General features: G+C 36.9%; 52 protein-coding genes, 2 tRNA genes and 4 pseudogenes (1 of these 58 running past the window's edge). 24 read left to right on the top strand and 34 right to left on the bottom strand.

Translation table 11 applies throughout. The features are described 5' to 3' along the window. Nucleotides 1–514 precede the first annotated feature (514 nt). From AAHI02_RS13985 to AAHI02_RS13950, 8 genes and pseudogenes are all read right to left on the bottom strand, one after another. A complete protein-coding gene (locus AAHI02_RS13985) occupies nucleotides 515–1,249 on the bottom strand; it encodes a DNA-binding domain-containing protein (protein WP_346983763.1) in 735 nt (244 codons plus the stop codon). Nucleotides 1,250–1,343: 94 nt separating this feature from the next. Then, nucleotides 1,344–2,612, bottom strand: a complete 1,269-nt coding sequence (locus AAHI02_RS13980; RefSeq protein WP_346983762.1) for a hypothetical protein — start codon at nucleotides 2,610–2,612, stop codon at nucleotides 1,344–1,346. Between the two features lie 1,745 nt (nucleotides 2,613–4,357). Beyond that, on the bottom strand, nucleotides 4,358–4,933 hold the full coding sequence (locus AAHI02_RS13975) for a pentapeptide repeat-containing protein (RefSeq protein WP_346983761.1): 576 nt from the start codon (nucleotides 4,931–4,933) through the stop codon (nucleotides 4,358–4,360). A 105-nt stretch (nucleotides 4,934–5,038) separates the two neighbouring features. Next, nucleotides 5,039–6,268, bottom strand: a complete 1,230-nt coding sequence (gene rodA / locus AAHI02_RS13970) for a rod shape-determining protein RodA (RefSeq protein ID WP_346983760.1) — start codon at nucleotides 6,266–6,268, stop codon at nucleotides 5,039–5,041. Then, nucleotides 6,265–8,305 (bottom strand): annotated as a pseudogene (locus AAHI02_RS13965) (penicillin-binding transpeptidase domain-containing protein). The gene rodA and the pseudogene AAHI02_RS13965 overlap by 4 nt, the downstream one beginning before the upstream one ends. Next, on the bottom strand, nucleotides 8,302–8,808 hold the full coding sequence (locus tag AAHI02_RS13960; protein WP_346983759.1) for a rod shape-determining protein MreD: 507 nt from the start codon (nucleotides 8,806–8,808) through the stop codon (nucleotides 8,302–8,304). Before AAHI02_RS13960 ends, AAHI02_RS13965 begins: the two are co-directional and overlap by 4 nt. Further along, the gene (gene mreC / locus AAHI02_RS13955) at nucleotides 8,801–9,655 is read right to left on the bottom strand and encodes a rod shape-determining protein MreC (RefSeq protein WP_346983758.1); all 855 of its coding nucleotides are present in this window, start codon (nucleotides 9,653–9,655) and stop codon (nucleotides 8,801–8,803) included. Before mreC ends, AAHI02_RS13960 begins: the two co-directional genes overlap by 8 nt. Before the next feature lie 27 nt (nucleotides 9,656–9,682). Further along, nucleotides 9,683–10,708, bottom strand: coding sequence for a rod shape-determining protein (locus tag AAHI02_RS13950; protein ID WP_027381028.1), 1,026 nt, complete (start codon nucleotides 10,706–10,708; stop codon nucleotides 9,683–9,685). Nucleotides 10,709–11,106: 398 nt separating this feature from the next. Here AAHI02_RS13950 and hemA point away from each other — a divergent pair. The 7 genes and pseudogenes from hemA to AAHI02_RS13915 all read left to right on the top strand — a co-directional run bounded on the left by hemA (nucleotide 11,107) and on the right by AAHI02_RS13915 (nucleotide 15,719). Then, a pseudogene (hemA, locus tag AAHI02_RS13945) lies at nucleotides 11,107–12,382 on the top strand (glutamyl-tRNA reductase). Continuing rightward, entirely contained in the window at nucleotides 12,369–13,277 is a 909-nt protein-coding gene (hemC, locus tag AAHI02_RS13940; protein ID WP_346983757.1) for a hydroxymethylbilane synthase, read from the top strand. Before hemA ends, hemC begins: the two are co-directional and overlap by 14 nt. Before the next feature lie 38 nt (nucleotides 13,278–13,315). Further along, complete coding sequence (locus AAHI02_RS13935) at nucleotides 13,316–13,606, top strand: uroporphyrinogen-III synthase (protein ID WP_346983756.1); 291 nt, start codon at nucleotides 13,316–13,318, stop codon at nucleotides 13,604–13,606. Further along, entirely contained in the window at nucleotides 13,551–14,000 is a 450-nt protein-coding gene (locus tag AAHI02_RS13930; RefSeq protein ID WP_346983755.1) for a uroporphyrinogen-III synthase, read from the top strand. The genes AAHI02_RS13935 and AAHI02_RS13930 overlap by 56 nt, the downstream gene beginning before the upstream one ends. Before the next feature lie 40 nt (nucleotides 14,001–14,040). Continuing rightward, nucleotides 14,041–15,072, top strand: coding sequence for a uroporphyrinogen decarboxylase (gene hemE / locus AAHI02_RS13925; protein ID WP_346983754.1), 1,032 nt, complete (start codon nucleotides 14,041–14,043; stop codon nucleotides 15,070–15,072). Nucleotides 15,073–15,169: 97 nt separating this feature from the next. Next, complete coding sequence (locus tag AAHI02_RS13920; protein ID WP_346983753.1) at nucleotides 15,170–15,409, top strand: hypothetical protein; 240 nt, start codon at nucleotides 15,170–15,172, stop codon at nucleotides 15,407–15,409. Beyond that, complete coding sequence (locus tag AAHI02_RS13915; RefSeq protein ID WP_346983752.1) at nucleotides 15,399–15,719, top strand: type II toxin-antitoxin system RelE/ParE family toxin; 321 nt, start codon at nucleotides 15,399–15,401, stop codon at nucleotides 15,717–15,719. The genes AAHI02_RS13920 and AAHI02_RS13915 overlap by 11 nt, the downstream gene beginning before the upstream one ends. Before the next feature lie 59 nt (nucleotides 15,720–15,778). On the opposite strand, the gene AAHI02_RS13910 is transcribed toward AAHI02_RS13915, so the two are convergent. The 8 genes and pseudogenes from AAHI02_RS13910 to AAHI02_RS13875 form a co-directional block, all read right to left on the bottom strand. Beyond that, nucleotides 15,779–16,522 (bottom strand): ABC transporter ATP-binding protein, encoded by a 744-nt coding sequence (locus AAHI02_RS13910; protein WP_346983751.1) that lies wholly within the window; start codon nucleotides 16,520–16,522, stop codon nucleotides 15,779–15,781. 1 nt (nucleotide 16,523) lies between these two features. Next, complete coding sequence (locus AAHI02_RS13905; protein WP_346983750.1) at nucleotides 16,524–17,990, bottom strand: DUF5687 family protein; 1,467 nt, start codon at nucleotides 17,988–17,990, stop codon at nucleotides 16,524–16,526. 357 nt (nucleotides 17,991–18,347) lie between these two features. Continuing rightward, nucleotides 18,348–19,997 carry a DNA repair protein RecN gene (locus AAHI02_RS13900; protein WP_346983749.1) on the bottom strand — a complete coding sequence of 550 codons (1,650 nt, stop codon included), beginning with the start codon at nucleotides 19,995–19,997 and terminating at the stop codon, nucleotides 18,348–18,350. Between the two features lie 64 nt (nucleotides 19,998–20,061). Next, nucleotides 20,062–20,970 (bottom strand): DUF4835 family protein, encoded by a 909-nt coding sequence (locus tag AAHI02_RS13895; RefSeq protein ID WP_346983748.1) that lies wholly within the window; start codon nucleotides 20,968–20,970, stop codon nucleotides 20,062–20,064. Nucleotides 20,971–21,007: 37 nt separating this feature from the next. Then, nucleotides 21,008–22,211 (bottom strand): annotated as a pseudogene (gene coaBC, locus AAHI02_RS13890) (bifunctional phosphopantothenoylcysteine decarboxylase/phosphopantothenate--cysteine ligase CoaBC). 121 nt (nucleotides 22,212–22,332) lie between these two features. After that, nucleotides 22,333–22,656 (bottom strand): DNA-directed RNA polymerase subunit omega, encoded by a 324-nt coding sequence (locus AAHI02_RS13885; RefSeq protein ID WP_034681463.1) that lies wholly within the window; start codon nucleotides 22,654–22,656, stop codon nucleotides 22,333–22,335. A gap of 142 nt (nucleotides 22,657–22,798) precedes the next feature. Beyond that, nucleotides 22,799–23,695, bottom strand: a complete 897-nt coding sequence (gene bamD / locus AAHI02_RS13880) for an outer membrane protein assembly factor BamD (RefSeq protein WP_346983747.1) — start codon at nucleotides 23,693–23,695, stop codon at nucleotides 22,799–22,801. 104 nt (nucleotides 23,696–23,799) lie between these two features. Then, the gene (locus AAHI02_RS13875; RefSeq protein ID WP_346983746.1) at nucleotides 23,800–24,429 is read right to left on the bottom strand and encodes a TetR family transcriptional regulator; all 630 of its coding nucleotides are present in this window, start codon (nucleotides 24,427–24,429) and stop codon (nucleotides 23,800–23,802) included. A 97-nt stretch (nucleotides 24,430–24,526) separates the two neighbouring features. On the opposite strand from AAHI02_RS13875, the gene AAHI02_RS13870 reads away from it, so the two are divergent. From AAHI02_RS13870 to AAHI02_RS13855, 4 genes are all read left to right on the top strand, one after another. Beyond that, on the top strand, nucleotides 24,527–25,153 hold the full coding sequence (locus tag AAHI02_RS13870; protein ID WP_346983745.1) for a TatD family hydrolase: 627 nt from the start codon (nucleotides 24,527–24,529) through the stop codon (nucleotides 25,151–25,153). After that, nucleotides 25,146–25,871: a tRNA threonylcarbamoyladenosine dehydratase gene (locus AAHI02_RS13865; RefSeq protein ID WP_346983744.1), complete on the top strand. Its 726-nt coding sequence runs from the start codon at nucleotides 25,146–25,148 to the stop codon at nucleotides 25,869–25,871. The genes AAHI02_RS13870 and AAHI02_RS13865 overlap by 8 nt, the downstream gene beginning before the upstream one ends. A gap of 113 nt (nucleotides 25,872–25,984) precedes the next feature. Further along, entirely contained in the window at nucleotides 25,985–26,188 is a 204-nt protein-coding gene (locus AAHI02_RS13860; protein ID WP_346983743.1) for a ribonuclease P protein component, read from the top strand. Nucleotides 26,189–26,202: 14 nt separating this feature from the next. Next, complete coding sequence (locus AAHI02_RS13855) at nucleotides 26,203–26,361, top strand: hypothetical protein (protein WP_346983742.1); 159 nt, start codon at nucleotides 26,203–26,205, stop codon at nucleotides 26,359–26,361. Nucleotides 26,362–26,449: 88 nt separating this feature from the next. Here AAHI02_RS13855 and AAHI02_RS13850 read toward each other — a convergent pair whose 3' ends face one another. The 12 genes from AAHI02_RS13850 to AAHI02_RS13795 all read right to left on the bottom strand — a co-directional run bounded on the left by AAHI02_RS13850 (nucleotide 26,450) and on the right by AAHI02_RS13795 (nucleotide 40,818). Continuing rightward, complete coding sequence (locus AAHI02_RS13850) at nucleotides 26,450–28,576, bottom strand: hypothetical protein (RefSeq protein WP_346983741.1); 2,127 nt, start codon at nucleotides 28,574–28,576, stop codon at nucleotides 26,450–26,452. Nucleotide 28,577: 1 nt separating this feature from the next. After that, the gene (locus AAHI02_RS13845) at nucleotides 28,578–29,126 is read right to left on the bottom strand and encodes an LptE family protein (RefSeq protein WP_346983740.1); all 549 of its coding nucleotides are present in this window, start codon (nucleotides 29,124–29,126) and stop codon (nucleotides 28,578–28,580) included. Then, complete coding sequence (locus tag AAHI02_RS13840; protein ID WP_346983739.1) at nucleotides 29,116–29,805, bottom strand: hypothetical protein; 690 nt, start codon at nucleotides 29,803–29,805, stop codon at nucleotides 29,116–29,118. Before AAHI02_RS13840 ends, AAHI02_RS13845 begins: the two co-directional genes overlap by 11 nt. 15 nt (nucleotides 29,806–29,820) lie before the next feature. Continuing rightward, nucleotides 29,821–31,113 carry a sigma-54 dependent transcriptional regulator gene (locus AAHI02_RS13835; RefSeq protein ID WP_346983738.1) on the bottom strand — a complete coding sequence of 431 codons (1,293 nt, stop codon included), beginning with the start codon at nucleotides 31,111–31,113 and terminating at the stop codon, nucleotides 29,821–29,823. An 86-nt stretch (nucleotides 31,114–31,199) separates the two neighbouring features. Next, nucleotides 31,200–31,631, bottom strand: a complete 432-nt coding sequence (locus AAHI02_RS13830) for a hypothetical protein (RefSeq protein ID WP_346983737.1) — start codon at nucleotides 31,629–31,631, stop codon at nucleotides 31,200–31,202. Further along, nucleotides 31,615–32,709, bottom strand: coding sequence for a PDDEXK nuclease domain-containing protein (locus AAHI02_RS13825; RefSeq protein WP_346983736.1), 1,095 nt, complete (start codon nucleotides 32,707–32,709; stop codon nucleotides 31,615–31,617). Before AAHI02_RS13825 ends, AAHI02_RS13830 begins: the two co-directional genes overlap by 17 nt. A gap of 8 nt (nucleotides 32,710–32,717) precedes the next feature. Beyond that, nucleotides 32,718–34,157 carry a tRNA (N6-isopentenyl adenosine(37)-C2)-methylthiotransferase MiaB gene (miaB, locus tag AAHI02_RS13820; RefSeq protein WP_346986621.1) on the bottom strand — a complete coding sequence of 480 codons (1,440 nt, stop codon included), beginning with the start codon at nucleotides 34,155–34,157 and terminating at the stop codon, nucleotides 32,718–32,720. 242 nt (nucleotides 34,158–34,399) lie between these two features. Continuing rightward, the gene (locus tag AAHI02_RS13815; protein WP_346983735.1) at nucleotides 34,400–36,133 is read right to left on the bottom strand and encodes a thiamine pyrophosphate-dependent enzyme; all 1,734 of its coding nucleotides are present in this window, start codon (nucleotides 36,131–36,133) and stop codon (nucleotides 34,400–34,402) included. Nucleotides 36,134–36,299: 166 nt separating this feature from the next. After that, nucleotides 36,300–37,499 carry a diaminopimelate decarboxylase gene (lysA, locus tag AAHI02_RS13810; protein WP_346983734.1) on the bottom strand — a complete coding sequence of 400 codons (1,200 nt, stop codon included), beginning with the start codon at nucleotides 37,497–37,499 and terminating at the stop codon, nucleotides 36,300–36,302. A gap of 157 nt (nucleotides 37,500–37,656) precedes the next feature. After that, a complete protein-coding gene (locus AAHI02_RS13805; RefSeq protein WP_346983733.1) occupies nucleotides 37,657–37,848 on the bottom strand; it encodes a DUF5808 domain-containing protein in 192 nt (63 codons plus the stop codon). Nucleotides 37,849–37,875: 27 nt separating this feature from the next. Continuing rightward, complete coding sequence (locus tag AAHI02_RS13800; protein WP_346983732.1) at nucleotides 37,876–39,099, bottom strand: 3'-5' exonuclease; 1,224 nt, start codon at nucleotides 39,097–39,099, stop codon at nucleotides 37,876–37,878. A 192-nt stretch (nucleotides 39,100–39,291) separates the two neighbouring features. Beyond that, nucleotides 39,292–40,818, bottom strand: a complete 1,527-nt coding sequence (locus tag AAHI02_RS13795) for a helicase HerA-like domain-containing protein (RefSeq protein WP_346983731.1) — start codon at nucleotides 40,816–40,818, stop codon at nucleotides 39,292–39,294. A gap of 258 nt (nucleotides 40,819–41,076) precedes the next feature. Between AAHI02_RS13795 and AAHI02_RS13790 the strand changes: the two genes are divergently transcribed. Both AAHI02_RS13790 and AAHI02_RS13785 read left to right on the top strand, forming a co-directional pair. Then, nucleotides 41,077–42,486, top strand: coding sequence for an MBL fold metallo-hydrolase (locus AAHI02_RS13790; RefSeq protein ID WP_346983730.1), 1,410 nt, complete (start codon nucleotides 41,077–41,079; stop codon nucleotides 42,484–42,486). Nucleotides 42,487–42,497: 11 nt separating this feature from the next. Further along, entirely contained in the window at nucleotides 42,498–42,797 is a 300-nt protein-coding gene (locus AAHI02_RS13785) for a thioredoxin family protein (protein WP_346983729.1), read from the top strand. Between the two features lie 278 nt (nucleotides 42,798–43,075). Here the strand turns inward: AAHI02_RS13785 and AAHI02_RS13780 are convergent, their stop codons facing one another. Beyond that, nucleotides 43,076–43,828, bottom strand: a complete 753-nt coding sequence (locus AAHI02_RS13780; RefSeq protein WP_346983728.1) for an amidohydrolase — start codon at nucleotides 43,826–43,828, stop codon at nucleotides 43,076–43,078. A 98-nt stretch (nucleotides 43,829–43,926) separates the two neighbouring features. On the opposite strand from AAHI02_RS13780, the gene AAHI02_RS13775 reads away from it, so the two are divergent. The 6 genes from AAHI02_RS13775 to AAHI02_RS13750 all read left to right on the top strand — a co-directional run bounded on the left by AAHI02_RS13775 (nucleotide 43,927) and on the right by AAHI02_RS13750 (nucleotide 50,626). Beyond that, complete coding sequence (locus AAHI02_RS13775) at nucleotides 43,927–44,367, top strand: DUF6646 family protein (RefSeq protein WP_346983727.1); 441 nt, start codon at nucleotides 43,927–43,929, stop codon at nucleotides 44,365–44,367. A gap of 105 nt (nucleotides 44,368–44,472) precedes the next feature. After that, nucleotides 44,473–45,822, top strand: coding sequence for an RIP metalloprotease RseP (gene rseP / locus AAHI02_RS13770; RefSeq protein WP_346983726.1), 1,350 nt, complete (start codon nucleotides 44,473–44,475; stop codon nucleotides 45,820–45,822). 77 nt (nucleotides 45,823–45,899) lie between these two features. Further along, nucleotides 45,900–45,973: transfer RNA gene (locus AAHI02_RS13765), tRNA-Asn, on the top strand. A gap of 197 nt (nucleotides 45,974–46,170) precedes the next feature. Beyond that, nucleotides 46,171–46,244: transfer RNA gene (locus tag AAHI02_RS13760), tRNA-Asn, on the top strand. Between the two features lie 187 nt (nucleotides 46,245–46,431). Beyond that, nucleotides 46,432–47,352, top strand: a complete 921-nt coding sequence (locus AAHI02_RS13755) for a hypothetical protein (RefSeq protein WP_346983725.1) — start codon at nucleotides 46,432–46,434, stop codon at nucleotides 47,350–47,352. A 745-nt stretch (nucleotides 47,353–48,097) separates the two neighbouring features. Further along, complete coding sequence (locus tag AAHI02_RS13750; RefSeq protein ID WP_346983724.1) at nucleotides 48,098–50,626, top strand: DUF5686 family protein; 2,529 nt, start codon at nucleotides 48,098–48,100, stop codon at nucleotides 50,624–50,626. 40 nt (nucleotides 50,627–50,666) lie between these two features. Here AAHI02_RS13750 and AAHI02_RS13745 read toward each other — a convergent pair whose 3' ends face one another. The 3 genes from AAHI02_RS13745 to rplU all read right to left on the bottom strand — a co-directional run bounded on the left by AAHI02_RS13745 (nucleotide 50,667) and on the right by rplU (nucleotide 51,720). After that, entirely contained in the window at nucleotides 50,667–50,852 is a 186-nt protein-coding gene (locus AAHI02_RS13745; protein WP_346983723.1) for a hypothetical protein, read from the bottom strand. A 192-nt stretch (nucleotides 50,853–51,044) separates the two neighbouring features. Then, nucleotides 51,045–51,302 (bottom strand): 50S ribosomal protein L27, encoded by a 258-nt coding sequence (rpmA, locus tag AAHI02_RS13740; protein WP_100076262.1) that lies wholly within the window; start codon nucleotides 51,300–51,302, stop codon nucleotides 51,045–51,047. 28 nt (nucleotides 51,303–51,330) lie between these two features. Beyond that, nucleotides 51,331–51,720: a 50S ribosomal protein L21 gene (rplU, locus tag AAHI02_RS13735; protein ID WP_346983722.1), complete on the bottom strand. Its 390-nt coding sequence runs from the start codon at nucleotides 51,718–51,720 to the stop codon at nucleotides 51,331–51,333. Between the two features lie 181 nt (nucleotides 51,721–51,901). Here rplU and AAHI02_RS13730 point away from each other — a divergent pair, with 181 nt between their 5' ends. Both AAHI02_RS13730 and AAHI02_RS13725 read left to right on the top strand, forming a co-directional pair. Further along, nucleotides 51,902–52,789 (top strand): metalloprotease, encoded by an 888-nt coding sequence (locus tag AAHI02_RS13730; RefSeq protein ID WP_346983721.1) that lies wholly within the window; start codon nucleotides 51,902–51,904, stop codon nucleotides 52,787–52,789. Between the two features lie 108 nt (nucleotides 52,790–52,897). Continuing rightward, nucleotides 52,898–53,990, top strand: a pseudogene (locus AAHI02_RS13725) (acyltransferase family protein). A gap of 8 nt (nucleotides 53,991–53,998) precedes the next feature. Here the strand turns inward: AAHI02_RS13725 and AAHI02_RS13720 are convergent. Then, nucleotides 53,999–54,232, bottom strand: coding sequence for a hypothetical protein (locus tag AAHI02_RS13720; protein WP_346983720.1), 234 nt, complete (start codon nucleotides 54,230–54,232; stop codon nucleotides 53,999–54,001). A 161-nt stretch (nucleotides 54,233–54,393) separates the two neighbouring features. Between AAHI02_RS13720 and AAHI02_RS13715 the strand changes: the two genes are divergently transcribed. From AAHI02_RS13715 to AAHI02_RS13705, 3 genes are all read left to right on the top strand, one after another. Beyond that, nucleotides 54,394–54,975 carry a tRNA-(ms[2]io[6]A)-hydroxylase gene (locus tag AAHI02_RS13715; RefSeq protein WP_346983719.1) on the top strand — a complete coding sequence of 194 codons (582 nt, stop codon included), beginning with the start codon at nucleotides 54,394–54,396 and terminating at the stop codon, nucleotides 54,973–54,975. Nucleotides 54,976–54,987: 12 nt separating this feature from the next. Beyond that, complete coding sequence (locus AAHI02_RS13710; protein ID WP_042720253.1) at nucleotides 54,988–55,605, top strand: DUF502 domain-containing protein; 618 nt, start codon at nucleotides 54,988–54,990, stop codon at nucleotides 55,603–55,605. An 81-nt stretch (nucleotides 55,606–55,686) separates the two neighbouring features. Beyond that, nucleotides 55,687–57,063, top strand: a complete 1,377-nt coding sequence (locus AAHI02_RS13705; RefSeq protein ID WP_346983718.1) for a tryptophanase — start codon at nucleotides 55,687–55,689, stop codon at nucleotides 57,061–57,063. Nucleotides 57,064–57,131: 68 nt separating this feature from the next. Here AAHI02_RS13705 and AAHI02_RS13700 read toward each other — a convergent pair whose 3' ends face one another. Beyond that, nucleotides 57,132–57,671, bottom strand: the 3' portion of a protein-coding gene (locus AAHI02_RS13700; RefSeq protein WP_346983717.1) for a PQQ-dependent sugar dehydrogenase. 681 nt of this gene lie beyond the right edge of the window; 540 of the gene's 1,221 nt are visible here — the last part of the coding sequence; its start codon lies off the right edge, out of view; its stop codon occupies nucleotides 57,132–57,134.

Below are 57,671 nucleotides of genomic sequence, written 5' to 3'. Positions count from 1 at the left end.
GGGGAATTTAGAAGTTGTGCTTATTATCAATTGCAGCCAGCCATTACAATAGGGGGGTTTGCGTTCTCTTCTAAGTGGAACGGCTTTGTGAAACTTATATACACAATACTTTCAAAAAATCTTAGTGCGCTCTGTGTTCACAGTGTCAGGCTGAGTCTGTCGAAGCCTTAGTTATTAGGATGTGAGTATTATACTGGCCCTTCGACAAGCTCAGGGTGACAGGAGTGCATAGCTTCGGTGATAGCCACCAAGACTCCGACACTCTAAAACCCTCTCACACTCATACCCTATAACTCCAAAACACCGCTCCTCAAAAAAACTCCGGTCTGGAATACTATTACCCAAACCGGAGTCAAAAAACCAATAATAATCCCCTTTCTTCAAAACATCAGAATCACCTCCCGCCTGTGGCGCCATCCCACATGTACCTGTGGCACTAACCGGTCCGAGGCTGTGGGACCTACCCACTCGTGCCTGTGGGATCGACCGATCTGGAAAGGCTGTACAATGATGGCTATTCTACCGTCAGCAATTTATCCAGAGAAGCCGTTCTGGTTTGCTTCAGCAGGCTGCCTTCCGTGTATTGGGTCAATACTTCCAGGGTGTAGCTTCCGGCGGGTAATGCGGGAATGACCACGATAAGCTCCGAAGGATTGTTGACGACAATGTCGAACGCTTCTACCTGGGTTCTGAACTGGGTAGCCGTATTGACAAAGTAAACTCCCCGCGTAGGATCATCGCCCATGATTTTAATCTTACTGCCCACGATCTTAAGATTTTTACCGGGAGTAAGCAGGTCGTTGACCGAACCGCTCTTCACATCCGTCACCTGTAGGATGACAGAAGAAGCTTCTGCCAAACCCAGGATATCAACTTCAATATTGGGGATCTCCGCTCTCAGCTTTTCTCCCTGGTTGAACTGGAAAATAATGCTGTGCTTATCTTTGTTAAACTTCTCCGAAGGGCTGTCGAACACGCCACGTATAGTGGTGCTAGCGGTGAAATACCCGGTATTAATGGAATACCCGTCACAAAGCTGGTAGGCCATTTCCTGAAGGAACAGCTCTGTGGCATGCTCCATCGCTGAGGCCGAGATATCTGACCCACCACGGTTAGCAGCTGACTGGCAGATTCTTTTGACATTGAGGCTTCGCTCTCTGATGGTTCTTGCCGTGAAATCATTGGGATTGTCTTTGGTTAAAGTGTTATCGTATAAATAGGCTTTTATTTTATGTAATATATTGGACATTCTTTATTATTTTTTAATTATTGATGTATTGAAGTGTGGTTTTGAAACCTGTGAGGGTTGGGTTTATTAATTTGTTATATTGTATTCCGCGATATTACTTATACCGGGTAATGGTAAATAATCCATATATATTATCGTGTCCTGAGCCATCATCGACCCATGCAATAGACCACGTTCCAATATAAAACCGAACACTCCCATCAGTAGTGTCATGAATAAGAATGTTAGCATTAACGTATTCAGTATCACCATTTTTAGTTACTGCAAAACCATCACTCCCATCAATTTTCCAACAAACAGCTCCTGGAGCCAGTCTCATTCCTGCACCTTGCTGATAATTAGCATCAAATGTTGAAAGTGCATTAAGCGTATAAAGTATCGAAGAAGAAGAAGTATTTACAATTTTAGGTGTCCTAATAGTAGTGCCATCATATCCTCCAGAAGAAAAGTCCATTCTTAAAGCTCCATTAGGTCCAAAGTTTACAAAATTAGCAGTACTTCCTGCAGCATCCGACAAAAGCTTATAATTGACGGATGTAGTATTTGCAAGTAATCTTCCATACATCCATGTGCGACTAATACCTGTTGATCCTCCAGCAAATGAGGATGAGGGAACTGTGATTACTGAGGTCCTGGTTTCTCCTATATTTAAATCCGTAGGTGAAGAAGTTCCACCATCTCCTTTCAGACTTGTCCATTGGGATCCATCCCAATAATACATTCCGGCGCTTTTAAGAGTTCCCGCACCTGTGTTGTACACTAATAATCCAGTAGTTGGAGAACTAATAGTTGTGATATCTGTTTTGCTGGTAAGGGCTACTCTTGGAGGAAGAAAACCTTTATTAGTGGAAGTCACATCCAGTGCTGCGCTCGCATCCGGACTGCTCGTTCCTATTCCGATCTGGCCATTGTCCTTGGCTACAAAATCAGTTCCTGCTGCTCTTGCTGTACCATCTGCTTTTGTTCCCAGTTTTACCAAGCCGTTGGTGGTATCATTGATCCACGCATCGTTGGTGGTATCACCGGCTGCCGCGCCGTTCATTTTCTGCCATACACTGCCATCGAAATAGTAATATCCCGGAGCAGTAATATTGACCGTTGCCCCTGCCGGAGCTGAATCGGCGACGGTTGCATAGATGATGAGTCCCTTCTGGTTTGATCCGTACACCGGTGTGGGTGTAGCTGTGGTGGCTGCACGGATCTGATCTCCGGTTAATTGCGGGATGATCAATCCTTCGGGTTTGGTTCCGTTGGTTTTGGCGGTGATGTCGAGGGTGGCTTTTGGAGATGTATTATTAATCCCCACTTGAGCGAATGCTGTGATGCTGAAAAACAGAACAGCTGTTGTAATTAATTGTTTCATTGTTTTGTATTTATGTTTGTTGTTTGTACTTTTTGATGACTTTGTTATTTGAACACTAAGTGCGCTAAGATTTTTTTATATATGATGTGTTTTTAGTTTCACAAAGGCGTTTCACTTATAGGAGCTCACGCTGGGTAAACACGAATGACACTAATGGATTTCACTAATTTCACGAATGTTGGTTGCCTTGCTGCCTATTTGCGCTAAAATAGTAGTGCTATTTGTGCTTAGATCACGCTGCTGGTTGAACACGAAGTACACTAAGATTTTTTTTATCTATGATGTGTTTTTAAGTTTCACGAAGGCGTTTCACTTATAGGAGCTCGCAGAGTTTTTAGAGTTGGAGGGTTTTAGAATTTGAGTGTGGGAGAGTCCTGGTGGCTGAGGTGACTCGAAGCCACTATTTCCCCTCTCAAACCCTCCAACCCTAAAACCCTCCCACTCTCAAACCCTCCGACTCAATAATAGCTTCGACAGGCTCGTCACTTCGAGTAGATTTTGAAGAAATCGTATCGAGAAGTTTGTGAGTTTGAGGATAATTTCATTCTCGATACATTTTTTCTTCACCTTGTTACGAAAAAACACTCGAATTGACGAAAGCACAGGTGGAGGGCGCCCGAAATGATTGATGGTAATGCGTATAATTTGAAAAATGCGAGAAGTGAAATGAATACATATTTCCTGATCCCTTCTTGCGCTTATAAATAGAATAAAAGATGATGGTATTATTTTATGCTGAAGTTTTACCGGGGAAGAAGTTCCGATAATAGCTGTAAGTGAAGAATTGAAAAGAAGTCCAAGCTTATGTTTACTTATTGGACTACTCTTATAACACAAATTATTTGTTGGACTACTTGTGGACTTCTTATGGGAAACTTTGGAACAAGATGTTTTCATCAAAACCCCAGACCACTTCTTAAAAGATGCTTTTCTTAGGTTTTGACTGGAAATATATACTGGAGATTCTGCATACAAATAGGAGTCTTCGGATACAAAGACTACAGAATCGGAGTGTAAAAAGGTTTGAGCGCTCAACAATGATGAAACTAATACCACAAAAAAAGCACAGCAACACCACGCGAAAGCGTTTGAGGGAGAGGGTTTTAGAGGGAATCATTTGTAGTTTCATTATTTTGTGTAAAAAAAGTAGTCTAGGTTAGACTACTTTTTTTACATAAGAAACTAATCACCGTAAAAGATAGTAAAAAACAGATGAAAAACGGTGCGAAATTCCGACTGTTTTGCGACAAAATTTTAATGATGAGTTTAAAAGCAAGAAATTAGAAAGCAATATCTTATGTTTGGAAGTAAAGAGAATTTGTTTACATTTGTAGATGAAAAAAAGTAGTCTAACCTAGACTACTTTTTTTGTGATGTTCTACCGTCCCTCAGGAAAGTCCATCAATAAAGAGTTTCAGAGAAAAAGGAATAATTCTTATTTCCTGCTCAGCAAAAATGCATTATCTTAATAGATCCTCGACAAGAATCCGGCATTTCACATATGAATTGTGAGAGTTGCTTTTCTGTCCAAAAAACTAAGAGCCTGTTAAATTTTATCTAATAATTTTATGGACTTACACTTAATATGCTTTATTCAAATAAACAAAGTTTATTCTTAACATTAAGAAATTCAGTTTATTAAGTGGGAAAAATTAAGAAATCAATTGATTGATTTAAATTAAGTTGATTAAGAAATTATACCTTAATTCTTAATGTTAAAAATATATTTAGAATTTAAACAGTCTCTAAGTGTTTATATCAATTTCAATATTAAATGTATGCAAGAGGCCCGGAATTCCGGACAGTGAAAATTTTGCCTTTTTAAGCTTGTTTCTGGATGGATCTATTGAATATCCTACGGATGTTCTGAAATCTGTTTTTTCAAGGTTCGTATAGTCGAAAACAGCTCCCGACAAATTACATTCTTTAAATACAGCATTCGATAAATCACATTCCGAAAAATCAACTTCAGTAAGGGTACAGTTTTTAAAAAGGATTTTCTTAAGGGTTGTTTTATAAAACACTGAATTGTTCAGAAAACATCCATCAAAGCTAAAAGTCATTCCGAATTCATTGCATTCATTAAAGTGTAGCCCAAACATTTTACATTCTTTAAAATGAACATCACGAAAAGCTGTTGACACCAGTTTCGCCATGCTGAGATTGCACCCGGTAAAATCGCAATTATTAAAACTGAAACCCGAAAGGTCCGCATATTCAAAATTGCAGTTCTGAAATGTACAGTTTTCGTATTCGCCTTTTTGAATCTGAGAAATAACTGCATTTTTTAAAGTTTGATCTAAAATGTATGCTTCCTTCATGAGACTAATGATTTAGATTAAAGAAATTGGCTCTCGTTGATTTTTCAGATTGCGCAGATTTTTAAATATAGAAAAGGCGCATGACCGTAGACGACTTCCATTCTTCTACACCAAGCTGTTTTTATCCGAATAATTTAATTTAAAGAAAATAAAAGTCATGATCGAGAAAGCCAACAGCGAGCTTCCCCCATAGCTGAAGTACGGCAACGGAATCCCAACGGTAGGAAAAAGCCCCATAACCATGCCTAAATTGATGGTAAAGTGCATCAAAAGGATCGAAGCAAAGCAATACCCGAAAACACGGTTGAAAGAGGATTTCTGCTGCTCTGCGAGGTAATATATTCTTCCGATAAAGATCATATAGCACAGAATAAGTATTGCACTTCCCGCAAATCCCCATTCTTCACCCACAGTACAAAAAATATAATCGGTTTCCTGCTCCGGAACGAATTTCCCCTGGGTTACAGAACCCTCACGGTATCCTTTCCCCCAAAGTCCGCCGGACCCAATAGCTGTTTTGGAATACAATAAATTATAGCCGGATGTATCCCTGAATGCTTTTTCGCCTTTGTAGAGAACTTCAATTCTTTCTCTCTGGTGCTTGGGCAGTTTTTCTAAAATATAAGGTGACCCAAATGCCAGTCCGCAAAGCAGTACCACAGAACCCGCAATTCCTGAGATCGAAATGATGTTCCAGGACATTTTGTAATAATTCATGGCAATCCAGGCTCCTACAATTACAACAATGGTAATAGCTACCCAGATAGGATCGACCGCAAGGGAAATCAGGAAAACGCCGGCAAAAAGAAAACCAATCCCGAATAATAATCCGCTCATTCCTTCCCGGTACAGGGCGATAAAAAAGGCAATAAATACGAGCATAGAGCCTACATCCGGTATTGCCAGAACAACCACTGCAGGAATACCTATGATGGCCAGAGTGGTCAGTAAAGATTTTCGGTTTTTTAAATTAAATTCAGGCCCGGATACATAGTTGGAAAGCATGAGAGCTGTTCCTATTTTAGCAAACTCCACAGGCTGCATGGTGAAACTTCCGAATTTGTACCAGTTTTTCTGTCCGAGAATTTCCTTTCCGAAAGGGAAAAGACCAATAAGCAGCAATACACCTCCGATATAAATGATGCCGGACATATTCTCGAAAAACTTGCTTCTCCCAACAAAAATTACAAGCCCCACAAACAAGGAAATACAAAAGAAAATCAATTGTTTTTCTCCCAATTTCTGGTCGACACTGTAAATATTTGCGATGGCAAAAATGCAAAGCAGGAAATACAGGCCAAGACCGAGTTTATCTATTCCTTCTGCCCATTTCATTGCTTAACCGGTTTTGTTTTTTTTAAATTCTTAGTCTCCTCGTCTATTTTTTTCTGCATCTTCGCCTTCTGCTCCCTCACCAGTTTTAAGCTGTCCTGAATTCTCTTCTGTTTGATAGAGTCTTCGCTTGGCTTATAAAGACCTTTACGCTTAAGGTCGGCAATCCACTGTCTTTTATATTCGGGCATAAAACTGGAGGTGATCATTTTCTTGTAGAGGTGTTCACGTTTTACATCTCCTGTGATGTATTTTTCAGCAATCACCGTCGCTGCAGGCCCCGCCCACGTAGCTCCGAATCCTGCGTGTTCCATAACTGCCGCTACAACGATCTTAGGCTTATCTGCAGGTGCAATCAACACAAAGATTGAATTATCTTTCCCCTGAGGAACTTGAGCCGTACCTGTTTTTGCGAGCTGTGTAAAGTCACTCGATTTTAAACCACGCGCCGTCCCGTTCAACACTACGGCCTCCATGCCTTTCAGTACCGGGTCAAAATATTTTTTATCAACCAATGTCTGGTGTTTCTTTTTAAATCTCGGATCAGGATTGGGTTTTCCATCAATCGCTTTTACAATATGCGGCGTATAATACCAGCCTTTATTAGCGATCGCAGAAACATAATTGGCAAGCTGAAGCGGCGTTACCAGTACATCTCCCTGACCCATTCCGTTGTAGATCGCTCCTGTAGACATTTCGTCCCAGTTTTTAAAATCTGTTCTTTTGGAGCCGCTGGCTTTCATGATGGCCTTAAATCTATTTTCATAGAAATCCCCTGAAGGAATTCTACCCCTTGCACCTACCGCAAAATCATTATTTAAAAATTCACCTACCCCAAAACTGCTCATGATTTTCTTCCATTCATCCACCCCTCTTGACGGATCTCCCGGATATTTTTTAAGGATAGCAATAAAGGCGTATGTGAAAAAACAGTTACTGGAAACCTGAATGGAAGGAATTAACGGATCTGCACCTCCATGGCCTTTGATTCTTTTTCCTTTGTAATAAAAACCGCCACCGCAAGGGAAAATGGTATTTTCATCCATTACGCCCATCTGCATAGCTGCAAGAGCTGTCAACAATTTGAAGGTAGATCCCGGCGGATAAGCTGCTTGAAGAGATCTGTCGAAAGTCGGTTTATTTTCGTAGATGGTATCCTTCGATAAGGCGTATAGATTTTTAGATTTATTCGGGCCTGTAAAAAGATTGGGATCAATATCCGGGCCTGTTGCAGCAACCAGAACTTCTCCGTTATTAGGGTCAATTGCCACAATCGCTCCGTGTTTATTCACCAGCATTTCCTCTGCAATTCTCTGAAGATCATAGTCAATCGTAAGAGTGATATCCTTTCCGGTAACTACATCTTTGTCGAGAGAACCATTTTTATAGGGTCCTACATTCCGCAGCTTAATATCTTTCTGAATGTATTTCATTCCTTTTATCCCACGAAGCTCTTTTTCATAAGCTTTTTCAATTCCTGTTTTACCGATGAAATCTCCCGGCAGATAATAGGCAGAATCTTTTTTTAATTTCCCTTTCGTTTACCTCACTCGTATAACCTAAAAGATTTCCGGATGTTGAAACTTCGTACTGTCGCTGAGGTCTTGAAACGATACTGAAGGCGGGATATTTAAATATAATCTCCTGAACCCTTGCAATGTCTTCCCTGCTAAGATTCTTCATGAAGGTCATAGGAGTGAGCTTGGAGTAATATTTTTCTTTTTTAATATTTTCAATCGTTCTGATGAAATCATTTTTTGAAATTTTCATCAGGTTACAGAAAGCAAGAGTATCAAAATCAGGCCTCATCAGTGCCTGGGTAAAAGAAATTTCGTACGCCGGCTGATTTCCCACCATGATTTTACCATTTCTATCGAAGATAACTCCCCGTTGAGGAATAACATATTCAATTTTAATGGATGTGTTGGCCGCGTTCAGCGCATATCTGTCGGTAAAAAGCTGTAAATAAGCCAGCCTCGCCACAAAAATCGCAGCGATTACAATGATAACAGAAAAAATTTTTAAATAACGTGTGTTCAAACTTTTTGTTTGATTTTAAATATTAATGCATAAATAACTATAAATATAAACGAAATTATACTCGTTACCACTACATTAAATAATATTTCAAAAAATCTACTCAGCTTAAAGAACTCTATATACTGTACCAAAAGCTGGTGTAAAAAGATACTTGTGAATAAAAACAGCAAAAACTGCGCCCATTGAAGGGACTGAAAAGAGAAGAAATCGGTTGAAGTATCTGTAGAGGTTCTGAAAATCAAAGTTCTGAAATAGGCTATCAGGGTTGTTGCAAAAGCATTAATCCCCCAAGAAAAGAGGAATGCGTCAACCGACAGGCCGATCAGAAAACTTAAAGCCAAAAACTGATATTTATTTCTGAAGAAAGGATAAAACATGACAAATACCGGATAAAGCACCGGCGTGTACTTTCCGAAAAACGTAATTCTGTTCAAAACAAAAATTTGTAATGCAACCAGAAATATCATGATTAATATGTCCGTAAATAAAGTCCTGCTAATCATCTTCCTTTTTTATTACAGATTGCATGGTATCCTGAATTTTTTGCACTTCAGCTTTTTTAAGATTTTTAACAACATAGACTTTATTCAAAGCGCCCATTTTCTCACTCAGCTCCACTGAAATATCCCAAAATCCCGTTTTATTATCTACTGAATATCCTGCGATGGTACCGATCATTACGCCTTTGGGAAAGATTGCAGACTTACCGTCTGTTACTACAGTATCTCCAACTTTCAAAGCGACATATTTTGGAATGTCTGCAAGATGCATCACTCTGGAATTATCTCCGTTCCAGGTCAATGTTCCGAAATATCCCGAGTTTTTAAGAGCAGCATTGATACGGATTTTATTTACGCTCAACACCGACTGCACCAAGGCATAGCTATCAGTAGAATTGATTACAATTCCTGCAATACCTTTAGGAGCCATTACCCCCATCTGTGGAAATACACCGTCTCTTCTACCTCTGTTGATGGTAAAGTAGTTATTTCTTCTGTTGATGCTATTGAAAACAATTTCTCCGTCAACAAATGTATAGATCTGTCCGCCTCCCAATGTATCATGCACCTTTCTGAACTGAGGATTTTTCGCACCCTGTTTTCCGTACAGCTCCATCATCAAAGATTTATTCTGAGCCACCAGATCATCATTAATCTGTTTTAGCTTAAGATAAGAAACCCCTTCATCAATATACCCCGAAACCCAGGAATTGAAAGCGGCAGACTGCCCTGCGATCCAGGATCTCTGCATGGCATTTTTAGAGAATATCAGAATCAGAGCAATAATTTGCAGAAATATAAAGAAGACAAAAAGCGCATTCTTGGAAAATAATCTCAGCAAAAATCCCATTCAGATATATATCGTAAAAAGTTAGAATTATTTAATTAAGAAATTGAATTTATCCATATTCTTAAGTGCGATCCCCGTTCCGCGAACGACAGCCCTCAACGGATCCTCTGCTACAAACACAGGAAGACCTGTCTTTTTGTGCAATCTATCTGCAAGCCCTCTTAATAAAGCACCACCTCCGGCTAAATAAATACCTGTTTTATAGATATCAGCAGCCAATTCAGGAGGTGTAAGGGAAAGCGTTTCCATTACCGCATCCTCAATTCTGATGATGGATTTATCTAAAGCTCTTGCGATCTCTTTGTAACCAACCATGATTTCCTTAGGCTTTCCTGTAATAAGGTCTCTACCCTGTACCGGAATATCTTCAATGTCAACATCAAGATCTTCAACAGCAGAACCTACTTCAATTTTGATTCTCTCTGCAGTTCTTTCTCCGATGTAAAGATTATGGTGTGTCCGTAAATAATAAGCAATATCATTGGTAAATACGTCTCCTGCAATTTTCACAGATTTATCGCAAACAATACCTCCCAAAGCAACCACAGCAATTTCTGTAGTTCCGCCACCTATATCGATGATCATATTACCTTCGGGCTTCTGAACGTCAATTCCAACCCCGATGGCAGCAGCCATTGGTTCGTAAATAAGACGGACTTCTTTGGCGTTTACTTTCTGAGCAGAATCTCTTACCGCTCTTTTTTCAACCTCTGTAATTCCTGAAGGAATACAGATTACAATTCTCAATGCAGGCTGAATGAATTTACCTTTGATTCCCGGAATTTTTTTGATAAACTCTTTAATCATATGTTCAGAAGCATGGAAATCGGCAATCACCCCATCTTTCAACGGACGGATTGTTTTGATATCCTCGTGAGTTTTACCCTGCATATGTTTTGCCTGTTCACCCACGGCAATTGGTCTGCCAGTAGAACGTTCAATGGCAACAATCGACGGCTGATCTATAACAATTTTATTATTATGGATGATAAGGGTGTTGGCAGTACCAAGGTCTATCGCAATCTCTTGCGTAAACATATCGAATAAACTCATACTTTTAGTTCTGATTTTTTTAAAGAGTTACAAAGATATGAATTTAAGACGTCTAAAGAAATTTCGCGAGCAGATAATTTGGTTAAAATTTTATTAAAATTTATAAACCCTTATTAACTTTTGGTTTAAGTATTTACAGACTTCAATTTCAACCAGATTTAAGATAACTGCTGCCTTCAGGAACATAATTGAAAAGATTTATTATAGGCTGTTCAGAAAAAGACATAAAATGATCAGGATGGATTTAATTTTTTTAACATAAATTAAACGCTACATATTGAAAATTCTACGTAGAAAATTTTATTATTTAGAATAATCCCAAAATAGTTTTTCACGATAATTATCATATACATTTTCAGAAATCTATTTATCAAAAAAAACGTAAATTTGCCCCGCTTATGTTACAGTATTCAAACATACATCAAACGTCTAATTTTTCTGTGCTTTCCATTAGTTATGAAAAGGCTGATGTAGAAACCAGGGGAAAATTCGCATTCTTTGATGAAAATATCAAAAACTTTGTGACCCGGATTCATAATGAAGATTTAGGGGATGCATTTGTTGTTTCCACCTGTAACAGAACCGAAATCTATACGACTTCCCCCAATTACCTTCTTGTTGCTGAAGAATACTGCAAAACGATCGGCGTAAATCTTATGGATTTTCTTCAGTTTGCCAACATTCTCACTAAGGAAGAAGCTTTAATTCACCTTTTCAGAGTAGCAGCAGGCCTGGAAAGCCAGATTATCGGGGATTTTGAGATTATTGGTCAGATCAAAAAAAGCATACAGCAGATTCAGAAAAGAAAGACAGAATTCCAATCCTTATCTGGAAAGAGCCATTAATGCGGCCATTCAGATTTCTAAGAGAATCAAAAACGAAACGGGAATTTCCAACGGTGCGGCTTCGGTTTCTTATGCGGCGGTTCATTATATTTTAAATAATCAGAAAAGACTTACCGAAAAGAATATTCTTCTTTTGGGTGTGGGCGAAATAGGCCAAAATACGGTAGAGAATCTGGTAAAACACGTCTATCAGCCTAAAATTAAAATTGCCAACAGAACACAGGAAACAGCTGAAAAGATCTCTGAAAAATATAATATTCCTCATATCGATTATGCCGAATTCGATCAGGAACTGAAACAGACAGATATTCTGATCGTAGCTACCGGCGCCAGGCATCCGATCGTCAATAAATCTCATTTTCCGAATGGAAAAGAAACCCTGGTCATCGACCTTTCTATCCCGAACAATGTTGATAAAGACGTTACGGATAATAAAAATGTAACCTTAATTGATGTTGATGAACTTTCCAAACAGATTCAGGAAACGATTCAGCAGAGAGAGAAAGAAATCCCGAAAGCGGAACAAATCATCAAGGAACTGATGAAAGACTTCCTTGAGTGGGAAAAAAAGAGAAAGCTGGCTCCCAACATTCATCATTTCAAAGCGGTTTTAAAGAACATGGAACGCAACGAAATGCATAATTTTTACAAAAAAAATAAGTACATAAACATCACGGACATGGAACTTTCTGATAAAATGATTCAGAAAATTACCAACCGTTTTGCAAAATATATCATCGATAATCCGTTAAAAGCCGAAGAAATTAGTAAATTAATGCACGAAATATTAGTTGAACAACCAAACAACGAATTTAATGAAAAGCATTAGAATCGGAACCAGAAATTCCGCATTGGCACTTTGGCAGGCCAGAGAAGTTGCGCGGCATCTTCAGAACAGCAATTATTTAACGGACATTGTTCCTATCGTATCATCAGGTGACAAGAATCTTCATCAGCCACTCTACGCTCTTGGGATTACGGGCGTTTTTACACGAGATCTGGATATCGCATTATTAAATGATGAAATCGATATCGCCGTACACTCGCTGAAAGATGTACCCACCAATCTTCCGGAAAATCTTGAAATTGTTGCCTATCTGGAAAGAGACTTTCCTCAGGACGTTTTAATAAGAAAAGAATCTGCAAAAGATAAAGAGTTTCACGAACTGAAACTTGCCACGAGCAGCTTAAGGAGAAGAGCTTTCTGGCTTAAAAATTTTCCTAAGGCAGAGTTTTCAGATATTCGCGGAAATATCCAGACGAGATTGAAGAAACTGGAAGAAGGTGACTTTGACGCCACCATTTTATCTTTAGCCGGAATAAAAAGAATGAAAATGGACATCGATTACGAGATGATTCCTTTCATGATTCCTGCACCGTCTCAGGGCGTTATTGCCGTTGTCGGCCATTCTGATAAAAAAGAAATCAATGACATTCTGAGTTCAATCAACCACAAACCTACACAGATCTGTGTAGAAATGGAAAGAAACTTCCTGAATACACTAGAAGGAGGCTGCACCGCACCGATTGGAGCTTTTGCCGAAATCTTTGAAGACCAGATCCGTTTTAAAGCAGCACTTTGCTCATTGGATGGCAAAAACTGTATTGCTACGGATGAAAATTTCATCTATAATGAAGAAGAAAATTTCGGGAAAAAGTTTGCTAGAGTTGTTCTTGAGAACGGAGGAAAAGAACTGATGGCTGAAATTAAAAATCAGATTTAAAACTTTCATCATCCACCTTTAAGCTTAACGTCTAAAAAATGAAAATCTTATTTACCAAAAATATAGACCGCAATGTGATATCCAAAGAATTAGGAGATGATATTGTGGTTGATTGTATTGAGGTAATTAAAACAACTCCAGTACAGGTAAAACCCTTTGACCTAAAGGATAAATCCCTGATCTTCACAAGCACAAATGGCGTAGATTCGTTTTTTAAAAATGGCTTTACTCCTAATGAAGATTTCACAGCCAAAAACTATAATAAGATCTACTGTGTCGGCGAAAAAACAAAAAAAAGAAGTACGGAAACATGGTTTCGGAACTTTTAAAGTATTGAAAAATGCCGATACACTTTCCAAATTTATCACCGGAAAATGCCAGCATGAAAACTTTCTGCATTTCTGTGGTAACCTCGCCATAAGTGTTCTGGATAATGATCTTCCGCTGCAAAATATTAAATATAAAAAAATTACCGTTTACAAAACGGAAGAGATCAATCCGAAGATAAATGAAAAATATCATGCTGCTGTTTTTTTTAGTCCGAGCGGAGTTCGTAGTTTTGCAAAGCAGAATTCACTGGAAGATATGATCCTGATATCCATTGGCGAAACGACTTCCCGGGAACTCAGAAAACACACTTCAGAAAAGGTTTTAACTTCGGAGGGAAACAATCTTTTATCCGTTCTTAAACTGATTCGAAACAAAATTGTAAACAAAGACTGATATATAATTGTTGATTGGCAACAATGTTATTTAATAGATTATGATTAAAAACGACCTATATTTAAAAGCGCTTCGCGGAGAAACCGTAGAAAGACCTCCGGTATGGATGATGAGACAGGCCGGAAGATATTTGCCGGAATTTATTGCCCTACGTGACAAATACGATTTCTTCACAAGATGCCAGACTCCAGAGCTTGCTTCCGAGATTACAGTACAACCGATCCGACGATTTCCTCTGGATGCGGCCATTCTGTTTTCAGATATTCTTGTAGTTCCGCAGGCAATGGGAATTGATTTTAAAATGAAAGAATCTGTCGGGCCATGGCTGGATACTCCTATCAGAACGATGGAGCAGGTTCAAAACGTTGTGGTTCCGGATGTGAATGATACTTTAGGTTATGTTTTTGATGCGATTGAATTAACACTACAGAAGTTAGACAACGAAATTCCGTTGATCGGCTTTGCTGGTTCTCCATGGACGATCCTTTGCTACTGCGTGGAAGGAAAAGGAAGTAAAGCTTTTGATATTGCCAAATCTTTCTGTTTCCAGCAACCGGAAGCTGCTCATTTATTATTGCAGAAAATTACAGATACGACGATTGCTTATTTAAAAAGAAAAGTTGAAAAAGGCGTTTCTGCTGTACAGGTTTTCGATTCCTGGGGCGGAATGCTTTCTCCTGCAGATTACCAGGAATTCTCTTGGAAATATATTAACCAGATTGTTGAAGCATTAAGCCCTTTGACTCACGTTGTCGTTTTCGGGAAAGGATGCTGGTTTGCGCTGGAAGATATGGCACATTCTCCGGTTTCAGCTTTAGGTGTGGACTGGACAATCACTCCGGAATTTGCACGAACGCTTACCAATCATACGATGACCCTTCAGGGAAATTTTGATCCTGCAAGATTACATTCAACTCCTGAAACGATCAAAAAAATGGTGACTGAAATGATCAACCGTTTTGGAAAAGATCGATATATTGCCAATTTAGGCCACGGAATTTTACCAAATATCCCGGTGGAAAATGCAGAGGCGTTCATCAGAGCGGTGGTGGATTGGAAACCGACCATTTAAACTTAAACTTTCCAAAATAAAATATTATCCCTTTCAATTTCTGGAAGGGATTTTAATTTAAATATTTTTTATACATTTGATTATCAATATTTCTAAAATGGATATTCAAACTAGAAAACTAAATTTTATACAGGATTTCCTTAAGCTTCAAAGCGAGGAAGCAATCGCTCAGTTTGAAAAATTAATGAAAAATACTAAAAGTGTAGACCCAAAGAATAATCCTCAGCCATTTACAGTGGATGAATTGAATGAAAGAATTTCTAAGTCTGAAGAAGACTTTAAAAATAAAAAATTCAAAACGACAACTGAACTGCTTTCAAAATATAATGGAATATGAAGTAATATGGTCAGAATTTTCTGAAAAGCAAATTGATGACATTTTTAATTATTATCAGCAAACTTCCCAAAGCTATCAGGTTGCATTAAAAATTGTGACAAAAATTCTTTTAGCTCCTGAAAAATTAAAGAATAATCCTAAAATTGGTCAGAAAGAATTTTTATTGGAGCAACGTAATGTTGAATATCATTACCTCTTAGAATCTAATTATAAGATCATTTATTCCATTGACGAAGAAAGATGTCATATTAAAATTGCAGACGTTTTTGACACAAGACAGAATCCTGAAAAAATCAAAAGAGAAAAATAAAAATATCCTTTCAGCCGCATAGTTGAAAGGATCTTTTTTTATCTCTATAATAAAAGCGTTTAACTTAAACTATCACTTACAGTAAACGTTTCCACAGGCTTCGAAATCTGATCTGCAAAATACTGTTCCAGCTCTTTCAGCGTTTCCGGATTAGTCTGAATGTCTTTTACCAGCTGACCTTTATTCACTACAACAATTCGGTTGCAAACTTCTGTAGTATGCGAAAGATCGTGGCTGGAGATCAGGAAGGTCACACCATCTTGTTTTGATAATTCTTTAATAAGATTTTTAAGTTTAATCTGAGTCGACGGATCCAGGTTGGCAAAAGGTTCATCCAAAATAATAATCTCGGGACTACCTAAAATGGCCCCTACGATTCCTACTTTTTTCTGATTTCCTTTCGAGAGGTCACGTACATATTTTCCCGAATTTAATATTTCTCCGTTGAAAAGATCATGAAACTGCTTAAGGAAATCATCCACGGAAGCCTTATTCTGCCCTCTCAGTTCGCCGATAAAGTAGAAATATTCTTCGGGTGTCAGATAGCCGATAAGGAAAGAATCATCTACAAATGCGGAAACTTTGTTTTTCCAGGCTTCGGATTCGTTTACTTTAATTCCGTCAATGCTTACAAATCCGGTCGTTGCCTGAATGAGATCCAGCATCAGACTGAATAATGTTGTTTTTCCGGCACCGTTGTTCCCTACAAGCCCGAAGGTTTCACCATTAGGAATTTCAAGATGTTCTATATTTAAAACGGTTGCTTTTCCGTATGTTTTTGATAAATTCTGTATTGTAATCATATTAGTCTTTGTTTTTGAATGCTTCCAGTGTACTGTATTTTTCTACCTTATAATGTTTAACGATAATATCGAATATTTTCTCCCGTATCAGAAATCCGATCAGTCCCATGATCGCCACACTTACAACGCCTGCTTCAATTCCGTAGAAATGTTGCACGATTCCGAATACGACCATCGGCAAAAACATTTTGGGAATAAGCAGAAGCAACGACTTCATATTGAAGCTGTTCTTTTGCCCGAATCTTTTTTCTTTAGCATTGAGGTCGATCTGCATTTTATTGAAAGCTCCCGACCAAAGGGTAAACTGTGAATTCACCCCGATATTATAGATTCCCGCCGCAAAAAACGTGAGATACATTTCCCACCCGAAGTAAGCATAGCAAATTGCCAGTATCATTGAAATCCCGGTAACAATATTCATCAACCACCACTTTGCCTTTAAATACTCTTTATAAGGTACATTCAGGGTCATCATCAGCGGATAATAAGAACTGTCGAATGCAGGCACTCTTTGCCCGAACAGAAACTGAAAACCTCCGGTTACAAATAGCCCCATAAACATCATCATAGCTGGTGTTTTATAAATAGGCGAAGTAAACATCAGCATTCCATAGAAAAGAAACAGTAGGCTTCCCCAGACAATTCCTTTTGTGACTTTATTTCTCTTCAGCATTTTAATATCGTTGTTAATAAATGTTCCGATAGCACCGTATTTATTAAGGAAAGCAATATTCTCGGTTTTTCCGACAGTTTTCTTTGCCTCAAGTCCTTCATCAAGATAAAATACATTCCGGATATGATTAAAACAAACTTTCCATAAAGCAATGAACAGAACGGCGGGAATAACCGCAAAATAAGGACTGTCATAAAAACTATAAAAGACCTTTTCAGAATATTCCAGCGTTGGAATAACGTTATAGTAAGTAAGGCCGGCGATCACTGCAATGACACAGCCTACCGCAATAGCAATGGTTTCTTTATCGTTAAAAAGAATATTGATGAAATTATTCAGGTAAAATAATAAAGAGATTCCAACAAACCACCCCAGAACACCGACTACACTATATCCGTTAAAAACGGCAATTATAGAAAAGGTAACAAAAAACAGTGAATTCAGCCAGCTGAAAGCCGATAAGAAGGTCTTTGCAAACATGTAGTTGACCAATGTTTTCTTAGAAATATTCAATGTCAGGAAGGGCTTGATATTCTGAGTAGGCATTTCCTGCCATATATATTTTAAAATAAGATCAACCGCCCAGGCAGCAATCATAAACCGGGATATGATCTTCAGCGGATCCTGATGGACCTCCTCCTGAATATAGAAAAAAGCGCCGAATGCACCGCCTACCAGACATACCATAAAGTAGAGAATCCCGATAAAACGAAGAATTTTCATCGCCAGATTGATGCCTAAAGAACTGCCACGAAAAAAACTCTTGATTTCTAACCTGAGAAATTTTAAAAACATAGTTATCTTTTTTACATTAGTTCATGTAAAGATACAATTGTTACAACGTTTAACTTTAATCAATATGTATTTTTACAATAATCAAAAACAATTCTGTTTTGAATCACCCAGCTTCTCCGGAGATTGCAAACAGCTTGCTTACGTCTTCAAGCAGTCTCCGTTTGTTTAAAACAATTTGCAGGAAACCAAAGAACATCTCCGGAGGTTTCAAACATATTTGTTTGTACTCTCCGGAGATTTTTAATTTAATTATATAAAATTCCTACAGAATGACAAACAACTTGAATATGAATGATTTAACGCATAAAAAAGGACCTCTGAAATATCAAAAGTCCTCATTATATTTTTATTACAAAATTATCCTATCAGCTCTTTTGCCTGGGCCAGTGCCGCTTCCGTAATTTTGCTTCCTGAAAGCAATTGGGCTATTTCATTGAGTTTTTCTTCGTCATTTAAAGCCACGATAGTAGACTGGGTTCTTCCCGCAATATCCTGTTTTATGACTTTATAGTTATTATTGCCTTTGGCGGCTACCTGCGCCAGATGAGAAATGACGATCAATTGCATATCGGCAGACATTTCGCGCATCAGGTTTCCAATTTCTTCAGCCACTTTTCCGGAAACTCCGGTGTCGATCTCGTCTAAAATCAAGGTTGGAAGTTCATCACTTTCTGCGATAATTTTCTTTACCGCCAGCATTACCCGAGATCTTTCTCCTCCTGAAATAGCTGTCTGGATCGGCTTTAAAGGAAATCCTGAATTCGCCTGAAACAATAGCTGGATATTTTCTTTCCCAAACTGATTGAATTCCGGAGAGCTTTGCAATTCAATATCAACCCTGGCTTTTTCAAGACCAAGCTTTTTTAGTAATTCCTCTGCTTTTTTAATAAATACAGGAATGTTTTTCTTTCTGTTTTTTGAAAGTTTTTCGGCAAGGTTCTGCAACGTTTTTTCTTTCCCGGAAATATTCTTCGTGATATCGGCAATCTGGGTTTCCAGATCGGAAGCCCCCTGCTGCTCGTTCGCCAGATGATCTCTGATTTGTTTTAATTCAGAAATATCAGAAATATTATGTTTCAGGAAAAGGGAATTGATTCTGTTATTTAATTCGGACAGCAATACCAAATTTTCAGGATTGATCTCTATTTTTTCGGCCTCATCTTCAAGCTCGGAAATAATATCTTTTAATTCCACAAAAGAGGTTTCCAATCTTTCGTCAAGCTCGGCAAAACTGCCGGATACTTCTGCAATTTTTGATAATTTATTTTTAGCCTCATTAAAGAAAGATAAGATCCCGACTTCTTCCTGGTGAAACCTTGACAATACCTGCGCAAGATTATCGGAAATCATTTCAGCATTTTCCTGAATGGAAAGCTGGTCCTGAAGTTCTTCATAATCTATATCATCCAAGTGAAGCTCTTCAAGCTCATTAAGAAGAAATGCTTTATAATCGCTTTCTTTATTAGCTTCCGAAAGTTGTGCCTGAAGCTTTTTAAGCTGAATCTTTAAACTTTGGAAATCAGAAAATTCATGTTGATAATCGTTGATGATCTGTTTATTATCAGAAAGTCCGTCAATAATTTTAAACTGATATTCTGCGGTAAAAAGATTGGATGTTTCAAACTGCGAATGAATATCGATTAATTGGGAAGACAATTCTTTTAGAATATCCAACGTGACCGGAACATCATTAATAAAAGCGCGTGATTTTCCTGAGGGAAGAATTTCTCTTCTGATAATGGTCTGATGTTCATAATCAAGATCGTTCTCGATAAAGAATTTTTTAAATTGATTATTGAGAGAAAATTCTGTTTCAACAATACTTTTTTCTTCCGCCTTTGAGATGGATTTCACATCTGCCCTTTCGCCAAGAATCAAGCGTAAAGCCCCGAGAATAATAGATTTTCCGGCACCGGTTTCTCCAGTGATCACCTGTAAACCATTGTGAAGAGATACTTCAAGAGTATCGATCAGGGCAAAATTTTTAATATAGATTCTCGAAAGCATTGATAATAGCGATTATTTAGCTATTGCAAATATAGAACTTTAGATTTCAGAATTCAAGCGAAGATTACTGTTTCCATTTGTTCCATCTGGATTCTATATTTTTTGGGGAAAGGATGATCATTTCATTTTTCAGATCTGCCAGAACAATTCCTCCATTATTCCCCGAATTGAAAATATTGAATATTTCATCAGCTTTCGTATCCATAAAAAGATTGAAATAATAAGCCTGCTGAAAGCTGTTTTCATATTGTTTAAGCTGCATGAGAGCATCAAAAATCACTTTCTTTGCGGCAGTCTGATCCTGATTAAAAAGATTATCCAGCCCTGCTCTGTGATAAGAATAACTGGTAGAACGCAACTGGCTCCAGTTCGGGCTCAAAATTTCCTTGATTAAAATAGAGCGGCTTCTGGGCTCATTGATCTGCTTCCAGCCGTCATACGTATTCTGCGATTCTCCGTTCTGGGCAATCTGCTGAGCTTTCTGGAACCATTGCGTTCCTGCCATTGACTGAAAACTGTCGGCATCAACTCCTAAAATTACATATACATAGAAACTGACAACATCAATAAGATTCTTACCTGAAAACTGTCTTTCATTGAAAATCAGGTTCTCATTTTCTACGTAATCAAAAGAAAATCGCTGATCCTGAAGATTGATAAGAGGAGATTCGTAGGTTGTGTTAAAAACCGGGCGTACAGCCTGGACAACAATAGTTCCTTTGAAACGATTTCCGTCTCTTTCGCTGATAACGATCGCAAAATTGGACTTTATTTTTTCAAAGTTCTGAAGTCTCTTTCCCGTCCAGCTCGTATTATTGATAAAATCCCGAAGGCTTTTCTCCAATGCTTTGTATGCCGACTGGTTACTCCCTCCCAACTGCTGCGAATTCACCTGAACGGTAGCCAGCAACTCCTGAGAAAAACTGAGATTACACAAAAACAGAAGTAAAAATATGCTTATAATTTTTTTCATTTTTCTAGTAAAGATTGAGAACGGAAATTTATTAAATTTATTTTAAAAGTTGAGTTTCAACGAAATCCAAAATATCTTTGGCGACATGCTCTTTAGATTTCAAATCAAATTCTTTCTTTTCTGTTGGGGTAAATATTTTTATTTTATTGGTATCATTTTTAAAACCCGCGCCTTCGTCACGAAGTGAGTTTAAAACAATCATATCCAGATTTTTCTTTTGTAATTTAGCTTTGGCATTTTCCTCTTCATTTTGAGTTTCGAGTGCGAAACCTACCAAAAACTGATGGGTTTTCTTTTCACCCATAGTTTTAAGAATGTCAGGATTTTTAACCAGTTCAATTGTTAAATGATCATCATTCTTTTTAATCTTTTCTTTAGCGACTTCCTTGGGTGCATAATCTGCAACAGCAGCACTTGCAATTCCGATGTCAGCTTTATCATAGAATTCAAAAACCTTTTCCAGCATTTCTTTTGCTGAAATTACTTTATGAAGTTCAATATTTTTATGATCTGTTTTTTCAGAACTCGGCCCGGAAATTAAAATAACTTTCGCCCCTCTTTTTGCAGCTTCTTCCGCTAAAGAAAACCCCATTTTCCCGGAAGAATGATTTCCGATAAATCTTACAGGATCAATGGCCTCGTACGTTGGTCCGGCTGTAATTAAAACCGTTTTTCCTTCCAGCGTTTTTTTAGTATTAGAATTAAAAAAGTCTTCAATTGTTTTGGTTATGGTTTCAGGTTCCGACATTCTGCCCTGCCCGATCAATCCGCTTGCCAGCTCGCCATTTTCTGCAGGAATAATAATATGACCAAAACTTTCGGCCAATTCCAGATTCTTTTTTGTAGAAGGGTGTGCATACATATCCAGATCCATCGCAGGCGCAATAAAAACAGGACATTTTGCAGACATGTAGGTTGCTATAACCAGATTATCACACATCCCGTGAACCATTTTCGATAAGGTACCTGCCGTACAAGGCGCAACAATCATTACATCTGCCCATAAAGCCAATTCAACATGACTATTCCATGTTCCATTATCACTATAAAAATCTGAATACACAGGTCTTTTAGACAATGTTGAAATACTTAGTTTGGTCACAAAATTTTCTGCATCCGGCGTCATGATTGCCTGTACTTCTGCACCTTTTTTTAATAAAATCTCTGATGAGAAAGTGAATTTTGTAAGCTGCAATTCCTCCGGAAATTGCGATGAGAATTTTTTTGCCGGAAAGACTCATTCAATTTTAATTTTTAAGAATACTAAATTACTTATTTTTTCTTACAAACCTGTTCAAACAACAAAGGTCATAAAGAAAAGATTTCCTTTATGACCTTTATATATAAAAAACACATTGATTCTTATTTTCTTTCTTCAGTTTTTCTGAAGTAAACATCTTCGTTCAGCCATTCTTCGATCGCAATGGAAGTCGGCTTCGGAAGTTTTTCGTAATGTTTTGAAATTTCGATCTGCTCTCTGTTTTCGAAAACTTCTTCCAATGTAGAATTGTGCACAGCGAATTCATCAAGCTTATTGTGAAGTTCCGTACGGATTTCAGCGTTGATCTGCTCTGCTCTTTTTCCCATGATAACAATCGCTTCGTAGATTGAGCCTACTTTGTCTTCAATCTTATCCTTATCGTAAGTAATGGTATTTACTTCTGCTTTTGTATCTTTTACACTCATTTTGAGAATATTAATTTTAATTTAGTTCGCAAATTTACGAATTATCTTTGAATTTTGAAAGTCGCTGCCGGCGGAGGTGTATTAATCGTTGCACTATCTCTACGGATCTGGGTTGCTTTTTTCTCTGCATCTACCTGATCTTTCATCTGCTGCTCTGTTTTTGTTTTTTCTGCATTCTGAGCTTCCAGCTTTTTTCTTGTCTTTCAGTTAAGGTAGCGATTCTTGCTTCAGTCTGCTTTTTAACAACGGCAAAATCTTTTTTCTCTTTTTCAAGCTTCTCTTTGATGTCCATTGCAGTTTTGGCAACATCTGTATTCGGCATTTCTTTTTCTATCTGTCTTGTAAACGCAAGCGCGCTTTCAATACGCTCATCTTTAAGATCATACACGGATTTGTTTGCCAGCTCGTAGCGTGATTTTACAATGTAATCGTATATCTCAGGACGAAGTTTTGTACTTGGAAAATCTTCCAGTACGTTTTCAAAAGCCACGTTTGCAGCTTTATACTCTCCCATTTTATAGTATTGTCTTGCATTCTCATAAGCTTTGAATTCAAGCTTGTAAGAAAGTTCCTCAATAAGTGTATTGATATTTTTAGATCTTTCAGAATTCGGATAGTTGTTCAGAAATTCCTGAAGTTCGTTGATGGCAGACTGTGTGGTAGACTGATCCAGATTATAATCCATCGATCCTTCGTAATAACACAGAGCCGACATATAAGCCGCTTCCTCCGCTCTGGGATCCTTAGGAAAATTTACAGCAAAATTTTTAAACTGATTTCCTGCCAGTCTGAAATTCTTATCATAATAGTTGGCATAGGCCGTATTGAACCCTACATTGGTTACATCATCGGTTCCTGCTACCAGATTTGTAAGCCTGTCATAAAGTGCCAATGCATTTTTCCATTTCTTTTTAGCAAAATTTTCATTGGCGGTTTTTAGGATGAGGTCTTTATCCGCGCTTTTCATTGCTCTTTCCTGTTTGCTTACGCATGATGCTACTACAGCTACAGCAAAAAGTCCTAAAATATATTTTTTCATATAAAAAATTCAACAGTTTTCGGATTTTACATCCGATTTACTAATTTGCAAAAATATAACTTTTTTTGTCAATAGATTTTTTTTTATGATTATTTAACGTAAATTTAGTCTGCTGCGTATCCTAAAATGGCAAAAACACTCATTAAAAGATTCATTTTCACTTTTTTTTCTGCTTCTTTAGCGTAGGTTTCTTCATCTTTGTTGGGTACATAAAGCTCGTAAAAATTTCTGTTACGGATAACAAATAAAGTAGAACCAATAATAGACGTCAGAATATCTTCAGGTTTTGGCGTAAAGGTAAATACTCCTGATGCCACCCCTTTTTTGATAACTTCGTCAAGCTTTTTAACAAAAAGCTGATAAAAATCCATCAGTTCATCTTTCAGATTTTCTGTATGACGAAGTTCCTGTGTTACAAATCCGTGAAAATAATTGTATTTAAATAATTGAGCAACAATATATTTAATAATTTCTTTCATCTGCATTTCCGGTTTTCCATCTTTAATGGTATCCGCAAATTCAGAAAAATTTTCTCTTGTTTTCAATACTCTGTACTGATAGAGATACGACATCATTTTTTCTTTGGAACCGAAGTAATAAGAAATCATTGCAACATTGATATTCGCTTTGGAGCAGATATCTCTCACCGATGTGCCTTCATATCCTTTTTTGGCGATCAGCTCTTCGGCAATGTCTAAAATGTGTATTTGTTTTTCTGTAAATTTTTTCCTCATGAATTGCACTTTGAGTAAAGTTAAGAAATTTTTAACATATTTATAAACGTTCGTTTAAGAATTTTATATTAAATCTAAATTTATAGTATTTTTGAATATGAATTTTTTTGATTTTCATCATCATAAGAAAAATAACTCTTGCGGAATCTACAACCTCAACTGGAAAAGCACACCAACAAATTTTCCTTATTCTATAGGAATCCATCCTAAAGATATTGATACTGAAAACATTGATAGTCAATTCGACTGGCTTCTTTCAAACATTACTGAAAACTGCTTTGCCATCGGAGAATGCGGCCTTGACTCTTTTGTTGATACGGATATGAAAATTCAGGAAGAAGTTTTTTTAAAACAGATTAAATTGGCCAATGAAATTAAAAAGCCAATCATCATCCATTGTGTGAGAAAATTTTATGAAGTAATTTCGTTTAAGAAATATGCGGAACAGCCGATGATTATTCATGGTTTTAACAAAAAAGGAAGTGTTGCAGAAGACTTGTTGAAAAATAATTTTTACCTGAGTTTTGGAAAAGCAGTTTTGTATAATTTATCTTTGCAAAATACTTTGAAAATGATTCCTTTAGATAAAATATTTCTGGAAACCGACAACGAGAATTTCAATATCGAAGAGTTGTACGTAAAAGTTTCTGAGCTAAAAGGCATTTCACTGGAAAATTTAAATAAACAAATTACAGAAAATTTAGAGACAATAAAAAATGGATAAAAAGTGGTTGGAAAGAACAGAACTTCTTATTAAGGAAGAAGGTTTGAAAAAGTTGAATAAAGCGACTGTTCTGGTTGTAGGATTAGGAGGTGTCGGTTCTTTTGCAGCAGAATTTCTTGCCAGAGCCGGAGTCGGGAGTATGACGATCGTAGATGGCGACACAGTAGATATCACCAATGTCAACAGGCAATTACCAGCCCTACATTCGACCGTAGGAAAGCACAAGGTGGAAGTTGTTGCGGAGAGGCTTTTGGACATTAATCCTGACCTTAATTTAATAAAAATCAATGAATTTCTGAATCCTGAAAGAATGGATGAAGTGCTGGATTCTGCAAAATTCGATTATGTTTTGGATTGTATCGACAGTGTTACGCCGAAGCTATGCCTGATTATTGCCGCTAAAAGAAGAAGAATAAAAATTGTAAGCTCAATGGGAGCAGGCGGAAAAACCGACCCAAGCAAAGTGATGATAAGAGACATCAGCAAAACCGAACACTGCCATCTCGCAAGGCAGGTAAGGAAAAGGCTTAAAAAAGAAAAAATCGATAAAGGAGTACGCTGTGTTTTTGCCAATGATATTCAGGATGAAGATAGTTTAAAAATGACCGACGGCACTCAATACAAGAGATCTTTTTACGGCACCATAAGCTATATGCCTGCCATTTTTGGATTATATGCTGCTTCAGAGGTTATCAATTATTTAATTAAGAAAGATTAAATTTATGCTATTTAAATGCATTCTGCCGTTGCTGCTACAGATTAACCATTAATCTTATTGCAGCGTATCACAATTAGAAACATGAAAAATTGCATTATATTTACAGTCCGTAAATGACAAACTTCAAATATCCCAAAGCCGAAAAGCTTAAGAAAAATTCCGAGATCTCTTTACTTTTTGAAAAAGGTAAATGGAGAACGAATGGGAATTTGAGAATTATTATCCTTAAAAATAAGCCAACAACTCCTGTTGAAGCCACAAAATTTGCGGTTTCAGTTTCTAAAAAATATTTTAAAAAAAGCGGTTCACAGAAATAGAGTAAAAAAGACTTTTGCGTGAATGTTATCGTCTTCATAAAGATCTTTTTAGAGAGGCTTTTGGAGATCAGACACTGGCAATGCTTTTCTGGGTATCGCCTGAAATACCGCAAAAATTTCAGGATGTTGAAGAGCAGTTCATCAAGCTTTGCCAAGCTCAGAAAAAAAGCTGAAATACAAAAAGAAATCGTTGCATATAATAAAAAATAACAGGCAGAATTTTTCTGCCTGTTATTTTTTTATAATCGTTAAAAAAGGAATTTATCCTTTTGTTCTGAAATCTTTAATTTCCTGAATTCTTTCTTCAAAATACTCTTTTTTCGCAGGTGTTTTTTTAATTAAAATTTCAAACGCTTTGATTGCCTTTGTATAAAGCTTTTGCTCGAAATACAAATTAGCCAGAGTCTCTGTCATCAAATGAGAAATGTCGTCTCCTTTTTCCCTGACAACGAAATTACTTTCTTCTTTGAGTTGACTGATCTTAGGATTGTTTTCAATAAAACTTTCAATAACCTTATTCTTTACTTCTATTTTTTCCTTTTCAGGCTCCTCTTGGCGGTCAATTTTCAGCCAGCTCTGCCATGTGTTGATGAATCCAGGAACGTTACTGTCAATAGGACCGGATGTTTTATTTTCAGCAGTATTTGCTAAAGGAGCTTTGGTAGATTGTTCCTCTGCATTGATGATCTGCTCGCTTTCTTTTTGTTCGTCTTTTTTCTCAGGGTGAGGAATCGACCAGCCGGAACCAAAGAAAGAAACATTCATAACAGGTACTTCTTCTTTAGTTGCATCCGTTTTTTCAAAAATGTTGTTTTCTTCCTGTGTTTTTTCTGATGGTTCTACATCTTCAGAATTCTTATCCTGCAATGGTTCAGAAGGATTTTCTATTTCAGGATGAGTATCGTTTTGAACTTCATTTTGTACCTGTTCTTGGGAAGTTTCTTTTAAAGATATTTCCGGTTCAGGCTGAGTGATTTCTTCAGGTTTACTGAGTAAAGCATCAGGAAGGTTCGTTTCAAATGACATAGGCTTCCATGCAGAATTTACTTCGGGTTCGGGCTCCTGAATATTTTCTGGCGCTTCATCTTTGGGCTTTATTTCAGGCTGTTCAATTTCAGACTTTATCTCTTTGGTTTCATCCTTCGCGTTTAATTCTACCGGTTTCACATCAAAGCTTTGAGTTTCTGCAAAACTAATGTCGTGACCAATATTTTCCGGCTCTTCCTGCTTTTGAGTTTTTTCGGAAGCAGCTTTCTCTTTCATCTTTCTCTCAACTTCTTCAATGAGACGGCGCATTTCATCTTCATGTTTACTGAAGTTTGGCTGAGGAATTTCCGGTATTTTCTCTTCCGTATTATTAGCCTTTATTTTTACCTCGGGCAGGAAAGATTCCATGCCGTGAAAACTCAATTCAGCATTATCGCGAACAGATTCTTCTTCTTTCAACGATGAGATTTCATCTTCATTGATAATCGTTTCGGGAGTAAAATCTGCCGTTTCTTCTGTATTTAAAGATAAATCTTTTTGTTCCGTAAAAGTTTCTGTATTCTTTTCAAGGTTTTCCTCAGATTGATTTGCTGGAACCTGAATATCAGAAAGAAAAGGTTCTGTTTCGTGGAAACTCAGGTCAGATTCATCAAGAATATTTTCTTTTTCGGTTTCAAAAGTTATTTTTTCTTCTTCAACAATTGTTTCAAGGGTAAAGCTTTCTGCTTCCGGAATCTCGGTCTTTCTTTCTTCCTGAAGGTCTATAGCAATTTCATCAGATTGCGGCAGTTCGCTTTTCTCAGTTTTCTGCGTAATGATAGAACCGGATTCTAAGGTAGCTTCAAGATCAATAGTTTCCACGCTTTCATCTTCCAGGAAATTTTCTTCTCCTTCAAATAAAATTCTGTTGCGCTCTCCTTTAACAAAAACTTCTTTAAATTCAGGCTTTGGAACAGGTGGCACTCCAAAACTTTCTTCACTTTTTTGGACATTATCTGTCTGCTCCTCAACAGCCTCATTACTTTTAACCTCTTCAACATCAGCATCATCCTCTCTTTTCAAAGGAAAAGCCGAAGCCTTGGATTTCAATAAAAGCTGAAGCGGATTTTCAGAGGGAATTACCTTTTCCTTCACCGTTTCAGCCGGCTCTTCAGCTTTAGGTTTCTGCTGAATTTTTCCGTTAATCAACTGATAAAGAATTTTCTTATCTGTAGTATAAGCAGCCGTGGTGGAAAGCACTCTCTGATAATTATCCTTATCATAAAGATGCACTCCATACAAATATAACGCTCTGATATTTTGAACATAGGGAAAAGAATTAATTTCCTCTTCCAGAAGATGGAGATCTTCTGACTGTATGTTTTTCGGGGTCTTTAATAATTCTAAAACTCTATGATTCATCTTACCAGTTCGCTACAATGTCGTTAAATATCTTATTAATAATCCTGTCGGTCGCAATTTTCACCTGAGAGCTTTCGATCTCTGACTGTGACAAATTACTGTTAAAAACCGCTTCATCAGAATACGTTCTGTCGAAACTTACGTCCGGGTGAATTTTGTTTTCATAATGCACTTTTACGGTGATCGTCAGCTTATTCTGAGATTCCTGTACTGTTCCTCCTGAAGTTGTAGCCACTGTAGTTGAGCTGATTGTCGTAGGGGTAATGGAATAATCCGTAATCTCTCCTTCTACCAAAATATCGGGACTTTCTTTCGTTCCTTTTAAAGTCGTTCTCTGTAAAAACCGGTTCTGAATATCGGTTGAAAACTGCTGCGAAAGTGTCGGATTCACCAAAGGAGCATTATTCGGGAATTCGTTGATCTGAATCGTCTTTTCATCAGTAAGAGATGATCCCGTGAAACTGTAGCAGGAATTCAGAATTCCTACACACAGCAATAAAAACCAGAAACCTGGTTGTTTAACTTTGATATTTTTAATTTTAAAATTCATTTTTAATTCCAATTTCCTGAATTTCATCATAAGTAACCTGCTTCATTGCATCTTCAAACGCAAAATAATTGCACACATATACCAATGGTAATGTAAAAATAAGACCGATGAAACAAGCTATAACTCCTAGCTGTCCTAAAATTCCCACGACAAGAGAATATAAAAAGATAGACAGCAGATTACCTTTTCCCATTGTAACAGACATATTCCAGGCTGTTTTTACGTCTGTTATTCCTCCCAAAGAAATTAATGCCGGCATATAAAATGCTTTCAAAGAAACTATTAAAATGGCAATATAGATCACAAAAGCATAAACCATAAAAAGTAATGGCGGCCCCGCAGAAGGATCTCTGTCTGCCATCATAGGTAACATGAAAAGCATCGGAATATAGATAAGCAAAATTGCTCCGACTAAAATTAACTGCATGATAAAATACGGCGTAAAGTTGTCGAAATTAAAAATATCTCCCGCACTTACAGGCTTCCCGGCTTTCAGATCCCTGCAGTATCTGTAGAAATTACCGACTGCCAATAATCCGCAGAAGGGAATAATACACATCAGAATACACAATAAAAACGCTCCCAAAATATTTCCGAAATTGTTTTTTAGAAATTCAAAGCCATTGCTGATGTACTCACCAAGTTTAAAGTCAACCGGTTTCGCATTAATTTTTATCATGATTTATTTTTAATTTTATTCTTCTAAATTATATTGTTTTATTTTTCTGTACAATGTTCTTTGTGAAATCCCCAGCTCATCCGCAGCTTTATTCCTCCTCCCTTTATGCTTTTCCAAAGCTTTGATTATCAAATCTTTTTCATTATTCTGAAGGGATAAAGATTCCGGTTTGTTTTCCTCGATCTCAATATCTTCAACATCCTCATAGCTGTCTTCCTGTCCTGAAATGATCGTAGGATTCTGGATAACCGGAACATCATTATTTTTATTTTCAAAAAACAATAAAGAATTCGGAGCAACATTCTGTTGACTTTCAGGGGTATAAATCCTGTTGATCAGATTCTTTTCATGATTGCTGAGATCAGAATTATCGCGGTTCTTTATCAATTCCGAAGTTAAGGATTTTAAATCATTAATATCATTTCTCATATCAAAGAGAATCTTGTACATGATTTCTCTTTCACTGCCAAAATCGTTTTGTTTCTGATTATTGGGAGTATTCACAACCATCGGAAGGTGAGATTCCATTGGTATATACTCTGCTAATTTTTCTACCGTTACCTTTCTGTCCCTTTCGACTACAGTCATTTGCTCAACCAGATTTCTCAGTTGGCGAACATTTCCCGGGAAGGTATAATTTTCTACATAATGAACTGCTCCCGGCTCCAGCTCCAATTCCGGCATTCTGTATTTTTCGGCAAAATCAATGGCAAACTTCCTGAAAAGAAGATGAATATCCCCTTTTCTTTCTCTTAAAGGCGGCATATCGATTTGAACGGTATTCAGACGATAAAACAAATCTTCGCGGAATCTTCCGTCCTGAATAGCCTTCATCATATTCACATTGGTAGCCGCAACAATTCTTACATTTGTTTTCTGAACCTGAGAAGACCCCACTTTCATAAATTCGCCACTTTCCAACACTCTCAAAAGGCGAACCTGTGTCTGCAGAGGTAATTCTCCTACCTCATCCAGGAAAATTGTTCCGCCGTCTGCTACTTCAAAATATCCTTTTCGGGTTGCAGTAGCACCTGTAAATGCACCTTTTTCGTGTCCGAACAATTCAGAATCAATGGTTCCTTCCGGAATAGCTCCGCAGTTTACGACGATATAAGGCTGATGTTTTCTTTTAGACTCCGAATGAATAATTTTAGGGATAAATTCTTTCCCGACACCACTTTCACCAATTACAAGGACGGAAATATCTGTTGGAGCCACCTGAATGGCTTTTTCTAAAGCTCGGTTTAGGGCCGGAAAATTCCCGATAATTCCAAAGCGGTTTTTTATGTTTTGTAGCTCGTTACTCATAAATATTAGATTATTTTATTTACAGTTGTTATTTTTCTGTAAAATTTGATTGATAGTTAAAATGATTTTGAATTCTTATACTTAAATCAAATTATATCTAAATAATCTTTATTTCTGACTTTTGAAACTTTAGTTTCAAAATATAAAATCCTGGCAAAGAGATTGTCTTTACTGCTTTTTTCGTAATTGTAAAGGAATAGCTGATGTTTTTGGTTATTACCAAAATCTGTCCCGAATTTGCTTTTGAAAAACGAATTTTGATTCTGACTAGGAAAACCTCTTCCAATCAGGTCAGCGGCTTTTTCTTTATAACCGATTGCAAAATTTCGGATAGATCGTTTATTAACGCAAAATCCACCTGAAACTTCGTGATTCTTATTTAAAATCTGACTGTAAAGTCTGTATAATTGTTGACAGTCATCATTATTTTTGAAAGAACCATTGGTGGCCTGCCCCGAAATATTGCTGCAGATTATTACCAACAGTACACTTAGGCAATATTTATGAAGTTTTTCCATTGTCTGAGTTTAAAATGTTAATAAAATCTTGTTTACTCGGCAATACTGTAAAATATTTACTCGCAAAAATTTGTTCGTTGTCTTCCGGCAAAGTGTATTGAACCAACGCTTCACTTTTGTCCTGACAAAGAATAATTCCTATTGTCTTATTTTCTCCTTCCAGAAGCTTTTCTCTGTCAAAATAATTCACATACATCTGCATCTGTCCGATATCCTGATGCTTCAACTCACCAATTTTTAAATCAATCAACACAAAGCATCTCAGGATCCTGTTATAAAAAACCAAATCTATATAAAAATGTTTCTCTTCAAAAGTAATTCTCTGCTGTCGTCCGACAAATGTAAAACCGTTGCCTAGCTCTAAAAGAAAATGTTCTAATTTATCAATTAATTCAGATTCCAGATCATTTTCAGAGTAATTTGGTTTTTCAGACAATCCTAAAAATTCCAGCACATAAGGATCCTTGATGAGATCTTTTGGCTTTTCTATAATATGTCCTTTTTCTGCAAGCTGAAGAATTTCTTCTTTATTTTTACTTAAAGAAAGCCTCGTGTATAAAGCAAAATCATATTGTCTTTGCAGTTCGCGTAAGCTCCAGTTATTTTTATCGCTTTCAATTTCGTAGAATTTTCTTTCATTACTATCCTTGATCCTCATCAATTTAAGATAATGCGACCATGAGAGATTGAATTTCGCAGGAACCGTCTGCTGAATTTGCCTGCTTTGCAGATTGTCAGATAGTGTTTGTCCTTTTTCACTCTGTTTATCAGAAGCTTGTAAAAAGACAGACGGTGTTTGTCTTTTTGAGTAAACAATATAAAATTGTCTAATTTGTTTAAGGTTTGAAACAGAAAATCCCTTACCAAATTTTTCTGTAAGATGTAAAGATAAATCTTTAAGAGCAGCCTTGCCGTATTCCGCCCTGCTTTCACCCTTTTGCTCATCTTCTACAATCATTCTTCCGATTTCGTAATAAGTAAAAACAATGGTTTGATTAACAGCAATCACAACTTTATTCCTGGCATTTTCAAGCAATGCAGAAATATTCTTTATAAGCTGTTCATTCGTTAAATCCACGTTATCGTTTATTTTGAAACAGTTTCCCCTAAAAGTGTGCCTTGCGTATTATCGAATACAAAAACGTCCACAATGTCACCAATTTTCTGCCCTTCGAGTTTATCAAAAACACAAACTGCATTCTGGGAATTTCTTCCTTTCCACTGATTTTCGTTCTTTTTGGAAGTTCCTTCGATCAAAACCTGGTGAACTCTTCCTACATAAGACTTCATTCTTTCTCTGGATAATTCTCCCTGCAAAGCAATTACCTCAGCCAGACGTCTTTGTTTAACATCAGCAGGAATGTTATCTTCCATTTTTTTATGAGCAGGAGTTCCGGGTCTTTCTGAGTAGGCAAACATATAACCGTAGTCATACTCCACTTCTCTCATCAGACTTAATGTATCCTGGTGATCTTCTTCAGTTTCATTGCAGAAACCAACGATCATATCTTGAGAAAATGCTACTTCAGGAACAATTTCTTTCGCTTTTTTAATGAGATCTAAATATTCTTCGCGGGTATGCTGTCTGTTCATCGCTTCAAGCATATTGTTGCTTCCGCTCTGAACCGGCAAATGAACATATTTGCAGATATTATCGTGTTTTGCCATCATCCTGAATACATCCAGACTCATATCCTGAGGATTAGAAGTCGAGAATCTTATCCGCATCTGAGGCACTGTTTTAGCCACTAAATCAAGTAATTGTGCAAAATTAACAGCAGTTGCTTTCTGCATTTCGGATGCTTTAGCAAAATCTTTCTTAGGACCTCCTCCGTACCAAAGGTAAGAGTCTACATTCTGTCCCAGAAGCGTTATTTCTTTGTAACCATTTTCCCAGAGGCTTTTACATTCATCCAAAATTGAATGCGGGTCACGGCTTCTTTCTCTTCCTCTCGTAAAAGGAACCACACAGAAGGTACACATATTATCGCAACCTCTGGTGATGGTAACGAAAGCAGTAACACCGTTTCCGCCCAGACGAACAGGATTGATATCTGCATACGTTTCTTCTCTTGAAAGAATGACATTAATGGCATCTCTTCCGTCTTCAGTTTCTTTTAAAAGATTGGGTAAATCCCTGTAAGCATCGGGGCCAACAACCAGATCAACCAATTGTTCTTCTTCCAGGAATTTTGTTTTCAGCCTTTCCGCCATGCAGCCAAGAACACCAACGGTCATATTGGGTTTTTCTTTCTTCAGATTTTTAAATTGGGAAAGACGCATTCTCACGGTCTGCTCAGCTTTTTCACGGATAGAGCATGTATTAAGGAGAATAAGATCCGCTTCTTCAACTTTAAGCGTAGTATTGTAGCCCTGTTCATTAAGAATAGATGCAACAATTTCAGAGTCAGAGAAATTCATCTGACAACCATAACTTTCCAGAAACAATTTCTTTGAGTTTCCATCTTTTTCTGCAATCGCAAAAGCCTCTCCCTGTTTTGTTTCGTCTATATATTTTTCCTGCACGATAATCTGTTTAATATTCAATATTTAAAGTTCAAAGTTTTCGACATTAAATTTTTAAACTTTAAACTTCTGAATTAATTTGCAAAGATACAAAATATTGTGACAGAATGTCAGAGCAGTAATTTAATTAAATAAAGCATTTTCATAGAAATGGGAGATCCAAAACTTAGAACTCCCAATTATAACAATTAGTTTTCAAAAAATCAAAACTTTAGTGCATTACAATTAAATATCGATTGAAATTACAATATATCTTTAATATGCTTAAAATTACTTTTCACCGTATCCAGGGCCTCTTCCATTTTTCCGCCAAGCATCAGCTGAGCCATGGATTTGGTCATTCCCAGCACCTGGTCAAATTCAATTTTCGGAGGCAAGGCCAACGCATTGGGATTGGTAAAAATATTCAGGAGATAAGGGCCATTATAATCAAGACATTCTTTAATTGCAGATTCTGCTTCTTCAGGTTTATGAACATTTTTACCAGGATATCCCATCGCGTGAGCAATCATTGCAAAATCAGGATTGATCATATCGGTTTCATTATCCGGCATTCCTCCGACTTCCATCTCGAGTTTTACCATTCCTAACGATCTGTTGTTGAAAACGATAATCTTTACAGGAAGTTTATACTGAAATATTGTTGCCATATCTCCCAAAAGCATCGATAGACCTCCGTCACCACACATTGCGATTACCTGTCTTCCCGGATATGCCAGAGAAGCACCAATAGCCATTGGCATTGCGTTCGCCATAGAACCATGATTGAAGGATCCCAGCATTTTCCTTTCGCCTGTTCCAGTAATATATCTTGCACCCCAGACACAGCACATTCCCGTATCTACCGTAAAAACGGCATCTTTTTTTGCCAATTTATCCAAAGTATAAGCAACAAATTCAGGCTGAATAGCATCTTCTTTCCCAGGATCTTTCACATACGTTAATTGGTTTTCTTTAACCTTTTCATAGAATTCCAGTTGCTGCTTCAGGAAATTCGCATCTGTTTTTTCTTTTAACAAAGGCAATAAAGCTTTGATCGTTTCTTTCACATCTCCTGCCAGCCCAAGTTCAAGCTTGGCTCTTCGTCCCAATCTCTCAGGACTTTCATCAATCTGAACAATCTTATTTTTAACCGGCATAAATTTCTCATACGGAAAATCTGTTCCCAGCATAATTAAAAGATCCGCCTCATGCATCGCATGATATGCGGAAGGAAGACCTAAAAGCCCCGTAAGACCTACTTCATTAGGATTATTCGGCTGAATGGCCATTTTTCCACGGAAAGAATATCCCACAGGAGCCTTTAAATATTTAGATAATTCTACTACTTCCACATTCGCATTTTCTGCTCCGATTCCGCAATAGATTGTTACTTTTCTGCTTTCATTAATTAAACCGGCCAATTGACTCAGCTCTTCATCAGATGGGCGAATAACAGGATTGGTTTTGAAAATTTTATTGGAAGTCACCGCCTCTTCCGCATCCAGTTCTGAAACATCACCCGGAAGTCCGATTACCGCAACTCCTTTTTTGGAAATCGCATGCTGAATTGCGGTCTGAACGGTTCTTTGTACCTGTTCCGGCCTTGTAATCATCTGATTGTAGTAACTGCAATCGTCAAAAAGCTTGATGGTATTCGTTTCCTGAAAATAATCCATTCCCATTTCTTCGCTCGGAATGGTAGAAGCAATCACCAGCATCGGAACATGAGAACGATGCGCTTCGTAAACTCCATTAATTAAATGAACGTGACCCGGACCACAACTTCCGGCACACACCGCAAAACCATCCAGCTCGGCTTCTGCAGCGGCCGCATAAGCTCCTGCTTCTTCGTGTCTTACGTGGATCCATTCGATACTGCTTTTTTTAACGGCAATATTCAGATGATTAAGACTGTCGCCGGTAACTGCGTAGATTCTTTTCACATTTGCATTTTCGAGCATTTCTACTATTTGCTCTGCTATGTTTTTAGCCATAATTAATATTTTTTTGATGTTTATTTCATGAATGAACTGGAATGGATCAACAGCTTATCTCTGTAAAGATTATGCCATTAACAAATGTAAGAATTATCGGAATCCGAAGTAAAGGGCTTATTAATTTTAAATAAAAAACTCCACAATTTTCTGTGGAGCCTATGTTTTAAATTATTTCAATCTGATTTCTCAAAAGGTCTTCAAATTCATCTCTTTTTCTGATAAGGTGCGCTTTTCCGTTGAGGAAAAGAACTTCAGCGGGTTTTAATCTTGAATTAAAATTTGAACTCATCTCAAAACCATACGCTCCTGCGTTATGAAATGCCAAAATATCACCTTCTCTTACCTCATTCAGCTTTCTGTCCCATGCAAAAGTATCGGTTTCACAAATATTTCCGACTACAGTATAAATCCTCTCTGCTCCTTTCGGATTCGATAAATTTTCGATAACATGATAGGAATCGTAGAACATCGGACGGATCAGGTGATTAAATCCTGAATTTACGCCAACAAAAACGGTTGCCGTTGTCTGTTTGATTACATTAGCCTTAACCAATAAATATCCGCTTTTTCCTACAAGGAATTTCCCCGGTTCAAACCATAATTCAAACTTTTTCCCGGTAGATTTTGAAAATTCAGAAATCACTTTTTCTACTTTCTGTCCTAATGTTTTTACATCCGTTTCTTCTTCAGTATCCTGGTAAGGAATTTTAAAGCCACTTCCCATGTCAAGATATTTTAAATTCGGAAAATGTTCCGACAGTTCCAGCATGATATCCAACGCCTGCAGGAATACATCCGGATCTTTGATCTCGCTTCCCGTATGCATGTGAAGCCCTTCAACATTAAGGTTGGTAGATTTCATCACTCTTTCAATATGGCGAACCTGATGAATGGAAATCCCAAATTTGCTGTCGATATGCCCTGTTGAAATTTTATAGTTTCCTCCTGCGAAAATATGCGGATTGATTCTTACTAAAATAGGATAAGTATTTCCATATTTATTTCCGAACTGCTCAAGAATAGAAATATTATCAATATTAATGTGTACTCCGAAGCTCATCGCCTCTTCAATTTCGGCAAGATCAACACAATTCGGCGTGAATAATATTTTTTCTTTCGGGAATCCTGCTTTAAGCCCCAGCTTAACTTCATTAATTGACACGCAATCCAAAGAAGCACCCAGGTTCTTGACATACTTAAGGATGTTGATGTTTGTCAACGCCTTCGCAGCATAGAAGAACTTTGTGTGTTTAAGAAAAGATGATGTAAGTTTTTCATATTGAGTTTTGATGGATTCAGCATCATAAACATACACCGGCGTGCCAAATTCATTGGCAATCTTTAGTAATTCTTTCGGATTCATAATTAATTAAGTAAAAACTTCTTTTATGTTATTAAGAAACCACAAAGGTAATAAGAAATTCTTTATCATTTAAAATCAAATACATAGAATATTATTCTTTTGTTTTTTATCTTAAAGAATAAAAATCTTTAAAAAGATAATAAAAAGGTTTTTTTCATTACCTAATAAAAAGTTTTGGTATGAAAATAATTACCATTAAAATCAATAAAAACAGAGCGATAGAAAGGGGATTGGCAAAATTAACCGTCCAGCCTAAACCCGTTCTTTTGGGAGGGAATAAACGCTTGTCCTGTTTATTGTAATAGAACACGCCAAGTTTCCAGAAGGAATTTTCATCACGATTATTCATGATTGTATTTATTTAAAATGATTCTTTTTATTTCGGAAGCGGCAAAGTCTCAAAATCACTGCGGAGCAAAGCCAGCTGAAGATCGTTGATCAGATCGGCAGACTGATATTGTAAATTAATCTTTAGTTTAGAAATTTTGCTTAACGTCTGAATCTGAGTGAAGAGCTCATAAAATCCATAAGAAACGACTTTTCCGTTTTCAATAATAAGAAAGAGTTTTTCTCCGAGTTTACGGCCCTGCCCGAGCCAAAGTTCATTTCGCTTCTTGCAGTCGATTTTCTTTTTAAAAAACTCAACATCAGCATATTCTTCTATTTTTCCGATGAACTCAACCGCTTTTGCCCCCTGTGTAAAGGATCTGAATTTCAGGATGGGTTTTTCGGTTTTATTCAGCTTATTCTTTTCTACAAGATATTTGTTGTGTCTGTGATAAAGGCCGAAAGGCAATGTTTCTTTTTTTCTGATTCCTTTTGAATTCAGGATCAGCTTGGCAATAATATCCGTTCCGGTAAGCTCATAATTGATCTGTGTGACATCTTTCTGAATATTTTCCCATTTTTTAGATTTCGAATTGAAAACTTTTTTCGAAAATTTATTAATATCCTGCACATGATCGGAAAAGATAATCCGGCCTTCCTCATCCTGAAAATAAACAAATCCTTTTTCATTCGGAATATCCTGCGTCAGCTCTTTGATCTTGTTGATATAAGTTTTTGCGTTAGTCTCTTCGTGCTGTTTCTGAATGATCTCGTTTTCAGTATCTTTTGAAATTAAAAGTTTAAATAACTCCAACGTAGCACGTGCATCTCCGTCTGCGCGGTGATGATTGGTGAGAGGAATACCTAAAGATTTAACAAGTTTTCCTAACGAATAGCTTACCTCATCCGGAATCAATTTTTTAGCGAGAGGAATTGTATCTAATGTATTGATTTTAAAATCATACCCGAGTCGTTGAAAAGACTGACGAAGCATTCTGTAATCGAAATCGATATTGTGCCCCACCAAAGTGCTGTTGGCTGTGATTTCTATAATTCTGCGTGCAATTTCATGAAATTTCGGCGCCGTTGCCACCATTTTCGGGGTAATGTTCGTGAGTTTCTGAACAAAAGGGGTAATATCACTTTCCGGATTTACAAGCGAAATAAACTGGTCAATGATTTTCTGCCCATCATACCTGTAAATAGCAATATCTATAATGCATTCTTTTCTGTAACCTGCACCATTGCTTTCTATATCAATAATTGAATACATTAAATTTTATACAACTTTATCTTTTATATTAATCTTTAAATAAATAGATGTACAGACTTCATAACCGATGCCATAACGCCAGCGATTTTGTCCGGACAACCCTGCTAAATTAGGAAAAATTATATCAATCATAACAAATTCAGTTTGAATCTGTCTATAATATGTTTATGCTTTACAAATCAATAATCCGAATCATCTTTTTCTGCCGCCAAGACCAAGCATTCCTAATATTGCTTTTGCACCTTCCCGCATCAGGGTACTTGTAAACGTTCGTCCTGCTTTACTCTGTAGAACCTTTTCAAACATTCCGGATTCTTCTTTTACAGATTTCGTTTTTTGATTTGAAGGCGCTTCACTTGCGGCCTGCTCCATTCTTCTTACTAAAATTTCATATGCCGATTCGTTGTCAATAATTTTCTCATATTTAGCTACTAAAGCTGATTTCCCCGTCAGCTCTGAAATCTCAGTATCATTGAGAACATCCATTCTAGATTCAGGAGAAATTAAGAATGTATGCACCAACGGTGTAGGAATTCCTTTTTCGTCAAGAGCAGTTACAAAAGCCTCGCCAATTCCGAGATTCTGAATTAAAGTAGAAGCATCATAAAATTCTGTTGTAGGATAATTTTCCACCGCCTTGGAAATTTCTTTTTTATCTTTTGCGGTAAACCCTCTCAGCGCATGCTGAATTTTTAATCCCAATTGCGAAAGAACAGCTTCTGGAACATCTCCCGGAATCTGGGTAATAAAATAGATTCCAACGCCTTTTGAACGGATGAGTTTTACCATTGTTTCGATCTGAGAAACCAACGCTTTAGAAGATTCATCAAAAATCAGATGCGCCTCATCGATAAACAGAACCAGTTTCGGCTTGCCACTGTCACCTTCTTCAGGGAAAGTCATGTAAATTTCTGCAAAAAGAGAAAGCATAAACGTTGAAAACAACTGCGGCTTACTTTGAATATCGGCAACTCTTAAAATATTAACAACCCCTTTCCCATCCCTCGTTTGCAGCAGATCATTCACATCAAAGCTTAATTCTCCGAAAAATTTTGCTGCGCCCTGCTGTTCCAGCGCAACGATTGATCTCAGAATTGCTCCTAAAGAAGAGGAAGCAATCGATCCGTAATCTGCAGAAAGTTCTGCTTTGCCCTGAGGGTTTTCCGTAACGTATTGAAGAACTTTTTTAAGATCATTTAAATCAATCAAAGGCAAACCTTTGTCATCACAATATTTAAAAACAATAGCCATGATACTTTGCTGCGTATCATTCAGCTGTAAAATTTTACTTAATAAAACCGGTCCGAATTCCGTTACTGTAGCTCTCAATTTTACCCCTCTCTCTCCTGAAATGGACATTAGCTCTACCGGGAACGGTTGCGGATTATAAGGAAGCTGCGTTTTTGCATATCGCTCCTGGATAGCAAAATTTTCTTTCCCTGCTTCGGCAATTCCTGAGAAATCTCCTTTGATATCCAGCACCAGGGATGGAATTCCGGCGTGGGAAAGCTGTTCTGCGAAGACTTGCAGAGTTTTCGTTTTTCCGGTTCCAGTAGCTCCGGCAATAAGCCCGTGACGGTTAATGGTTTTTAAAGGAATCGTAACATTCACCTCGGGAACAACTTCTCCGTCCAGCATTCCTTTTCCCAGTATGATATGTTCTCCTTTAGGCGTATATTTTTTGTTTAATTCTTCAATGAATTGTGTTTTATCTGCCATTTCATTTTTTACATAAATATAGAATTTTTTAGGATATAGAATCTGTAAGTTTTATTATGATTTTATTTGGATTCCAAGTTTTAACAAATATACCTACCTTAGTACCACGAAATCCTGAACTATTTGTATTATAATTGATAACGAGAATATCTGAACTTTATAGATTTATTCTATCAATACAGATTTTTTTATTTTGCTTTTTTAAAAAAATAAACACGATTTTTGTATTTTAAAACATTAAATAGTCACAACCGCATAATGAAAGTTGAACAAATATATACCGGATGTCTTGCTCAGGGCGCTTATTATATCGTATCCGAAAACGAAGCAGCAATTATTGATCCTTTAAGAGAGGTAAAACCTTACCTGGATCGCCTTGAAAAAGACCACGTAACATTAAAGTATATTTTTGAAACCCATTTTCATGCAGATTTTGTCTCAGGTCATCTTGATCTGAGCAGAAAAACAGGAGCGCCTGTAGTTTACGGGCCTACCGCACAGCCGGAATTTGAAGCACTTATTGCAGAAGACAATCAGGTTTTTGAGTTGGGAAAAGTCAAAATAAAAGTACTTCACACCCCCGGTCACACTATGGAAAGCACAACCTATCTTCTGATTGACGAAAACGGTGTGGAAACGGCAATTTTTACCGGTGACACCCTATTTTTAGGAGACGTCGGAAGACCGGATCTTGCGCAGAAAGCTACTAACTTAAGCCAGGAAGATCTTGCCGGAATTCTATACGACAGCCTGCAAACTAAGATTATGCCGCTTGACGACAGCATTACGGTTTATCCTGCGCACGGAGCAGGTTCTGCATGCGGAAAGAATATGCAGAAAGAAACGGTAGATATTTTAGGAAATCAAAAACGAACAAATTATGCGCTCAATCAGCCTGATAAAGAATCATTTATAAAAGAAGTCCTTGATGGACTGACCGCTCCTCCAAAATATTTCGGGATGAATGTAGCCATGAACAAAGGCGGTTATGAAAGTCTTGATTCTGTGATGGATAAAGGCCTCACCGCAGTTCCTGTTGAAGATTTTGAAGCGTATGCCGAAGAAACCGGTGCCTTAATTTTAGACACAAGAAGTCCCGGAGAATTCTACAAAGGATTTGTTCCCAATTCTGTAAATATCGGGCTCAAAGGCGATTTCGCTCCATGGGTTGGCGCTTTGGTTGTTGATGTAAAACACCCTTTATTATTAATTACCGAAGAAGGAACTGAAGAAGAAGCAATTACAAGATTAAGCAGAGTTGGTTTTGACAACGTCTTAGGCTATCTTAAAGGTGGTTTTGAAGCCTGGAAAAACAATGGAAAAGAAACCGATGAAATTAAAAGAATATCCCCTGAAGAATTTGCTCAACAGTTTACCGAAACTTCAAAAGTGATCGATGTCCGTAAAATTTCAGAATATTCGGCTGAGCATGTTGACAATGCTTACAACAAACCTTTGGATGTGATCAGCGATTGGGTAAATACCATTGATGATTCCGAACATTTTTTCCTGCATTGTGCAGGCGGTTACAGAAGCATGATTGCAGCGAGCATTCTTAATTCTCATGGAATCAGAAACTTCACGGAAATAGAAGGAGGCTTTAACGGAATAAAAAAAACAGGGAAACTTCCGACTTCGGATTTTGTCTGCCAGTCAAAAACTTTATAAAAAATAAAACGATGTCACAAAAATTCCAGGAAATTATAGATTCTGAAAGACCTGTACTGATTGACTTTTTTGCCACATGGTGCCAGCCTTGTAAAGTACAGTCTTCCGTTCTTAATACCGTAAAAGAAAATGTAGGTGAGGGTGCAAGAATCATCAAAATAGATGTCGATCAGTATCCGGCATTAGCAGCCCAATATGGTGTACGTGGCGTTCCGACATTGGCCATATTCAAAAAAGGAGAAATGCTCTGGAAAGAAAGCGGCGTGCATGATGTCAATACCCTGACTCAACTTTTAAAACAATATTCCTAATGAGACAAGGCTTAGGTTGAGGTTGAAAATCTTATAGCCTGTGATAATTTTATTAAATATTACAAATCATCATTCATTTTTTTGACGCAAAGATTTTATTTGAATACTTAATCATTTAAGTGAGCAAAGGAAAATCAACAAGTTAATTTGATGAAGCTATGTTTTCAAGCTTCGCGAAGCAAATTTTATTTGCCTTTGCTTTCTAAAAGTAATAGGTAATGTTGAATTAAAACTTTGCGTTATAAATTTTAAACAGCCTCTTAGTCTGAACCTCAATCTTATAATTCAATTGCAAAAGAATCGCGGTCATTTAAAAACTGAAAATGATTTCTGAAATCTTTCAATTGTTCTAAATTTAATTCCGCATTTACAAGATTTCTTTGTTTTTCTGAAATCTCTTTTCCGTCGGCAAAGAAACAATGTGAGCTTTCCTGGTAAAAAAGATTATTTCCATCCGTCCCTATTCTGTTGAGCCCGAAAACAAAAGACAGATTTTCAATAGCTCGGGCTTTCAGAAGATGTTCCCAGGCAGCCACTCTTTTTTCCGGCCAGTTAGCCACGTATAAAATGACGTCATAATCATCATTATTTCTCGCAAAAACAGGAAACCGAAGATCATAGCAAACCTGCAGCAAAATTCTGAATCCCTTATAATTAACAATGACCCTTTCCTTTCCGGGTGTGTACACCTGATCTTCTCCTGAAAAAGAAAATAAATGCCGCTTATCGTAGAAATCAACAGTTAAGTCAGGATGAACAAAATACATCCTGTTATAAAATTTACCGTTTTCCTCTACAGGGGCACTTCCGCAGAACGCTGCGTCTTTTTCTTTCGCCATCTTCTTTAAAAATTCCAAAGATTCCTGATTTTTATCCGAAACTTCAGCAGCATCCATACAAAAACCTGTTGAAAACATTTCGGGCAAAAGGAAAAGATCTGCTTCCTGATTCTGCAATTCTTTTTCAATCTGTTGAAAATTCTCCTCTTTGTTTTTCCAGATAATATCTAAATTCAGTCCTGTGATTTTCATAAACTATGTTAAAAACTTCATTAAAAATACGATTTTCAGATGATTTCGGTTCTATCTTTGTTGCAGATATTTTTTTTAACAACCTTAAAGAATACTTTATGAAGAAATTGATTTTTGTGCTGATGTTTATTTTCACAGGAGCAACAGCCAATGCACAGGCATGGACAGGAAAAGGAGACCAGAAAATCAATGCCGGTTTAAGTGCTTGGGGATACGGAACCGGAATTACGGGAACATATGACTATGGCCTTAACGGACTGATCTCTGTAGGCGCCGGACTGAATGCCTATTTCAGCAATTATAAAGACAACGATGACGACAACCGTGTTTTTGTATTCGGAAGATTAAATTTTCACTTAAAAGATGCATTGCAGCTCCCGGAAAATCTTGACATTTATCCAGGCGTTGACATCGGTGTTGTAGGAAAAGATTTCGGTCTTGGCGCTCATATTGGTGCAAGATACTTTTTCTCGGAGAGAATCGGAGTTTTTGCAGAAGTCGGCAACAATGGCAGTCTCGGCGTTTCTATTAATTTGTAATAAATCATTACATTATATGACAAAGCTTCTCGTTTCGGGAGGCTTTTTTATTTGGCATAGTTTTGAGAATTGTTACCTTTGCAAATTAAACATACAAAAGCATTAATGGAAATAGCAATCAAACTGTTTCAATTTATATTGAGCATTTCTATCCTGGTCATTCTTCACGAACTTGGGCATTTCTTACCCGCAAAATGGTTCAAAACCAAAGTTGAAAAATTCTATCTGTTCTTCGATCCATGGTTTTCTTTAGTAAAGAAAAAAATTGGTGAAACCGAATACGGTATCGGATGGCTTCCTTTCGGAGGTTACGTGAAAATTGCCGGAATGGTAGATGAAAGCATGGATACAGAGCAGTTGAAACAGCCTGCACAACCTTGGGAATTCAGAGCAAAACCGGCATGGCAGAGACTGATCATCATGCTGGGAGGAGTTACGGTAAATTTTTTCCTGGCGTGGCTGATTTATTCTTGTCTTTCCTTTTTCAATGGAGAAACCTATGCAGACCTTAATAAGTTTAGCAGCGGTATTGGCGTAACAGAAGCCGGTAAAAAAATGGGATTCCAAAATGGAGATAAAATTGTAAATATCGACGGCAAACCAGCGGAGAGACTAGAAAATGCATCTATCAATATTCTTTTAGGTGATAACGTAACTGTACTAAGAAATGGCAAGGAAATTACTTTTCCTATCAATAAAGACGGAGTGGCAGATGTATTAAAGCAAAAAGAAGCAAAACTGTATATCACGCCACGCTTCCCGATGATTATTGACTCTCTGGCAAGTCCTTCTGCAAAAGCATCCGGTTTGGCTAAAGGCGATAAAGTAATTGCTGTTAATGGCAAGCAAACGAATTTCTTCGACGAAGTAAGCGCTACTTTATTGGAAAACAAAGGAAAGACCATTAGTATTGATGTGATAAGAAACGGTAAACCAGAAACGGTTTCTGCGTCGGTTGATAAAAACGGAAAACTAGGCGTTGCCGTTGACCAGAAAGCATTGGCAAATGTCGTAACCGACAAAAAATATTCTTTTGGAGAATCTATTCCAAGAGGTTTTGAAAGATCTATTGAAGCACTTACTATGCAGGTGAAGCAATTCAAGATCATGTTTAATTCTAAAATCCAGGGATATAAAAACGTTGGTGGACCGATCGCTATCGTTAAAAATATGCCTGTAAATAAAGATGCCAACGGTGATATTTCCATCAACTGGGCAGCATTCTGGAGCTTTACTGCCATGTTCTCGGTATGGCTTGCTTTCCTGAATTTAATTCCTATTCCGGGATTGGATGGCGGACATGTGATTTTCACATTATATGAAATGATTGTAGGAAAACCTGTTCCTCAAAAAGTTCTTGAAAATGCCCAGATGATCGGTGTAGTATTCCTTTTAGGCTTAATGATATTGATTTTTGGAAGTGATATTTTCAAGATATTTACAGGCAAATTGTAATATATAAAAATTTTAAAAAAATATTTGCAGAGTATAAATATTCGTCCTATATTTGCACCACTTAAAACAAAGGACATTCCTCCTTAGCTCAGTTGGTTAGAGCATCTGACTGTTAATCAGAGGGTCGCTGGTTCGAGCCCAGCAGGAGGAGCAAAAAGACTTACAGAAATGTAGGTCTTTTTTTATTTACATCTTACTAAAAATATTTTCATTTTTAATTAACTGAAAAATAATTAAATAGCTCTTTAAAGCCCATCATTAAAGGATATTTTTCATTATTTCTAAAATAAAAATTTGTTTGGTATTGAAATTCATATTATATTTGCACCACTAAAACAATAGGAAAATTCCTCCTTAGCTCAGTTGGTTAGAGCATCTGACTGTTAATCAGAGGGTCGCTGGTTCGAGCCCAGCAGGAGGAGCAAAAAGACTTACAGAAATGTAGGTCTTTTTTTATTTTATTACTTATCAAATTTTTACAAAAAAACTACACTAATAAAACATACCAGCTAGCTTAAATGCACGGATTATATTGATTATCCGACACTTAAAACTAAGAAAATTTCAATAAATATTTACTGAGAATAATTATATTTGAAAAAAAATACCATGAAAGAGTTTTTGTCAAATTATCCTTTATACAAAAAATATTTACTCGTAGAAGATTTTAAATTAGGTAATGAGCATTATTTTTCTCCTTCCGAATTTAAAAATATTACATTTAATTACTTTTGCGAACACGAACAACAAGCAACAATATTTAATCTAAAGCTAGAACCTGACAATCACTTCAACAGATACGAATATGACAACAGAATTCCCGATTTTCTTTTTCAAGATGATAAACTAAACTTTACTTTTTTAACGCTTGGTGAATGTCAATCATGTCGTAGAACTATGCTCTATTTAACCCTTAATGTTTATTCTGACAATCCGATTTCAAATATATTAGACAATTTTCGAAACATTACATTAAATGAGAAAAAAGCCATTCAAGGATTAATTTCTAATATTTACATTCAAAAAGTTGGAATTTATCCTGAGCAAAAGTTTAAAATTGATAAAAATGTAAAAAAATTTCTTGATAAAGAAAGCAATACTTTTTATTTTAAAGGTTTAAAAGCTTTAAATCATAATTTAGGAGTTGGAGCACTCAGTTATTTCAGACGAATTATTGAGAGAGAGCTTTTACATATTGTAAATGAAATAAAAACCCTGCCAAATTCTGAAGGTTCAGAAATTCAATCACTTTTGGATAAATATGAGAAAACGGAAAAAGTAAGCACAATTTACGAAAGTATTTTCCCTTATCTGCCTGCGACTTTAAAAGAATTGAATTATAATCCAATAATGCTATTGTATAATCAAACATCGGAAGGCCTTCATTCCTATACGGAAGAAGAAGCATTGCAAAGAGCAGATAATATTAAAACTCTTCTTGAATTTGTTATCGTTAAGATTAATGAAGAGAAATCAACTATTAAAAATATGAAAGATATCGTTAAGGCATTACGAAACGATCAAGGATAAATCCTATTTAATATAATTCAAAGTAAAAAACATCACTCAAGTACATGTCTTTGAATAATTCGATAGAAAAGCAGAAAGGCTTACAGCAATGTAGGTCTTTTTTAATTTTATACTGCTATTTAGTTTACAATTCGATTTTTCATAGGTCTCTACACGTTTTTATATACTTATTTAGCAAATCGCAAAAAAATATATTCAGTTGTATGTTTGTAATCTAACAATCAAATTTGTTAGTCTAAGAACATGGAATTTTTTATCATGGGTAAAGTCTACCCCGCCAGAGTAAAGAGAGTTAAAGGAAAATTGAAAGTTTTTTTCGAAACCGATGATGTTAATTACGAACACAATGGATTTGATTTACCTAATTTTTGCTGTAAAAGAATGAAATGTAGATGGAAAAGCATTCGGACATGGAAGGAAGATTTAGTTAATCAAAGACTTAAAAGCGTAGTCATATTTCCTAAATAAAGACCACTAAAGGCAATTGCTGTACTGAACATAACATTTACAGCAGGAGGAGCAAAAAGACTTACAGAAATGTAGGTCTTTTTTTATGCTCAGAGAAAATCTGTTTTTCAACCACCTACAACTTCATAAAATATTCATACCACACCTTCTGGTAACCGCGTTATTTCACTACATTTGCAGTTTTGTATTCAAATATTTAAAAATTTAAAATATTATTGAATCCTTTTACAATAAATCTGCATACTTTTTGTTTATGCAATAGCTTGAAGAACTACAAATGTTAATTAACAACTCGCGATATTACCCTCTTTTTATTTTTGTCCTCTTATCACATTTTGTATGCGCTCAAAACGCTGCATCCGGAAAAATCGTAGACGCCAAAACAAATAAAGAACTCACCGGTGTCGATATCTTTATCAATGAAAGCAATAAGCCTGCACTGACAACAACTTCGGGGAACTTTGCCGTTCAGTCCGACAGCATTATTTACAAATTAAAATTTTTAAGGAAAAACTATTCTTTAGAAAGTGTAAATGTAACTCCTGAAAATGCAACAAACATTTTTGTGAAACTTTCCCAGGAAAAGGTGAGCAACATTCAGGAGGTGGTGATCCATAACGAAAAGCCCAAATACAAAAACAAAAAAGAAAACCCGGCCTACTCCATCATGCAGAAAGTCTGGGCCAGAAAAAGAAATAACGGTCTGGATAAATTCGATACCTATACTTACAAGGAGTACGAGAAAATCCAGTTTGACGCCAATAATCTGGACAGTGCTTTCATGAAGAAGAAAATCTTCAATAAACTTGAATTTATCTTTGATTATAAAGACTCTACTGCTAGCGGTAAAATCGGGCTTCCTGTATTTCTAAACGAGGCTGTCTACGAAAATTATGGTGAAAACAGACCCTCTAAAAGAACAAAAAGACTTTTAGTAGCACAAAAAACATCAGGCTTTCAGGATAATCAGATTGTAACACTTACTGCTAAAAACCTTTACCGGGATATTAATATTTACGACAATACGTTAAATTATTTTGATATTGGTTTTCCGAGTCCTGTAGGAGAAACGGGCTTCAGCACGTATGATTATAATTTGGTGGATACCATCTCCATTCGGGGAGAAAATGCCTTTAAAATCCGTTATCAGCCTAAAAGAACAGAAGTTCTGGCGTTTCAGGGATATCTTTATATCGACACAGACAGCTATGCCGTTTTGGGAGCTACTTTAAAATCTACCCAAAAAATCAATGTTAATTTCATTAATGGAATTTCTACCGAACTGGAATACGACAATCCTGACGAAAATACCTTTTTACCAAGAAAATTCGTCACAGAAATTGAAATGACGCCATTTTCGAAAAAGAAAACCGCAAAAAGTCTTGTTGCCAAACGATCGGTTGATTATTCAGAATACGAATTTAATAAACCGCTGGAAGATAAAATTTTCAAAAGAAAAGAAGAAGAATACGCCGACAGTTTTGTAGACAAGGATGATGCTTACTGGCTTAAAGCAAGACCCGATTCTTTATCCAAAACCGAGCAGGGAATTTACGATATGCTTGATAAACTTCAGCAAACTCCGAAATTCAACAGAATCGTAAAGTTGTATGAAACGTTAGGTTCCGGTTATTATAATGTAAAAAAATTAGGAATCGATATAGGCCCTATCTTCTCTGTTTACGGGAAAAACGAGGTAGAAGGAGACAGAATACGGCTGGGTGCGAGAACTTATTTCACACGAAACGACCCTTGGAGAGTACAGTTTTATACGGCTTATGGATTCAAAGATGAGCAGGTAAAATATGGCGCTGAAGCAAGATTTATGTTTAACAGGGTAAACCGTTTTACGGTAGGAGCCGGAACCAGAAGAGACATTTTGCAACTTGGGGTACAATTGACAAATGATGACGGGATTATGGCCAGAACATTTGCTTCATCAACGATTTTTGCGAGAGGAGAAAATGCATCGTTAAGTTCGGTTAATCAAACCAATGTTTTCACTTCAATAGAACCCTGGAAAAACTTTCAGATCAGGCTCGATGGCACCATGCAAAGCATCAAATCTGCCAATCCTGACGGCTTTAGCCTGATGTACTATAAAGATGGTGCCTTGAGAAAAACAACAAACGATTCACACTTTACGCTAAGTTTAATCGCAAGACCCGGCGCAAAATTCTCGCAAACCGGAATCGATCGTTATGAGCATGGAACATTAGCCCCAACTATCGTTTTAAAGTACACAAGAGGCGTTGAAGGCTTGTTCGGATCTGATTTTAATTATAATAAGCTACAGTTTCTATTCTATAAGCCTGTTTTAATCGGGAGTTGGGGAAAGACACTGATCAGCTTTGAGGCCGGTAAAAACTTTGACACCGTTCCTTTGGCATTACAGAATGTAATTCCAGGAAACCAGTCTTACAGTCTTGCCCAAAATACGTTTGCTCAATTAAACTATTATGAATTTGTTGCTGACACTTACACAACGCTTCATCTTGAGCATCATTTTAACGGCAAAATACTTTCTTTTATCCCTTTGATTAAGAAATTAAAATTAAGAGAAATTGCCTTTATCCGAGGTGCTTACGGAACATTGAGCAAGGCATCGCAAGGCATTAATGTTGAAGGATTTAAATATTCTGCACCAAGCGATCATATTTATTATGAATATGGATTCGGGATTGAGAATATTGGTTTTGGCAATCTAAGGATTTTCAGAGTCGACTTCAACTGGCGAGGAAATTATCTTGATCGTCCTGACATTTCCACATTCGGAATAAAAGCAGGATTCCAGGTTGGGTTCTAAAAAAAATCTCCTTTTGCGAAGGAGATTTTTTGTTAGTTGATTAAGATTCTGAAGGATAATTTTTGCAGCCATTGCAATGCGCTACAATGTAAACAATATTGCACGGAGGCCTTTCTCCTTCCGGAATACTGCAATAAATATCGCAGGGTAAACATTCTTTTACAGGTGCTGCACCTCCCATAACATCCTTAAGATCCTGTCTTGTGATTTTCTTTAAATTTTTCATATTGATTTTGTTTAATTTGTGGCCTACTCTATTTGCTTTTCGGCTTCCGCGATTTTAGTAACTTTTTGATTATCAAATATAAAAATATTTCTCAATTAAATGAAAAAACATAATAAAATTAAATTCCCTATATAAACGCATAAAAAAACCTCAGCAGTTATGCTGAGGTTGTCATTTTATGAAACGCTTAAATTATGCGTTTGCTTCTACAGATACGAAAGATCTGTTGTTTGCTTTCTTTCTGAAAACTACTTTACCGTCTACCAAAGCGAACAAAGTGTGATCTTTACCGATACCCACGTTTGCACCCGGGTGGTGTTGCGTACCTCTTTGTCTAACGATGATGTTTCCGGCAATAGCCTCCTGACCACCGAAAATCTTTACCCCTAATCTTTTAGAGTGAGATTCTCTACCGTTTTTGGAACTACCAACTCCTTTCTTATGTGCCATTTTATTTTAAGGTTTTTTGGTTTAACAATTATTCTGCGCTTTCAGCAGCTTCAACATCTGCCTTTTTTGTTGTTTTTTTAGCAGGCTTCTCTGCTTTCTTAGCTCCTTCAAACCCTGTAATACCAGTGATCTGAATCTGAGTTAATGATTGTCTGTGACCGTTTTTCACTTGGTAACCTTTTCTTCTTTTCTTTTTGAAAACGATTACTTTATCAGCTTTTACGTGGTCTAGGATCTCTGCTTCTACAGTGATTCCGCTTACAGCTGGGGCGCCTACAGTGATTGCTCCGTTTACAGTAAGAAGTACTTTATCAAAAGATACTTTACCTCCTTTGTCTCCTGACAAACGGTTTACAAACAACTTCTGGTCTTGTTCAACTTTGTATTGAAGCCCTGCTATTTCTACAATTGCAAACATTGTTTATAGATTTTTAGTTATTTCGAGGTGCAAATATAAGAATTATTTTCTAATCTACTCAAATTCAATCCAATCTTTTTTTAATTAAAATTTTAACTATGCTTTGAATAATTTATCACAATAAAGTGATAATAAATTACGTTAAAGTTAATATCTTCGTTAACACCAAAAAATATTATATATGAAAAGAAACTTTAATTTCCGCATCATTGCGGGAGCCATTGCTGCACTTTTCCTGTCAGCATGTAACGACGAATCACTGGAAACTCCTGTACAGCCTGAACAACAGACAGAAAGCCTGAAAATTGACCAGCCCAACGAACTTGAAAAAGTGTGTTATTACGTAGACCAATACTGGAGTTCGTCTTCGGTTTTGCTAACGTCTTTACAGAATTCTACGGATACCAATTTTATGAATTCCCAAATGACAAAAATTGCGAGCTTGTGGGGAAGAAGCAATCCAACGCTTCGATTTGTCAATGATCCGTCAAATTATAATTCTACGTATAATGCGATATCTTATTCAACAGGGAAAATTTATTATGGCTATGCTATTTATTATGATGCCAAGTCAAAAGGCGGGGATATCGTCAATGCCATGATCCTGGCTCACGAGTACGGGCATCAGTTGCAATACATCTTCGGACTTCCTTCCGTAAGTGAATCTACAGCAAGACCCAATGAACTGGAAGCAGACGGATTCGCAGGTTATTATCTGAGAAGACCAAATGGCTACAACCAGACCAGTTTTGCACAGATCGCTGCAGCATATGAATTTGCACAAAGCATCGGAGATTATCAGACATCAAGTCCGGGACATCACGGAACGCCGCCACAAAGAAGATCGGCCGTACGTCTGGGTTTCCTGTTGGGACAATATGATCTTACCGCATCAGCATTTGATTATAATTTCTTCTATTATTATCAGGGAGTTCTGAACGGAACTTACAAAACTGCAAAAAATTCTCAATATCCCGAGCTGGATGCCTACATGAGCCAGTATCTTGATGAATTAAAAAAAATACAGACTGGAGAAATCTCAGCAGAAGAGTTTAAAAATCTTAAGTAACATTCATTTTCGATATATCTTTCTTAAGAGGCAGGGTAATTCCTGTCTCTTTTTCTTTTTAAAAAATTCATAAAGTTTATTTACTTTTGAAGCATCTATATATAAATAATGAAAAGAGATCTCTATATTGATTTTGCAAAAGGATTAGCAACACTTTCCATCATATTCATTCATACGGCTTTCTGGTCTGGCCAGTTTTACATTCCGGCAGAAGTGAGAGTGTTTTCCCTCGTTTTTGATGTTGCTCTTTTTTTATGCTTTAAGTGGGCTTACTTCAGGTTCCAATATTGAAAAGACTTTTTACAGATTACTGAAACTACAGATCACGTACATGATTTTCGTGACCTTCCTGTTCTTCTTAGATTATTTCTTTAAAATTTTTGGCCTGAATTTTTTCTCTCTGGAATGGCTAAAGAGTTTCTATTCCACATTTGGATCGAAATATACAATTAACAATATTTCAACATTACCGCAATGGGAGAATCTCGGTAACTGGTATCTTCATCAATACACCAATGCGGATACTTTCCCCGTAGTAATGGGAAGTTTCTGGTATCTGAAGGTCTATTTTATACTTACCGTTTTCGGAGTGCTGATCTTAAGGTTTTTCCCAAAACATATCAACTGGTTTATCGCTCTTTGTATTGCTTTAACGCTGTTGTTTAATATTTTCCCTGAAATATATCCGGATGGGCAGGCGGGTTATGTTGCATTTTATCTGACTGTCTTTCTGATCGGAAATAGAATGAAAGGAAAAAAAATACCCGGTAAAATGATTCCGGTTCTGTATTTTTTGGTGGCAGCAGCTTTAATATGGATGTTTTGGTACTATGGAAACGAGATCTTTTATAAGATCAACAGGAATAAATTCCCACCTAAAATCCCATACATTGTTTGGGCAATGTTTTCTCTGGTAACGTTGTTTGTATTTTATAATCGATTAAAGATTTCAGCAGAAAGCTTTGTAACGTATATCGGTAAAAATGCCATATTTTTTTACTTCGCACAGGGAATCAGCTCTTCATTGGTTTATTTTCTGGTGGTCGCTCTAAAAGAATATATGCCCTGGTGGGTTTTAATGGTATTAATCTACATTATTAATGTTCTGCTGGCATTTGGAATTTCTTCTGTATTAAAGAAAGCAGACAGCTTTGGATGGAATATCCTGGAAATATTGCGAAAAAAAACTGCTATTAAATAGCAGTTTTTTTATTCTCTTTTTCCGCTTCTCGCAATTAAAGCTATGATAATGATGAGAAGAATTGCCCCTCCGATGATATACATCGGGTCAGCATACCATTCTGTTGTAGTCGTAGTCTTGTTTTCCGTAGTCACTGCACCACCCGCCGTATCCTGTGCAAATGTAAAAACAGACATTAATACTGAAAATGCTAATGTCAGCAAAGCATTCATTTTACTTTTAATAAGTGTAATTGTTTCCATAATGTTCATATTTTTTAATTGGTTTTTAAAACAATAACAAAAAAAAGTACCATCAATTTTACATTTTTTATTAAAAAGATCAATTTAAATGAAAATCTTCAAACAAAATAAAACTTCTGACATATCGCAAATTATTTTAATTTTACACAAAATTTTAAAATATGTTTAAGTTGAAACTTCCTACTGATCCAAGGTGGGCAAATATTGCAGAAGGAAACATTGAAGAAATTTTAACGGATCACGCGTGGTGCGAGCAGAAAGCTGCAACCAATGCTATCGGACTTATCACAATGCTTCCTGAATATCCGGAAATTGTAACCGAACTTCTTGCCATCGCACAGGAAGAGCTGGAACATTTCAGACAGGTGCATGAAATTATTAAAAAAAGAGACTACACATTCGGACGTACCCGAAAAGATGACTATGTGAACGAACTGGTTAATTTTATCCAGAAAGGTGGCAACAGAGATGATCTGATTGTCGACAAAATGCTTTTTGCAGCCATGATCGAAGCCAGAAGCTGTGAACGTTTTAAAGTGCTTACTGAAAATATAAAAGATGAAGAACTTAAAACCTTCTACCGGGAATTAATGATTTCCGAAGCCACTCATTATACCACATTTATCGGTTTTGCAAGACAACTTGGCGAAGAGCAAAAAGTAAATGCAAGATGGGAAGAATGGCTGGAGTATGAAGCCAAAATCATACAATCTTACGGAAAAGGAGAAACAATCCACGGATAAACTATATTTAAGTTGAAAAAACTGACGTTTGAAAATATTGCCAATTTCTTCCTGAAAAACTTCTTTCAGGGACTTGTCATTATCGGGCCTATCGGATTGACAATTTTTGTAATCTGGTATGTGGTCACATCCATTGACAATATTATCCCTTCGGTAGCCAAAGAGATTCCGGGACTGGTTTTTATTTCGACAATTCTGTTTACTGCAATTTTAGGATACCTCGGTAATAAATTTGTTGTGGGGAGATTCTTTTTCGACGCGATGGATCGTCTTCTTGAAAAAACTCCGGGAGTTAAGCACATTTATACCCCCACAAAAGACGTCATGTCTTCATTCGTCGGAGATAAGAAAAAATTTAATGATCCCGTCTGGGTAAAAACCAACGAAAATCCTGAAATCTGGAGAATAGGTTTTCTCACCCAGAAGGAAATGGCTGATGTGGAAAAGCATAATTACGTTGCTGTGTATTTGCCTCATTCTTACGCCATTTCGGGATGGGTAATTGTTACGGAAGAAAAAAACATCAAACCTGTAGTAGGAATGACAGCGGCTTCTGCAATGAAATTTGCAGTGAGTGGTGGTGTGGCAGGATTCCACTCGGATGACAATATATTTAAAGCTCCTGAATAATACGGCTTTAAATATCTTTTGATGAATTTGAATTATTTCAAATAAAATTTTCTTTACAAAAACAATCTAATAAATACTATCATGAATTTACCTTACGCGGAACCTTTCCGCATTAAAATGATTGAGGAAATCCGTCAGTCAACAAGAGAAGAAAGAGAACAATGGCTTAAAGAAGCAAACTATAATTTATTCAATCTAAAATCTTCACAGGTTTTCATCGATCTTCTCACGGATTCAGGAACAGGAGCGATGTCCGACAGACAATGGGGCGCTTTGATGATGGGTGACGAAAGCTATGCCGGGTCACGTTCATTTGAGCAGCTTCACCAAACCGTACAGGATATTACAGGATTTAAATATCTTCTTCCAACACACCAGGGAAGAGCTGCAGAGAATGTGCTTTTTTCAGTTTTGGTAAAAGAAGGAGATATAATTCCCGGGAACTCTCATTTTGACACCACAAAAGGACATATCGAATTCAGAAAAGCGCATGCGGTTGACTGTACCATTGATGAAGCTTTTGACATTAATGACCTTCACCCTTTTAAAGGAAATATTGACCTTGAAAAACTGGAAGAAGTTTATAAAAGCCATCCAAAGGGAAAAATACCTTTTTGTTTAATAACAATTACCTGCAACTCTTCCGGGGGGCAGCCTGTTTCTCTGGAAAACATGAGGGCTGTAAAACAACTTTCCGATCAATACGGAGTTCCTGTATTCTTTGATTCAGCAAGATTTGCAGAAAATGCTTACTTCATCAAAAAAAGAGAGGCGGGACAGGAAAATAGAACCATTAAAGAAATCTGTAAAGAAATTTTCTCTTACGGAGAAGGGATGACGATGAGTTCTAAAAAAGACGGATTGGTAAATATCGGAGGTTTTATTGCTTTAAATAATGAAGATACTTTCAGAAAAGCATCTAATTTCACTATCATTTACGAAGGATTTATTACCTATGGTGGAATGGCGGGAAGAGATATGGCCGCTTTGGCCGTTGGTCTTAATGAAGCTACAGAATTTGCTTATCTGGAAAGCAGAATTTCACAGGTAGAATATCTTGGAAATAAATTAATTGAATACGGAATTCCTGTTCAGAAACCTATCGGGGGACACGCTGTGTTTATTGACTCTCTGAATTTTCTTCCAAAAGTTGACCGCTCGGAATATCCTGCCCAGACTTTAGGACTTGAAATTTACAAAGAGGCAGGAATCAGAACGGTAGAAATCGGAACTTTGTTAGCCGACAGAGATCCTGAGACAAGAGAGAATCGCTATCCAAAGCTGGAATTGGTACGTTTGGCGATTCCTAGAAGAACCTATACCAACAACCATATGGATTACATTGCTGCAGCGATCAAGAACGTATATGAAAGACGTGATGAAATTGCAAAAGGCTACAAAATTACATGGGAACCAGATTTGTTGAGACATTTCACCGTTCAGTTGGAAGAAGCTTAAAAATAAACCGGCTCGGGCTCAAAACTTCGTTTTGAGCCCGAGCCTTATATAAAAAAGACTACTTAAGATTATTTCTTAGAAATTTTATACAATTTTCCGCTGTCTGTCACCGCATACAGATTGCCGTCGCTGCCGTTCAGCACATCTCGGAACCTTTCATTCTGATCTGCTAAAAGACGCTCTTCACCTATCACTTTATTGTCTTTCATGACAATTCTGTTGATATGCTCACCGCTGAGACATCCGATCATCAGATTTCCTTTCCATTCATCAATATTTCCCGTGTAAAAAGTCACGCCACTTGGCGATATTACCGGATCCCAATAGTACACGGGCTGTTCTGTTCCTGCTTTCTGCGTTGTTCCATTATTTATTTTTTCTCCGGAATATTCAATTCCATAGGTAACATCACCCCAGCCATAATTTTTTCCGGCTTTGATTAAATTAATTTCATCCCCGCCTCTCGGACCCATTTCTACATCCCAAAGATTTCCGTTAGGATCAATTGCCATTCCTTGGGGATTCCGGATTCCGTATGCATAAATTTCAGGTTTAAATCCTGGTTTTCCGATAAATGGATTTCCAGGTGCAGGTTTGCCTTCCTTCGT

It is taken from the genome of Chryseobacterium sp. POE27 (assembly GCF_039727685.1).
GTDB lineage: Bacteria > Bacteroidota > Bacteroidia > Flavobacteriales > Weeksellaceae > Chryseobacterium.
The sequence above is the reverse complement of the archived record's forward strand: the minus strand, read 5'-3'. Positions and strand labels throughout refer to the sequence as shown.

Coding starts and splice junctions, on each gene's coding strand:
- AAHI02_RS13985 (WP_346983763.1), bottom strand. CDS start 1,249: ATGTCCAATATATTACATAAAATAAAAGCCTATTTATACGATAACACT.
- AAHI02_RS13980 (WP_346983762.1), bottom strand. CDS start 2,612: ATGAAACAATTAATTACAACAGCTGTTCTGTTTTTCAGCATCACAGCA.
- AAHI02_RS13975 (WP_346983761.1), bottom strand. CDS start 4,933: ATGAAGGAAGCATACATTTTAGATCAAACTTTAAAAAATGCAGTTATT.
- rodA (WP_346983760.1), bottom strand. CDS start 6,268: ATGAAATGGGCAGAAGGAATAGATAAACTCGGTCTTGGCCTGTATTTC.
- AAHI02_RS13960 (WP_346983759.1), bottom strand. CDS start 8,808: ATGATTAGCAGGACTTTATTTACGGACATATTAATCATGATATTTCTG.
- mreC (WP_346983758.1), bottom strand. CDS start 9,655: ATGGGATTTTTGCTGAGATTATTTTCCAAGAATGCGCTTTTTGTCTTC.
- AAHI02_RS13950 (WP_027381028.1), bottom strand. CDS start 10,708: ATGAGTTTATTCGATATGTTTACGCAAGAGATTGCGATAGACCTTGGT.
- hemC (WP_346983757.1), top strand. CDS start 12,369: ATGAAAAGCATTAGAATCGGAACCAGAAATTCCGCATTGGCACTTTGG.
- AAHI02_RS13935 (WP_346983756.1), top strand. CDS start 13,316: ATGAAAATCTTATTTACCAAAAATATAGACCGCAATGTGATATCCAAA.
- hemE (WP_346983754.1), top strand. CDS start 14,041: ATGATTAAAAACGACCTATATTTAAAAGCGCTTCGCGGAGAAACCGTA.
- AAHI02_RS13920 (WP_346983753.1), top strand. CDS start 15,170: ATGGATATTCAAACTAGAAAACTAAATTTTATACAGGATTTCCTTAAG.
- AAHI02_RS13915 (WP_346983752.1), top strand. CDS start 15,399: ATGGAATATGAAGTAATATGGTCAGAATTTTCTGAAAAGCAAATTGAT.
- AAHI02_RS13910 (WP_346983751.1), bottom strand. CDS start 16,522: ATGATTACAATACAGAATTTATCAAAAACATACGGAAAAGCAACCGTT.
- AAHI02_RS13905 (WP_346983750.1), bottom strand. CDS start 17,990: ATGTTTTTAAAATTTCTCAGGTTAGAAATCAAGAGTTTTTTTCGTGGC.
- AAHI02_RS13900 (WP_346983749.1), bottom strand. CDS start 19,997: ATGCTTTCGAGAATCTATATTAAAAATTTTGCCCTGATCGATACTCTT.
- AAHI02_RS13895 (WP_346983748.1), bottom strand. CDS start 20,970: ATGAAAAAAATTATAAGCATATTTTTACTTCTGTTTTTGTGTAATCTC.
- AAHI02_RS13885 (WP_034681463.1), bottom strand. CDS start 22,656: ATGAGTGTAAAAGATACAAAAGCAGAAGTAAATACCATTACTTACGAT.
- bamD (WP_346983747.1), bottom strand. CDS start 23,695: ATGAAAAAATATATTTTAGGACTTTTTGCTGTAGCTGTAGTAGCATCA.
- AAHI02_RS13875 (WP_346983746.1), bottom strand. CDS start 24,429: ATGAGGAAAAAATTTACAGAAAAACAAATACACATTTTAGACATTGCC.
- AAHI02_RS13870 (WP_346983745.1), top strand. CDS start 24,527: ATGAATTTTTTTGATTTTCATCATCATAAGAAAAATAACTCTTGCGGA.
- AAHI02_RS13865 (WP_346983744.1), top strand. CDS start 25,146: ATGGATAAAAAGTGGTTGGAAAGAACAGAACTTCTTATTAAGGAAGAA.
- AAHI02_RS13860 (WP_346983743.1), top strand. CDS start 25,985: ATGACAAACTTCAAATATCCCAAAGCCGAAAAGCTTAAGAAAAATTCC.
- AAHI02_RS13850 (WP_346983741.1), bottom strand. CDS start 28,576: ATGAATCATAGAGTTTTAGAATTATTAAAGACCCCGAAAAACATACAG.
- AAHI02_RS13845 (WP_346983740.1), bottom strand. CDS start 29,126: ATGAATTTTAAAATTAAAAATATCAAAGTTAAACAACCAGGTTTCTGG.
- AAHI02_RS13840 (WP_346983739.1), bottom strand. CDS start 29,805: ATGATAAAAATTAATGCGAAACCGGTTGACTTTAAACTTGGTGAGTAC.
- AAHI02_RS13835 (WP_346983738.1), bottom strand. CDS start 31,113: ATGAGTAACGAGCTACAAAACATAAAAAACCGCTTTGGAATTATCGGG.
- AAHI02_RS13830 (WP_346983737.1), bottom strand. CDS start 31,631: ATGGAAAAACTTCATAAATATTGCCTAAGTGTACTGTTGGTAATAATC.
- AAHI02_RS13815 (WP_346983735.1), bottom strand. CDS start 36,133: ATGGCTAAAAACATAGCAGAGCAAATAGTAGAAATGCTCGAAAATGCA.
- lysA (WP_346983734.1), bottom strand. CDS start 37,499: ATGAATCCGAAAGAATTACTAAAGATTGCCAATGAATTTGGCACGCCG.
- AAHI02_RS13805 (WP_346983733.1), bottom strand. CDS start 37,848: ATGAATAATCGTGATGAAAATTCCTTCTGGAAACTTGGCGTGTTCTAT.
- AAHI02_RS13800 (WP_346983732.1), bottom strand. CDS start 39,099: ATGTATTCAATTATTGATATAGAAAGCAATGGTGCAGGTTACAGAAAA.
- AAHI02_RS13795 (WP_346983731.1), bottom strand. CDS start 40,818: ATGGCAGATAAAACACAATTCATTGAAGAATTAAACAAAAAATATACG.
- AAHI02_RS13790 (WP_346983730.1), top strand. CDS start 41,077: ATGAAAGTTGAACAAATATATACCGGATGTCTTGCTCAGGGCGCTTAT.
- AAHI02_RS13785 (WP_346983729.1), top strand. CDS start 42,498: ATGTCACAAAAATTCCAGGAAATTATAGATTCTGAAAGACCTGTACTG.
- AAHI02_RS13780 (WP_346983728.1), bottom strand. CDS start 43,828: ATGAAAATCACAGGACTGAATTTAGATATTATCTGGAAAAACAAAGAG.
- AAHI02_RS13775 (WP_346983727.1), top strand. CDS start 43,927: ATGAAGAAATTGATTTTTGTGCTGATGTTTATTTTCACAGGAGCAACA.
- rseP (WP_346983726.1), top strand. CDS start 44,473: ATGGAAATAGCAATCAAACTGTTTCAATTTATATTGAGCATTTCTATC.
- AAHI02_RS13755 (WP_346983725.1), top strand. CDS start 46,432: ATGAAAGAGTTTTTGTCAAATTATCCTTTATACAAAAAATATTTACTC.
- AAHI02_RS13750 (WP_346983724.1), top strand. CDS start 48,098: ATGTTAATTAACAACTCGCGATATTACCCTCTTTTTATTTTTGTCCTC.
- AAHI02_RS13745 (WP_346983723.1), bottom strand. CDS start 50,852: ATGAAAAATTTAAAGAAAATCACAAGACAGGATCTTAAGGATGTTATG.
- rpmA (WP_100076262.1), bottom strand. CDS start 51,302: ATGGCACATAAGAAAGGAGTTGGTAGTTCCAAAAACGGTAGAGAATCT.
- rplU (WP_346983722.1), bottom strand. CDS start 51,720: ATGTTTGCAATTGTAGAAATAGCAGGGCTTCAATACAAAGTTGAACAA.
- AAHI02_RS13730 (WP_346983721.1), top strand. CDS start 51,902: ATGAAAAGAAACTTTAATTTCCGCATCATTGCGGGAGCCATTGCTGCA.
- AAHI02_RS13720 (WP_346983720.1), bottom strand. CDS start 54,232: ATGGAAACAATTACACTTATTAAAAGTAAAATGAATGCTTTGCTGACA.
- AAHI02_RS13715 (WP_346983719.1), top strand. CDS start 54,394: ATGTTTAAGTTGAAACTTCCTACTGATCCAAGGTGGGCAAATATTGCA.
- AAHI02_RS13705 (WP_346983718.1), top strand. CDS start 55,687: ATGAATTTACCTTACGCGGAACCTTTCCGCATTAAAATGATTGAGGAA.